The organism is Streptomyces sp. NPDC051921, assembly GCF_040680975.1.
Classification (GTDB): domain Bacteria; phylum Actinomycetota; class Actinomycetes; order Streptomycetales; family Streptomycetaceae; genus Streptomyces.
Genome location: NZ_JBFAXU010000001.1, coordinates 167688 through 222435, shown reverse-complemented (window position 1 = coordinate 222435; position 54748 = coordinate 167688). Strand labels below are relative to the sequence as shown.

Genomic DNA, 54748 nt, shown 5'->3' with positions numbered 1-54748 from the left:
GTTGGTCATCGTCAGCGCGCGCGTGGGGCAGGCCTCGATGCACAGTCCGCACAGGATGCAGCGGGCGTAGTTGATCTGGTAGACGCGGCCGTACCGCTCGCCCGGCGAGTAGCGCTCCTCTTCGGTGTTGTCCGCGCCCTCCACGTAGATCGCGTCGGCCGGGCAGGCCCAGGCGCACAGTTCGCAGCCGACGCACTTCTCCAGACCGTCGGGGTGACGGTTGAGCTGGTGCCGGCCGTGGAAGCGGGGCGCCGTCGTCTTCTGCTGCTCCGGGTACTGCTCGGTCAGCCGCTTCTTGAACATGGCCTTGAAGGTCACGCCGAAGCCGGCCACCGGATTCTGGAAATCAGACACCGTCCGTCTCCTTTCCATCACTCGCAGTAGCAGTATCGGGGCCACCACTGACGATCAGCTCCCGCTCGCTGCGGGGCCGACGCCGCGGTACGGGCGGCAGGGACTGTCCGGGCTTGGGCGGTACGGGGAAGCCGCCGGCCATCGGGTCGAACGGGCGGGCTTCCTCGGGCGAAGGCGCCTGCGCCTTGGCCTTCTTGTCGCGGAAGACGTCCGCGACGAAGGAGAGCAGCAGCACCGCGAGGACGGCCCCGGCGACGTAGAGCACGATGGTCTGGAAGTCGTAGTTCTCGTTGCGCAGCGCCCGGACCGTGGCGACCAGCATCAGCCAGACCACGGAGACCGGGATGAGCACCTTCCAGCCCAGCTTCATCAGCTGGTCGTAGCGGACGCGGGGCAGCGTGCCGCGCAGCCAGATGAAGAAGAACAGCAGCAGCTGGACCTTGAGGACGAACCAGAGCATCGGCCACCAGCCGTGGTTCGCGCCCTCCCAGAACGTGGAGACGGGCCACGGGGCACGCCAGCCGCCGAGGAAGAGGGTCACCGACACGGCCGAGACCGTCACCATGTTCACGTACTCGGCGAGCATGAACAGCGCGAACTTGATGGACGAGTACTCGGTGTTGAAGCCGCCGACGAGGTCGCCCTCGGACTCCGGCATGTCGAAGGGGGCGCGGTTGGTCTCGCCCACCATGGTGACGATGTAGATGATGAAGGAGACCGGCAGCAGCACGATGTACCAGCGGTCGGCCTGCGCCTCCACGATCTTCGAGGTCGACATCGACCCGGAGTAGAGGAAGACGGAGGCGAAGGCGGCGCCCATGGCGATCTCGTAGGAGATCATCTGCGCGCAGGAGCGCAGACCGCCGAGGAGCGGGTACGTCGAGCCGGAGGACCAACCGGCGAGGACGATGCCGTAGATGCCGACGGAGGCGACCGCGAGGACGTACAGCATCGCGATCGGCAGGTCGGTCAGCTGCATCGTGGTGCGCTGCCCGAAGATCGACACCTCGTTGCCGGCCGGGCCGAACGGGATCACGGCGATGGCCATGAAGGCGGGGATGGCGGCGATGATCGGGGCGAGGACGTAGACGACCTTGTCGGCCCGCCTGACGATCACGTCCTCCTTCAGCATCAGCTTCACGCCGTCGGCGAGCGACTGGAGCATGCCCCAGGGGCCGTGCCGGTTGGGGCCGATGCGCAGCTGCATCCAGGCGACGACCTTGCGCTCCCACACGATGGAGAAGAGCACGGTCACCATGAGGAACGCGAAGCAGAAGACCGCCTTGATCGCGACGAGCCACCAGGGGTCCGTGCCGAACATGGAGAGGTCTTCGGCGGCGAGTGGCGTGTTCATGCCTGCACCTCCGTCGAAGGGGTGGCCGGACCGATGCGGACCAGGTCGCCGGGGCGGGCGCCGGTGCCGGCGAGGACGCCGCGGCCCGTGGAGTTCAGCGGGAGCCAGACCACCCGGTCGGGCATCTCGGTGACGGCCAGCGGGAGGGCGACGGAGCCGGCGGGGCCGGTGACGTCGAGCAGGTCGCCGTCCTTGACGCCGGTGTCGGCGGCGGTCGCGGGCGACAGCCGGGCCACGGCGGCGTGCCGGGTGCCGGCCAGCGCCGCGTCGCCCTCCTGGAGCCGGCCGAGGTCGAGCAGCAGCCGGTGCCCCGCGAGTACGGCCTCGCCGTCGCCGGGGCGTGCCGCGGCCCGGCCGGGCTCGGCCGGCTCGGTGGCCCGCTCGCCGGTCCAGCCGCCGAGCCGGTCCAGCTCGCGCCGCGCGGACCGCAGGTCGGGCAGGCCCAGGTGGGCGTCCATGGCGTCGGCCAGCATGTGCAGCACGCGGGCGTCGGCGGGAGGCAGCGGCCGGGTCATCTGCTCCGGCTTGAGCGCGGCCTCGAACAGGCGGGCCCTGCCCTCCCAGTTGAGGAAGGTGCCGGGCTTCTCGGCGACCGCGGCGACCGGCAGGATCACGTCGGCCCGCTCGGTGACCGCGCCGGGGCGCAGCTCCAGGGAGACGACGAAGGCGGCGTCGAGCGCTTCACGCGCGCGTGCCGGGTCCGGCAGGTCGTCGACGTCGACGCCGCCGACGAGCAGCGCGGCGAGTTCGCCGGTGGCGGCGGCCTCGACGATCTGGCCGGTGTCGCGGCCGTAGCCGTGTGGGAGTTCACGGACGCCCCAGACGGCGGCGACCTCGTCCCGCGCGCGGGGGTCGGTCGCGGGCCGGCCGCCGGGCAGCAGCGCCGGGATGGCGCCCGCCTCGACGGCGCCGCGCTCACCGGCCCGGCGCGGGATCCACACCAGCTTCGCCCCGGTGGCGGTCGCGGCGCGCACGGCGGCGGTGAGCGCGCCGGGCACCCCGGCGAGCCGCTCGCCGACGGCGATGACGGCGCCGTCCTGGCGGAGCGCCTCGGCGGCGGCGAGGCCGTCCGCGGAGAGGCCGGCGCGGGAGGTGAGGGCGTCGAGCCACTCGCTCTCGGTGCCGGGCGCGGCGGGCAGCAGGGTGCCGCCGGTCTTCTCCAGGCCGCGGGTGGCGAACGCGGCGACCGCGTACGTCTTCTGGCCCTTCTTCCGCCAGGCCTTGCGCAGCCGCAGGAAGACGCCGGGGGCCTCCTCCTCGGACTCCAGGCCGACGAGGAGCACGGCCGGGGCGGCTTCGAGGGAGGTGTACGTGACCCCGCTGCCGTCCAGGTCGCGGCCGCGGCCGGCGACGACGGAGGCCAGGAAGTCGGCCTCCTCGCCGGAGTGGACGCGGGCCCGGAAGTCGACGTCGTTGGTGTCGAGGGCGACCCGGGCGAACTTGGCGTACGCGTAGGCGTCCTCGACGGTCAGCCGACCGCCGGCCAGGACGCCGGTGCGGCCGCGGACCAGCCCCTGGGCCGCCGCCTCCAGGGCCTCGGGCCAGGACGCCTGCTCCAGCCGGCCGGTCTCCTTGTTGCGGACCAGCGGCGTGGTGAGGCGGTCGCGCTGCTGCGCGTACCGGAACCCGAACCGCCCCTTGTCGCAGATCCACTCCTCGTTGACCTCGGGATCCTCGGCGGCGAGCCGCCGCATGACCTTGCCGCGCCGGTGGTCGGTGCGGGTCGCGCAGCCGCCCGCGCAGTGCTCGCAGACGCTCGGTGACGACACCAGGTCGAAGGGGCGGGAGCGGAAGCGGTAGGCGGCCGAGGTGAGCGCGCCGACCGGGCAGATCTGGATGGTGTTGCCGGAGAAGTACGACTCGAAGGGGTCGCTGTTGCCGAGGCCGACCTGCTGGAGCGCGCCGCGCTCGATCAGCTCGATCATCGGGTCGCCGGCCACCTGGTGGGAGAAGCGGGTGCAGCGCGCGCACAGCACGCAGCGCTCGCGGTCCAGGAGCACCTGGGTGGACAGCGGGATCGGCTTCTCGTAGGTCCGCTTGCTGCCCTCGAAGCGGGACTCGGCCTGCCCGTGGGACATGGCCTGGTTCTGCAGGGGGCACTCACCGCCCTTGTCGCAGACCGGGCAGTCCAGCGGGTGGTTGATGAGCAGCAGCTCCATCACGCCGTGCTGGGCCTTCTCGGCCACGGGGCTGGTCAGCTGCGACTTCACCACCATGCCGTCGGTGCAGGTGATGGTGCACGAGGCCATCGGCTTGCGCTGGCCCTCGACCTCGACGATGCACTGGCGGCAGGCGCCGGCCGGGTCGAGGAGGGGGTGGTCGCAGAAGCGCGGGATCTCGATGCCGAGCTGTTCGGCGGCCCGGATCACCAGGGTCCCCTTGGGGACGGAGACCTCGATGCCGTCGATCGTCAGGGTGACCATGTCGTCGGTGGCCTTCGGCGGCACCGCCGCACCTCCCCCTCCGGGGGCGGACGTGGTGACGGTCATGCGTTCACCTCCCGGTGCTTGTCCGCCCAGGCCGTCGACTTGGCGGGGTCGAAGGGGCAGCCCTTGCCCGTGATGTGCTGCTCGTACTCGTCGCGGAAGTACTTCAGGGACGAGAAGATCGGCGAGGCGGCGCCGTCGCCGAGGGCGCAGAAGGACTTGCCGTTGATGTTGTCGGCGATGTCGTTCAGCTTGTCGAGGTCGGACATGACGCCCTTGCCGGCCTCGATGTCGCGGAGCAGCTGGACGAGCCAGTAGGTGCCCTCGCGGCAGGGGGTGCACTTGCCGCAGGACTCGTGGGCGTAGAACTCGGTCCAGCGGGTGACGGCCCGCACGACGCAGGTGGTCTCGTCGAAGCACTGCAGCGCCTTGGTGCCGAGCATGGAGCCGGCGGCGCCGACGCCCTCGTAGTCGAGCGGGACGTCGAGGTGCTCGTCGGTGAACATCGGGGTGGACGAACCGCCCGGGGTCCAGAACTTGAGCCGGTGGCCGGGCCGCATCCCGCCGCTCATGTCGAGGAGCTGGCGCAGGGTGATGCCGAGCGGGGCCTCGTACTGGCCGGGCGAGGCGACGTGGCCGCTGAGCGAGTAGAGCGTGAAGCCGGGGGACTTCTCGGTCCCCATGGACGTGAACCAGTCCTTGCCCTTGTTCAGGATCGCGGGAACCGAGGCGATGGACTCGACGTTGTTCACGACGGTGGGGCAGGCGTACAGACCGGCGACCGCCGGGAAGGGGGGACGCAGCCGGGGCTGGCCGCGGCGCCCTTCGAGCGAGTCGAGCAGCGCGGTCTCCTCACCGCAGATGTACGCGCCGGCGCCGGCGTGCACGGTGAGTTCGAGGTCGAGTCCGCTGCCCAGGACGTTCCGGCCGAGGTAGCCCGCGTCGTACGCCTCCTTGACCGCGTGGTGCAGGCGGCGCAGGACGGGCACGACCTCGCCGCGCAGATAGATGAAGGCGTGCGAGGAGCGGATCGCGTAGCAGGCGATCACGATGCCCTCGATCAGCGAGTGCGGGTTGGCGAAGAGGAGGGGGATGTCCTTGCAGGTGCCGGGCTCCGACTCGTCGGCGTTGACGACGAGGTAGTGCGGCTTGCCGTCGCCCTGCGGGATGAACTGCCACTTCATCCCGGTCGGGAAGCCGGCGCCGCCGCGGCCGCGGAGGCCCGAGTCCTTGACGTACGCGATGAGGTCGTCGGGCGACATCGCGAGCGCCTTGCGCAGGCCCTCGTAGCCGTCGTGGCGCCGGTAGGTCTCCAGGGTCCAGGAGTCGGGCTGGTCCCAGAAGGCCGACAGGACGGGTGAGAGCAGCTTCTCGGGGCTGCTGTTGTTGATCTCGGCTGCCAAGGTCATCACTCCCCCTCCCCACTGGCCGATTCGCCGCGCGGGTGGACGATCTTGTGGTGCGGGGTCTCGCCCTTGGCCAGTCGCAGCCCGACGAGCGAGGCCGGGCCGGCCCCTCCGGTGGCCTCGACGGCCCCCTCGCGCTCGTCGGGGAAGCCGGCCAGGATGCGGGCGGTCTCCTTGAAGGTGCACAGGGGGGCGCCTCGGGTGGGCGAGACGGGGCGCCCGGCGACCAGGTCGTCGACGAGCTGCTTGGCGGACTCGGGCGTCTGGTTGTCGAAGAACTCCCAGTTGACCATCACGACGGGCGCGAAGTCGCAGGCCGCGTTGCACTCGATGTGTTCGAGGGTGACCTTGCCGTCCGCGGTCGTCTCGTCGTTGCCGACGCCCAGGTGCTCCTTGAGCTCCTCGAAGATGGCGTCGCCGCCCATCACCGCGCACAGGGTGTTGGTGCAGACGCCGACCTGGTAGTCACCGGACGGCTTGCGCCGGTACATGGTGTAGAAGGTCGCGACGGCGGTGACCTCGGCGGTGGTCAGGCCGAGCAGCTCGGCGCAGAACCGCATGCCCGTGCGGGTCACGTGGCCCTCCTCCGACTGCACGAGGTGCAGCATCGGCAGGAGCGCGGAGCGGGATCCGGGGTAGCGGGCGATGATCTCCTTCGCGTCCGCCTCCAACCGGGCGCGGACCTCGGCCGGGTAGTCGGGTGCGGGCAGCTGGGGCATCCCGAGACTGGTGTGTCCGTCCGTCATCGGTCGACGCCTCCCATCACGGGGTCGATGGACGCGACGGCGACGATGACGTCGGCGACCTGGCCGCCTTCGCACATCGCGGCCATGGCCTGGAGGTTGGTGAAGGACGGGTCGCGGAAGTGAACCCGGTAGGGGCGGGTGCCGCCGTCGGAGACGACGTGCACGCCGAGTTCGCCCTTGGGGGACTCGACCGCCGCGTAGGCCTGTCCGGCGGGGACCCGGAAGCCCTCGGTGACCAGCTTGAAGTGGTGGATCAGGGCCTCCATCGAGGTGCCCATGATCTTCTTGATGTGGTCGAGGGAGTTGCCGAGCCCGTCGGGGCCGAGGGCCAGCTGGGCGGGCCAGGCGATCTTCTTGTCGCCGACCATCACCGGGCCGGGCTCCAGCCGGTCGAGGCACTGCTCGACGATCCGCAGCGACTGGCGCATCTCCTCCAGGCGGACCAGGAAGCGTCCGTAGGAGTCGCAGCTGTCCGCGGTGGGGACCTCGAACTCGTAGTTCTCGTAGCCGCAGTACGGGTCGGTCTTGCGCAGGTCGTGCGGGAGGCCCGCGGAGCGCAGGATCGGTCCGGTGGCGCCGAGCGCCATGCAACCGCTGAGGTCGAGGTAGCCGACGTCCTGCATGCGGGCCTTGAAGATGGGGTTGCCGGTGGCGAGCTTGTCGTACTCCGGCAGGTTCTTCTTCATGGTCTTCACGAACTCGCGCACGGCGTCGACGGCGCCGGGCGGGAGGTCCTGGGCGAGGCCGCCGGGGCGGATGAACGCGTGGTTCATGCGCAGGCCGGTGATCAGCTCGTACAGGTCCAGGATCATCTCGCGGTCCCGGAAGCCGTAGATCATGATCGTGGTGGCGCCGAGCTCCATGCCGCCGGTGGCGATGCAGACGAGGTGCGAGGAGAGCCGGTTGAGCTCCATGAGGAGCACCCGGATGATGCTCGCCCGGTCCGGAACCTGGTCGGTGATGCCGAGCAGCTTCTCCACGCCGAGGCAGTACGCCGTCTCGTTGTAGAACGAGGTGAGGTAGTCCATGCGCGTGACGAAGGTGGTGCCCTGCGTCCAGGTCCGGAACTCGAGGTTCTTCTCGATGCCGGTGTGGAGGTAGCCGATGCCGCAGCGGGCCTCGGTGACGGTCTCGCCGTCGATCTCCAGGATGAGCCGCAGCACGCCGTGGGTGGAGGGGTGCTGGGGACCCATGTTGACGACGATGCGCTCGTCGTCGGCCTTGGCGGCGGACCGGACGACCTCGTCCCAGTCGCCACCGGTGACCGTGTAGACGGTTCCTTCGGTCGTCTCGCGGGCGGACGACGCATTGGGGCTGGTCACGAGTACGACCTCCGCTGGTCCGGAGCCGGGATCTGGGCGCCCTTGTACTCGACGGCGATGCCGCCGAGGGGGTAGTCCTTGCGCTGCGGGTGGCCCTGCCAGTCGTCCGGCATCATGATCCGGGTGAGGGCGGGGTGGCCGTCGAAGACGATGCCGAAGAAGTCGTAGGTCTCGCGCTCGTGCCAGTCGTTGGTCGGATAGACCGGGACGAGCGACGGGATGCGCGGGTCGGCGTCGGGGGCCGAGACCTCCAGGCGGATCAGCCGGCCGTGGGTGAGCGAGCGCAGGTGGTAGACGGCGTGCAGCTCGCGGCCCTTGTCGCCCGGGTAGTGGACGCCGGAGACGCCGGTGCACAGCTCGAAGCGCAGGGCGGGGTCGTCGCGCAGGGTGCGGGCGACCCGGACGAGGTGCTCGCGCTCGATGTGGAAGGTGAGCTCCCCGCGGTCGACCACCGTCTTCTCGATCGCGTTCTCGGGGACCAGGCCCTGTTCCTCCAGGGCTCCCTCCAGCTCGTCGGCGACCTCGTCGAACCAGCCGCCGTACGGGCGGGTGGCCGGGCCGGGCAGGCGCACGGAGCGGACCAGGCCGCCGTAGCCGGAGGTGTCGCCGCCGTTGGCGGCGCCGAACATGCCGCGCTGGACGCGGACCTCCTCACCGTGGTCGCCCCGCTGGCCCGGCAGGTTCTGCGCGCTGAGCTCCTTCTCGGGGTTCGGGGTTTCGTCGCTCACCTGAGCAGGCCCTTCATCTCGATCGTCGGCAGCGCCTTGAGCGCCGCCTCCTCCGCCTCGCGGGCCGCTTCCTTCGCGTTCACGCCGAGCTTGGAGTCCTGGATCTTCTGGTGGAGCTTGAGGATCGCGTCCATCAGCATCTCCGGGCGCGGCGGGCAGCCCGGCAAATAGATGTCAACCGGCACAATGTGATCAACGCCCTGCACAATCGCGTAATTGTTGAACATTCCGCCCGAAGACGCGCAAACCCCCATGGAGATGACCCACTTGGGGTTCGGCATCTGGTCGTAGACCTGCCGCAGGACGGGCGCCATCTTCTGGCTGACACGGCCGGCCACGATCATCAGATCGGCCTGGCGCGGGGAGCCACGGAAGACCTCCATGCCGAAGCGCGCCAGGTCGTAGCGGCCGGCCCCGGTCGTCATCATCTCGATGGCGCAGCACGCGAGGCCGAAGGTCGCGGGGAAGACGGAGGCCTTCCGGACCCAGCCCGCGGCCTGTTCGACGGTCGTCAGCAGAAAACCGCTCGGCAGCTTCTCTTCGAGTCCCATGGGTGCTCCTCAGCCCCTCAGTCCCATTCCAGGCCGCCGCGCCGCCACACGTACGCGTAGGCGACGAAGACGGTGAGCACGAAGAGCAGCATCTCCACGAGCCCGAAAAGCCCCAGGGCGTCGAAGGTGACGGCCCAGGGGTAGAGGAAGACGATCTCGATGTCGAAGACGATGAAGAGCATCGCCGTCAGGTAGTACTTGATCGGGAAGCGACCGCCTCCGGCGGGCGTCGGCGTCGGCTCGATGCCGCACTCGTACGCCTCAAGTTTTGCCCTGTTGTACCGCTTTGGCCCGATTAGCGTGGCCATGACCACGGAGAAGATCGCAAACCCCGCTCCCAGGGCACCGAGCACGAGGATGGGCGCGTACGCATTCACGCTCCTCGCTCCTTCCAGTCGTCCTTGACCGTTGGACCGCACCGTCGGCTCGTGGGGGCCTCGCGAAAGATCGCCAACATGTGAGGCAGTTCACAAGCCCGACTGCCGCGTATCTTAAGCCCGCCCCTCTGTGATCTGCGACACGGGGTACGCCAAGGACTTTGTGATCTCCACCACCTGACGAAGGATCATGAAGTCGGATGAGCGGTGATCTTGCCACTCGAAGCGCCCAGGTGATCACCAGATGTGACATCCGCATCGGAAAACGCTGGTCGGAGGGGTGCTGCACTATCAAGCCACGAGCCCGACAGGCAAATTGGTGATGGCTGCGTTCGGGTGATAAAGGAACCGGCCGTCGCCCGGTCGAGGGGTCCGGAGGACCGAGGTGGACACGTGCGCGCGTTCACGAGCCCGAATGTGACCTGCGCCACACGGAAGGGCCACCCCGAAGAGCGGGGCTTGGCCATCGAGGTGAAGAGGTGGTAAGCGACGGGCAATTCGGGCGTTTCATTGAAAACCCGTGATCAAGGCCGGAATGGGCCGCGCCCGATTTGCCCGTTACGGCGTCAATAAGGGCGCGAGAGAAGCGGATTAGGACGTTCCGAACGTAACTGTGGCGCAACCCACGTTTCTTGAAGGGAACCGTGAAGCCCTGATAGCGGTTGTTCTCATGTCCCAGACCGCTCACATACCCAGCCACCGGAAGCCCCGCCGCAGCGCCTCGAAGCTCGCGTTCCGGGCCGGAGTTGCCGGTGGCGTCTTCAGCACCATCGCGGTGGCCGGCGCCGCCGCGCCGGCGAACGCCGAGCCGGTGACCGAGAAGACCCTCGAGATGCCCACCCTGGGCTCCCTCGACGCCGACCTCGCGAGCGCCGTCTCCGCCTCCGCCGAGGCGAGCCAGCAGGAGGCCCTGGACCAGAGCCTCGCGGCCCAGGAGAGCGCGGCCCTGCAGAAGGCGGCCAAGGACGCCAAGAAGGCCAAGGCCGAGGCGGACCGCAAGGCCGAGGCCGAGAAGGCCGAGAAGGCCCGTGCCGAGGCCCAGGAGCGCGCCTCCCGCACGGCGACGCGCACCTCGCTCTCCGCGAGGTCCTCGTCGTCCGACTCCTCCAGCTCGGTCGCCACCGGCTCCGCCGCCGCGATCGTGGCCTTCGCCAAGGCCCAGATCGGCGACGCCTACATCTCCGGCGGCACCGGCCCCAACTCCTGGGACTGCTCGGGCCTCGTGCAGGCCGCCTACGCCCAGGCCGGCATCGACCTGCCGCGCATCTCCAGCGACCAGTCGAGCCGCGGCACCTCCGTGTCCCTGAGCAACCTGCAGCCGGGCGACATCCTCTACTGGGGCAGCCGCAGCGGCTCGTACCACGTCGCCATCTACGTCGGCGGCGGCAAGTACGTCGGCGCGCAGAACCCGTCCACCGGTGTCGTCGAGCGCGACCTGGACTGGGACCCGCCGTCGGGCGCCGTGCGGATCCTCTGATCCCGCTCCGTCCACGACGAAGGGCCGTCACTCCTCGGGGGAGCGACGGCCCTTCGCGCATGTCCTGAACGGGAAGGTACTTCCAGGAAAGGGCGCTACTTCCTGAATGCCTCGATCATCCGGGCGTAGCTGTCCCCGCCGTGCCCGGCCGCCACGGCCTCCCGCATCAGCGCCAGGTGCAGCTCCGGCAGCCTGCCGTCGACGCCGCGCGCCTCGCCGGCGTGCAGCAGGTGCGCGATCGACGCCACGTGCACGTCGAGGGTCGCGTCGTCGCCCGGGTACTCCCCCGCGTCGATCTGCTCGGCGTACGTGGTCATGAACCAGCCCATCGTGCGCAGCGAGCGCACCGCGATGGCCGTGAAGTCCCGGGCCGGGACCCCGTCGGCCTCGGTGAGCGCGGTGGCGTGCAGCCAGCCGCCGAACACCGACCACATCAGGCCGAGCAGCCCGGCGTCGTACAGCGAGGCGAGACCGGCGTCCGCGCCCAGGTCCACCGGGTCGCCGAGGACGGCCAGGGCCGGGCGGTGCGTGTCCAGGAGGCCGGCGCCGCCCGCGTAAAGGATCATGTTGGCGCTGTCGCCGATGCCGGGCGGGGTGGTCATGATCCCGCCGTCGAGGTAGCCGATGCCGTGCCCGGCGGCCCATTCGGCCTCCGCGCGGGCCTGCTCGGGCGAGCCGGACGTGAGGTTGACCAGGACCCTGCCGCGCAGCGTGTCGGCGACGGGGGCGAGGAGGGAGCGGACGGCCGCGTAGTCGAGGACGCACACCACGACGAGCTCGCTCGCCGCGACCGCCTCGGCGACGGTGGCGGCAGGGCGGGCCCCGCGGGCGACGAGCGGTTCGGCCTTGTCCGGGGTGCGGTTGAAGACGGTGGTGGGATGGCCGGCGTCGAGGAAGGCGGCGGCGAGAGCCGCGCCCATCCGGCCGAGCCCGATGACGGTGACGTTCTGCTTGCTCATGACGCTCACGCTCTCAGCGGCGAGAACCGGCCGACAGGACCAGGACTGACGCCCGTCGCACGATTCCTGCCATAGGGTCGCGGGCATGAGCACCGTCGCCGACACGAGCACCGTCGCGGACGTGAGCACCGTCGCCGACACGAGCACCGTCGCGGACGTGAGCACCGTCGCCGACACGAGCAGCGTCGCGGACGTGAGCACCGGAGTCGCCACGGACGACGTGGGCGCCGCCGTCGTCGCCGTCGTCCTCGTCCCGGACGAGCAGTCGCGCGTCTCCCCGTACGACGTGTACGAACTCTCCACCGTGGCCATGGTGTTCGGGATGCCGCACACGGATCTGAGCGACCCCTGGTACGAGCTGCGGGTCTGCGGCCCGGCCCCGCACGGCACCCACGGCCTGGACGGGCTCGCGGGCGCGGACACCGTCATCGTGCCGTCGGTGCCGGACGCGGTGGTCGAGGGCCGCCAGGAACTGCCGGCCGACCTGGTCGAGGGACTGCGGGCGGCCGCGGCGTCCGGGGCGCGGATGGTGTCGATGTGCAGCGGCGCCTTCGCGCTCGCCGCGGCCGGCCTGCTCGACGGGCGCCGGGCCACGCTGCACCACGCGTACGCGACCGAACTCGCGGCCCGTCACCCGGAGGTGACGGTCGACGCGTCCGTCCTCTACACCGACGACGGGGCGGTCCTGACGAGCGCGGGCGCCGCCGCGGGCCTGGACCTGTGCCTGCACCTCGTGCGGAAGGACCTGGGCGCCGCGGTCGCGGGCGCACTCGCGAGCCGGCTGGTCGTCCCGGCCCACCGGGCCGGCGACCGGCCCCAGTTCGTCGCCGCACCGCTGCCACCGGCCGAGGCGCCGGACACCCTCGGCCCGGCCCTCCAGTGGGCCGTGGAGCACCTGCACGAGCCGCTGAGCGTCGACGAGCTGGCCCGCCGCGCCCACATGAGCCCGCGCACCTTCCACCGCCGCGTCCGCGAGACGCACGGCACGACGCCGCTGCAGTGGCTGCTCGGCGAGCGCGTGGCGCGGGCGCGGACGCTGCTGGAGTCCACCGACCTGCCCGTCGAGCAGGTCGGCGAGCGCAGCGGGCTGGGCACGGCGGCCAACCTGCGCCGCCACTTCACCCGGGCGGTCGGGGTGTCCCCGACCGCCTACCGGGCGGGGTTCAGGCCTTCGGGGCCACCTTCGAGAGGCCGTTGATGATGCGGTCCATCGCGTCTCCGCCCGTCGGGTCGGTGAGGTTGGCCAGCATCTTCAGGGTGAACATCATCAGGACGGGGTGGGTCAGACCGCGCTGCGTGGCGATCTTCATGACCTTCGGGTTGCCGATGAGCTTCACGAAGGCACGGCCCAGCGTGTAGTAGCCGCCGTAGGTGTCCTTGAGGATCTTCGGGTAGTTGTGCAGGGCCAGTTCGCGCTGGGCGGGGGTCTGGCGGGCGTGGGCCTGGACGATGACGTCGGCGGCGATCTGGCCGGACTCCATCGCGTAGGCGATGCCCTCGCCGTTGAAGGGGTTGACCAGGCCGCCGGCGTCGCCGACGAGCAGCAGGCCCTTGGTGTAGTGCGGCTGGCGGTTGAAGGCCATCGGGAGGGCGGCGCCGCGGATCGGCGTCGTCATGTTCTCCGGGGTGAAGCCCCAGTCCTCCGGCATGGAGGCGCACCAGGCCTTGAGGACCTCGCGCCAGTCCAGCTCGCGGAAGGCCTTCGAGGAGTTGAGGATGCCGAGGCCGACGTTGGAGGTGCCGTCGCCCATGCCGAAGATCCAGCCGTAGCCGGGCAGCAGACGGTCCTGCGGGCCGCGCCGGTCCCACAGCTCCAGCCAGGACTCCAGGTAGTCGTCGTCGTGGCGGGGCGAGGTGAAGTACGTCCGGACGGCGACGCCCATCGGACGGTCCTCGCGCCGGTGCAGGCCCATCGCCAGGGAGAGGCGGGTGGAGTTGCCGTCGGCGGCGACGACGAGCGGGGCGTGGAAGGTGACCTCGCGCTTCTCCTCGCCGAGCTTGGCGTGGACGCCGGTGATCCGGCCGGTACGGTCGTCGATGATCGGGGCGCCGACGTTGCAGCGCTCGTGGAGCCGGGCACCGGCCTTCTGCGCCTGCCGGGCGAGCTGCTCGTCGAAGTCGTCGCGCTTGCGGACCAGACCGTAGTCCGGGTACGAGGCGAGGTCCGGCCAGTCGAGCTGCAGCCGGACGCCGCCGCCGATGATCCGCAGGCCCTTGTTGCGCAGCCAGCCGGCCTCTTCGGAGATGTCGATGCCCATGGCGACGAGCTGCTTGGTGGCGCGCGGGGTGAGGCCGTCGCCGCAGACCTTCTCGCGCGGGAACGCGGTCTTCTCCAGGAGCAGGACGTCGAGCCCGGCCTTGGCCAGGTAGTACGCGGTGGTCGAGCCGGCCGGGCCCGCCCCGACGACGATCACATCTGCGGTGTGCTCGGAGAGAGGCTGCTCGGTCACGGCGGGGGCTCCCGGGGATGCGGCGATTCAGGACGCTTCGCAGTCTATGGGGACGGGTTCCGCCGGTCGCCGCCGGGCGCAGACCGTCCGCCCGGGGCGTAAAGCGCTCGCTGCGCACGGACGTACGGGCAAGATCATCCACCGTGACCATCACTCGTACACAGATACGGAGGGGCTCGCTGCTCGCGGCCCTCCTCGCTCTGCTCTGCTCGACGTTCCTCGTGCTGCCCGCGAACGCCGAACCCGCTCCCTTCGAGGACTGCCCGACGGGGCAGTTCTGCCTCTATGACGGCAGCAGCGGGACGGGCACCCGCACCGACGTCGCCGAGGGCGGCAAGGCCGAGAGGAACGCCGGCACCGTCCTGTCCGTCAAGAACAACACCCGCATGTGGGCCTGCGTCTACGGCAGGAGCGAATACGGAGGCGGCCTCCAGACCGTCAAGCCGGGCAACGCCGACGAGTACGTCACCGACGGCACCCGCTGGGTCGTCGGCTCGTACAAGCTGGTGCCCACCCGCGCCCTGTGCTTCACCGGCTACGAGCGCTGCGAGAACGACAAGGTCTGCACCTTCGCCGAGAAGAACGGGCGCGGCGCGATGACCGTCCACGAGCCGGCCGTCGACCCCGCGACGCAGAACCTGGGCAACAGCTACGGCGCCGAGGTCGCCCCCCGGTCCGTGTGGAACCGGACGGGCAAGCACGTCTGCTTCTACCTGCAGCCCGACTACACCGGCACCTGGGTCGGCGACGACGACAAGTCGTACGGCGCGTACGTCGTGCTGCGCGGGGACCACATCACCGTTCCCGGCTCGCTCGCGGGCACGTTCCGCTCCCACGAACTCGTCAACGGAACCTCGGAGTGCCAGTGACCACGCCCCTGCGCCCGGCCTTCGCCGTCGCCGCCGCCCTGACGGCGGCCCTCGCCCTGACCACCTCGGCCGCCGCCGCCCCCACCGTGGACGAGTCGCAGAGCCTGCTCGCCGCGAACTGGGTGAAGAACGCCGAGGTCGACGCGACCGTCCCCGGTGTCACCCGCACCACCTGGACCGAGAAGAACCTGGACAACCGCACCAGACCGCGCATCCTCCAGATCGTCGAGATCGACCCGTCCGCCGCCCCCATCGGCCTGGAGAGCACCATCGGTGCGGGCGACGGCGTGGCCGAGACGGTCGCCGAACAGCTCGCCGGGGTCAGCTCGGTGCCCACCCGGCACCCCGTGGCCGGCGTCAACGGCGGTCTGTTCAAGTCGGAGGACAAGCACCCCGACCATCTCCTGCCCGCCGGCACCGAGCCCGTCACGCTCCAGCACATGGGCGTCTCGGTCACCGACGGCGTCCTGCACAGCTCCAGCTGCTACAACCGCGGCCAGGGCACCTCGGGCGCCGTGATCCAGTACGGCGTCCCCTACATCACCAAGCTGCTCACGGAGCTCGGCCTGACCACGGCCGACGGGACCACCGTGCACCTCGACGACATCAACCGGGACCCGGGCCGCGCCCGCGGCTGCGCGAGGGACGGCGACGACCGGCTCGTCCCCGAGGAGGTCACCGGGGCGAAGGGCGTCTACACCGACCCCGACGAGATCGTCCTGTTCACCGACGACTACCGGTTCCCGGTCCCCAAGCCCGGTATCGACCCGACCGTCACCACCGAGGACGACCCCGGCTTCGAGGTCGTCCTCGATTCCACGGGCAAGGTGACGGCCGCCCGGGAGGGCCGCGGCGGGGCCGACACCACACAGGTCATGGTGCCGTCCAAGGGGCGCATCCTGCAGGGCGTCGGCACCGGTGCCGCGTGGCTGCGCGCCAACGCCGCCGTCGGCACCCGCCTGACCGTCGACCAGAAGCTCAAGGACACGCGGCTGGGCCGGGAGATCCCGCTGGACCCGTCGGTCGACGTCGTGGGCTCCTTCCACCAGGTCCTGCGCGACGGCGCGGTCCCGGACGAACTCCCCGACACCTGCAACCAGTCGGGTCCCGGCGCGGCACCCGGCACCGTGAACTGCACGGACTCGCGGACGGCCGTCGGCACGAACGTCCACGGACACGCCGTGCTCGTCACCCTGACCGGGCAGACGCAGCCGGACAACACGACCACCCACGAGGACGGCGCGTCCCTCCGGACCTTCGCCTCGCTCCTGGACTCCGAGGAGCTCGGCCTGATCGACGCGCTCAACCTGGACGGTGGCGGCTCGACGACCCTGATGACCGGCACCCGGACGCACACCCCGCCGACGGACCGCGTGAACGGCGTCTACGTGCACCGGCACGTCGCCGACTCCGTGTACGCCGGGATCAGCGGCTACGGCATGTACGAGAAGTAGGCCTACGCGGCCTTGAACCCCCGGTGCATCGCGACGATCCCGCCGGTCAGGTTCCGCCAGGCCACCCGCTCCCAGCCGGCCTTCTGCAGCATTCCTGCGAGGGTCGGCTGGTCGGGCCAGGACTGGATGGACTCGGCGAGGTAGACGTACGCGTCGGGGTTGGACGACACGGCCCGCGCGACCGGCGGCAGGGCGCGCATCAGGTACTCCTCGTACACGGTGCGGAAGGGCGCCCAGGTGGCGTGCGAGAACTCGCAGATGACGACCCGGCCGCCGGGCTTCGTCACGCGGTGGAGCTCGCGGAGCGCCTGGTCGGTGTCCTGGATGTTGCGCAGTCCGAAGGAGATGGTGACGGCGTCGAAGACGTCGTCCCGGAAGGGCAGCTTGGTGCCGTCGCCGGCCGTGAACGGCATCCACGGGTGGTTCTTCTTGCCGACCCGCAGCATGCCGAGCGAGAAGTCGCAGGGCACGACGTAGGCGCCGGCCCGCGCGAACGGCTGCGAGGAGGTCGCGGTGCCGGCGGCGAGGTCCAGGACCTTCTGCCCGGGCCGCGCGTCGACCGCCTTGGCGACCTCCTTGCGCCACCGGCGGTCCTGCCCGAGGGACAGCACGTCGTTGGTGAGGTCGTAGTTCGCCGCCACGTCGTCGAACATCGAGGCGACTTCGTGCGGCTGCTTGTCCAGGGTGGCGCGGGTCACTGGCGTTCGCCTCGCTTGTGTCGTACTGCCGGCTGACGTTACGCCCGCATTGTCGCAGGGCGCCCCGGGCCCTGCGGTCAGCGGGCCCGGTAGACCAGGCGCCCGGCGAGGACGGTGGCCACGCAGGTGGCCGCGCCCCGGCGGACCAGGGCCGCCCGGTCGGGTACGTCGAAGACCGCGAAGCGGGCCGGGCCGCCCGGCGCCAGGCGGGGCAGCAGCACGAGCGGCGCCGGCGAGAGCGACGGCGGTCCCGGCAGGTTCGGCGGGCGCTGCCCGACGGCGAGCCCGGCCCGGCGCACCGCGTCCTGGGCGGCCCGCCCGCGCAGTTCGCCGGCGACGGCGACGGTGCCGTGCGCGAGGAGCCGCTGCACCCCGCGCCGCGCGCTGGCGCCGAGCCGCGCGGGGTCGGTGCGGAAGATCTCCCGCGCCCGCTCCCCCGTGAGGGGCTCGGTGCCGTACGTGTCGGCCTCGCGCGGGTCGGGGTGGTAGGTCTGTTCGAGGAGTTCGGGACCGTACGGGTTGAGCAGCCCGGGCGTGAGGATGCCGGGCCACCGGCGCAGCCGCGCGTCCTGGTTCGCGGCGGCCAGTTCCTCGTACGGGCCGACGGCCGCGACGAGCGCGCCGTCGACGAGGACCGCGTTCTCGGGCGACGCGTCGGCGACGTGCAGCGTCAGCATGGGGCCTTCGTTCCGGTCAGTTCGCGTCGAGCAGCTTCAGCTCGGGGTGGGCCGTGCCGCCCTCGATCGCGATGGACGAGATGTGGGAGGCCACGCGCTCGTCGACCGGGTCGTTCGCCGGGTCGTCGTGGACGACCAGGTGCTCGTAGGTGGTCGAGCGCTGGGCCGGGACGCGGTCCGCGGTGCGGATCATGTCGATCATCTCGCGCAGGTTGGAGCGGTGCTTGGCACCGGCCGAGGAGACGACGTTCTCCTCCAGCATGATCGAGCCGAGGTCGTCGGCGCCGTAGTGCAGGGTGAGCTGACCGATCTCCTTGCCCGTGGTCAGCCAGGAGCCCTGGATGTGGGCGATGTTGTCCATGAAGAGCCGGCCGATGGCGATCATCCGCAGGTACTCGAAGATCGTGGCCTGCGTGCGGCCCTTCAGGTGGTTGTTCTCGGGCTGGTACAGGTACGGGATGAAGGCCCGGAAGCCACCCGTCCGGTCCTGCGTGTCGCGGATCATCCGCAGGTGCTCGATGCGCTCGGCGTTGGTCTCGCCGGTGCCCATGAGCATCGTGGAGGTGGACTCGACGCCCAGCTTGTGGGCGATCTCCATGATCTCCAGCCAGCGCTCGCCGGACTCCTTGAGCGGCGCGATGGCCTTGCGCGGGCGCTCGGGGAGGAGCTCCGCGCCGGCGCCGGCGAACGAGTCGAGGCCGGCCGCGTGGATCCGGGTGATGGCCTCCTCGACGGAGACGCCGGAGATGCGGGCCATGTGCTCGACCTCGGAGGCGCCGAGGGAGTGGATGACCAGCTGCGGGAACTCCGCCTTGATGGCCGCGAAGTGCTTCTCGTAGTACTCGACGCCGAAGTCCGGGTGGTGCCCGCCCTGGAACATGATCTGGGTGCCGCCGAGCTCCACGGTCTCCGCGCAGCGGCGCAGGATGTCGTCGAGGTCGCGGGTCCAGCCCTTCTTCGTGTCCTTCGGGGCCGCGTAGAAGGCGCAGAACTTGCACGCCGTCACACAGACGTTCGTGTAGTTGATGTTGCGCTCGATGATGTACGTCGCGATGTGCTCGGTCCCCGCGTACCGGCGGCGGCGCACGGCGTCGGCGGCGGCGCCGAGGGCGTGCAGCGGCGCCGAGCGGTAGAGGTCGAGCGCCTCCTCGGGAGTGATCCGGCCACCCTCGGCGGCGCGGTCGAGAACGGACTGGAGTTCGGCCTTCTCGGTCACCGGGTGTGTCCCTTTCGGAGGGTTCGGACGCGTACTGCACGGACCGAACCAGCCTACGCCAGGGCCTCGGCGCGGATTCGTCCCGGTCCCGAGCCAACCGAACGCGGCCGGGATCCCTCTCCTTCTCCGGAATCCGCCGTATTACCCGAAACGCACGCCGAACCGCACGGAGACCCGTCATGACTCGTCGCAGCCCGCTCACCCGGACCCTCGCGGCCGCTCTCGCCCTCGGCACCACCCTCGCCGTGGTGACCGGCTGCTCGAAGGACGAGGACGAGCCGGTCTCCTTCGACACGCCGCGCGGCGAGCGGTCCGCCAACCACCAGGTCGCGCAGCAGCACACGGGCAAGGGCAGGACGGGCGGCGCCAAGGTGCCCGAGACCGTCTTCCCGACGGGGCCGAAGGCGACCTTCACCACGGCCAACACGGTCGAGGACGGCACCAAGATCGGTGTCACCGAAGTCCACGGCGAGAAGTCCGGGTTCACGGGCAAGGTGTGGGTGTGGGCCCCCAAGCAGTATTTCGACCCGAAGTACGCGGACAGCGGCTTCCCGGTCCTCATCTCCCTGCCCGGCGGGGTCGGCTATCCGACGAATTACTGGATGGGCACGGACCTCAAACTGCAGTCGAGCGTGGCGCGGTGGTCCGAGGAGGGAAAGAGCCTTCCGTTCATTCTCGTGATGCCCGTTCTCAACCCGGACGACAAGCACTACTACGACGGCAGTGATATTCCGGGCCAGCCGAAGATGGGCACCTGGCTGACCGAGGACGTGCCGGATTTCGTCCGGGCCAATTTCCGGACCTTCAAGTCCCGGGACGGCTGGGCCTTCATGGGCTCGTCCTCGGGCGGCTTCGTCGCGCTCAAGTCCGTGCTGCAGAAGCCGGACAGGTTCAAGGCCGCCATCGCCTCCGGACCGGACTACGTCCCGGACTCCCCGCTGTGGAAGGGGCACGGGAAGGAGCAGCAGGCGAACAACCCGGAGAAGCTGGCCGCCGCGCTCAACCGGAAGCCCGACACGCCGGGGAACCGGGTCTACCTGGGCTTCCAGATCGGCACCAGGGAGACCAGCCGCGGCAAGCTGAACGCCTTCATGCGGGCGTACACCAACAAGGGGCCGGTGAAGGCCCACCTCCAGGTGATCCAGAACGGCGGGCACAACGCGCGCAGCTACGTCAAGGGCATGGACGAGGGCACGATCGCCTGGATCAGCAAGCAGCTCCAGGCGCCGATCCCCTCGTCCTGACCGGCTCCGCCCGTCAGCGGGCCTCCAGCAGCTCCACCCGCACGTCCGCCGGGAAACCGGTGGTCGGGCCGGTCCTGCGGGCGAACTCCCGCACGCCGGCGAGCTGCTCGGGCCCGAAGCGGAAGTCGAGGGTACGGAAGTACCGCTCCAGGAGCTCCGCGTCGAAGGTCTCCCAGCGGGCCGCCTGCTCGGCGACCTTGGCGACCTCCTCCAGGGACAGGTCGCGCGAGGCCAGGAAGGCCCGGTGCACGTCGTGGACGGTCTCCGGCTCGCGGGCCAGGAAGTCCTTGCGGGCCGCCCACACGGCGAAGACGAACGGCAGGCCCGTCCAGTCCTTCCACATCAGCCCCAGGTCGTGGACCTGCAGTCCGAGCCGGGGCGCGTCGTGCAGCGAGGCCCTCAGGGCCGCGTCGCCGATCAGCACCGCCGCCTCCGCCTCCTGCATCATCAGCCCGAGGTCGGGCGGGCACGTGTAGTAGTCGGGCGTGACGCCGTACCGCTCGGCCAGCAGCAGCTGGGCCAGGCGCACGGACGTGCGCGAGGTGGAACCGAGGGCCACCCGCGCCCCGTCCAGCTGCTCCAGCGGGCGCTGCGAGACGATCACGCAGGACATGACGGGCCCGTCGCAGCCCACGGCGATGTCGGGGAGGGCGACGAGGTCGCCGGCATGGCGGAGGTATTCGACGAGGGTGACGGGACCGATGTCGAGATCGCCCCGGACGAGCCGCTCGCTGAGCTTCTCGGGGGTGTCCTTCGTGAGGTCCAGATCGAGGAGCGTGCCGGTCCTGGCGAGGCCCCAGTAGAGGGGGAGGCAGTTCAGGAACTGGATGTGTCCGACGCGGGGCCGGCTGCGCTGGTGGTCGTCGGTTGCATTGTCCACATCGCGAGGCTAGACCCGTCTCGAACGGTGGACATCGCCGGGGGCGCGTCAGCGTGTACGGGTGGATCAAACATGTGGGTGACGTGATCTTTCCCTCTACCGCTTCGACCACGCTGCGTGCTACGCTCGACGCAAGTTGCAGTTTGGTTTCCCTTGCAGTACAGAGCCTGCGGAGCATGTGACCCGCAGGCTTTTGTAGTTTTCAGACTTGGTATGCAGGTTCTGGAGCAGGGCGACCCTTTGGCCCATAGGAGGGCTCATGGCTACCGGAACCGTGAAGTGGTTCAACGCTGAAAAGGGCTTTGGCTTCATTGCCCAGGAAGGCGGCGGCCCGGATGTCTTCGTCCACTACTCCGCGATCAACGCCTCTGGCTTCCGCTCCCTCGAGGAGAACCAGCAGGTGAACTTCGACGTCACGCAGGGCCCGAAGGGTCCGCAGGCGGAGAACGTCACCCCGGTCTAAGTGACCCGGATCGACGAAGATCGCGATCTCTAGAGCTGTACCCAAGGAGCCCCGCCCCGTGCGCGTCGAGCGCACGGAACGGGGCTCCTGCCGTTTTCCCCCGTCCGGACCGCCGCCGTTCGGGTGAGCGGGTCCGTACGCTGGACGCATGACCGAACGGAAACCGCCCGGAGTCAGCTTCGAGTCGTTCGTCGACAAGCAGATCCGTGAGGCGACCGAGCGCGGCGAGTTCTCCCGCCTCGAAGGCTTCGGCAAGCCGCTCGCGGACGAGGCCGCCCCCTACGACGAGCTGTGGTGGATCAAGCGGAAGATGCACCGCGAGGGCGCCTCGGTGCTGCCGCCCGCGCTGGCCCTGCGCAAGGAGGCCGAGGACGCGGCGGAGGCCGCGCGGACGGCCGTCTCGGAGGCGCAGCTGCGCCGCGTCCTCGGCGAGATCAACACCAAGATCGCCGAAGCCCTGGCCCGGCCGCCGGCCGGGCCGCCGCTGAACCTGACGTTGTTCGACGTGGAGGCGGCGGTGGCGGAGTGGCGGCGCGGGCGTCCCCGCCCGTAGGCCCCCGCCCGTGAGCCCGGCCGCGAGCGCCCGTGGGTCCCGCCCGTAAGGGGAATGTGCGGACGGAACCCAAGCGTCGTCCCCCGGCGTCCACTTGACGCGTACTCATCTACGCTGTGCGCGTTCGACCGACCACGGGGCAGGGACGACCAGGGGGACCAGACCGGCATGAGCGGCGGCGGGAACGACGAACGGCGGGGCAAGGGGAGCGGCGGGGGCGGTAGCGGCATGGAACCGCTCGCGTCCGGCGACCCACGGCTGATCGGCCCGTACCGGCTCCTCGGCCGGCTCGGCTCCGGCGGCATGGGCCGGGTGTTCGTGGCCCGCTCCGAGGGCGGGCGCACGGTGGCGGTGAAGGTCGTGCACGCGGAGCACGCGCAGGATCCGCAGTTCCGGGCCCGGTTCCGCCGCGAGATCGAGGCCGTGCGGAAGGTGGGCGAGCACTACACCGCGCCCGTCCTGGACGCCGACCCGGAGGCGGAGCTGCCCTGGGTGGCCACCGGCTTCGTGCCCGGTCCGTCCCTGGAGCAGGTGGTCCGGGAGCACGGTCCGCTGCCGGCCGACTCGGTCCTGGCCCTCGCGCTCGGCCTGCTGCGGGCCCTCCAGGGCATCCACGGGGCCGGCATCCTGCACCGGGACCTCAAGCCGTCCAACGTGATGCTCACGGTCGAGGGCCCCCGGGTGATCGACTTCGGCATCGCGCGGGCCCTGGAGCCCTCCGTCGAGTCGCTGCTCACCAGCACGGGCATGGTGGTCGGCTCTCCCGGCTTCATGGCCCCCGAGCAGGTCCGCGGCGAGTCCCTCGGCCCGGCGGCCGACGTCTTCGCCCTCGGCTGCGTGCTGATGTACGCGGCGACCGGGCGGCTGCCGTTCGGGCACGGGGCCAGCAACCAGCACGCGATCATGTTCCAGATCGTGGAGGCCGAGCCGGAGCTCGACCGGGTGGAGTCGGAGGAGCTGCGCGCCTTCATCGGACGCTGCCTGATCAAGGACCCCGAGGAGCGGCCGGGCATCGCGGCCCTGCTCGCCGACCCCGCCCTGCCGGGCGAGGAGTCGGGCCGGGGGGCGACGGCGGGGGCGTGGCTGCCGCCGGAGCTCGTGGCGCGGCTGGCACGCCAGGCGGCCCGGCTGCTCGACGTGGAGGCGCTGTCGGAGGAGCTGGAGCGGGAGGCGGCGGAGGCGGCGCAGGCGCCGGACACGGGCACGGTGGGGCTGCGTCCGCAGGCGGACGGCGAGGCCGGGGAACCCGCCGGTCGGACCGGGACGCCCACCGCCGGGAGTGCCCGCCGCGAGCCGCGCCGCGCCTCCCGCGTGTGGGCGGTCGTGGCCGCCGTCTTCATGGTGCTCGGCATCAGCGGCACGGTCGTGAAGCTGATCGACGCCGGCGCGAAGGAGCGCGACCTCCAGGGCGCCCCCGGCACCACCGGTCCGCCCGCCTCCACCACCGGCCCCTCGTCCGCTCCCCCGCCCGGCACGCCCACGAAGGCCCCGGGTTCCCCGACGACGGCGCCGCCGCCCGGTGGCGCGGGCGGAGCCGCGGCCGGTGGCGCGGTCGTCGGCGGCGGCTCCGGCGGGGGTCTGCCGGCGAGCGGCGGCAGCACGAACTCGGGCGGCGGCTCGGCCACGAGCACGTCCGGCGGTGCGGTGACGTCCTCGGGCGGCGGCTCCTCGTCCTCCGGCGGTACGGCGCCGAAGCCGCCCGCCACGACCAGGCCCCCGGCGACCAGCGACAACCGCGTCCCGTCGGCCTTCGTCGGCACGTGGAAGTACACCGCCGACTACAACCTCATGCAGCCGCAGACGGTCTACATCTACCGGGTCGCCCCGGGCCAGATCGCCGCCCGCATGATCAACGACCTCAACGGCGCCCACTGCGAGTACGTGGCCAAGCTGGTCTCGATCAGCGACGGAGGCAACCGCATCAACCTGGGCACCACGATCCTGGACCAGGCCCGTTCCGGCTCGTATCCCTACTGCACGAACGGTGACACGTCGGCGTTCAAGCTCGCCGTGCCGAGCGGGATCATCCACGACGTGGGCCCCTCCCACGGCGAGGGCTACCACTACCACCGCATCTGAGTCCCCGCCCAAGCGCCCACCCCCGACCGCCTACTCCCGGCCGGCCAGCCACTCCAGCGCCGCCGTCGCCTCCCGCAGCACCGACAGGTGCCCGTCCTCGGCCCCGAGCCGCAGCTCGGCGGCCGGGCAGCGGGCGGCGAGCCGGCGCGCGTGGGCGACGGGGACGACGCGATCGCGCGCGCCGTGCAGGAGCAGCACGGGCACGGCGACGCCCTCCGGCTCGAAGCCCCAGGGCGCCACGTAGGCCAGGTCGTCGTCGACCAGTCCGCCGGGGCCGTGCGCAAGCGCGGGCCCGACGACCTCGTCGAACCAGGCCCACTCCCCGGCCAGGGCGGCGTGGTCGGCGGGGGTGAACATCTCGGGGTCGTACGCGGCCGAGGCCTCGTACGCCTCCTTCTCCGCCCTCCCCCGAACGGCGGCACGCAGCGCCGCCTCCCCGGACGGAGTCATGCCCGCGAACCATTCCCCGGCGGCCTGCGGCTCGTAGGGCGCGAGGCCGGAGACGCTGACGGCGGCGGTCACCCGGCCGGGCAGCAGCGCCGCGCAGGCCAGGGCGTGGGGGCCGCCGCCGGAGTGCCCGAGGACACCGAGGCGCCGGATCCCGAGCGCGTCGGCGACCGTCCGCACGTCCTCGGCGGCGGAACCCACGGACCGCCCCGGACGCGCGTCGGAGCCCCCGTAGCCGGGCCGGTCGTACGACACCCAGCGCACCCCGAGCCGGCCGGCCGCGGCGAACAGCGGACGGGGCGGGGTGCCGATGTTCGGCGTACCGTGGTGCCAGAAGACGACGGGTCCGTCACCACCGCTGTCGTAGACGTGCAGGGACCGCCCGTCCGCCGCAGCCAGATCCATCTCTTTCACGTCGCCACCCTACGAGGAGGGCCATGAAGAGCGCCGAGCTTCTGACGGACGCGTTCGCCCGGGTCCTGGAGGCCGTGCACCAGGCCGTCGAGGGCCTGTCGGAGAAGGAGCTGGTGGCACGGGTCGACCCCGAGGCCAACTCGATCGCCTGGCTGGTCTGGCACCTGACCCGCATTCAGGACGATCACATCGCCGACGCGTTCGGCACCGAGCAGATCTGGACGTCCGAGGGCTGGTCCGGCCGTTTCGGCCTCCCCTTCCCCGAGGACGCCACCGGCTTCGGCCACTCCCCCGCACAGGTCGCCGCCGTGCACGCCCCGGCCGACCTCCTCCTCGACTACTACGACGCGGTCCACGCCCGCACCCTCGCCCGCGTCACCCCGCTCTCGAACGCCGACCTCGACCGCGTGGTCGACACCCGCTGGACCCCTCACGTCACCCTGGGCGTCCGCCTGGTCAGCGTCATCGCCGAGGACAACCAGCACGCGGGCCAGGCGGCCTACGTGCGGGGCGTGGTGGAACGCGGCGGCGCGGCGTAGGCCCTTCCTACCCCCTGCGCGGCTCACCCCCAGGGGCGCTCGGGCACGGAGTGTGCGCTTCTCCCTCTTCCGCGTCACACTCCGTGACCGGCGGGCGGACCTGATCGTTGGTCCGGGCATGAACCTCACCACCACCTCCCGCGCCCTCGTCGCCGCTCTCGCCCTGACCGGCGGCCTCCTCGGTTTCGCCTCCGCCGCCCAGGCCGCCACCCCCGGCGCGGCCGCCGCGAACGCGGTCACCCTCGAAGACGGACCGGAGCCCCTGGAGCTCGACGAGGAGGGGCTCGTGGACCTGCTGGAGGACTGACCCCAGGGGCCGGCCGGACGGGCACACGCGACCGGCCGGACACCACGAGGGCGGTGTCCGGCCGGTCGGCGTCGTCGGCCGGGGGGATCAGTCGTCGTCCGGGGCGCCCACCCGGCCCACCAGGGCCTGGACGGCCTCGACCGCGCTGCCGTCGTGGTCGCTGCCGGCCGTGCCGCCGCTGCCGTACTGGACGTTGGCCGCGCGGTCCACCTCCAGGACGGAGTCGGCGTGGGAGTTGTCGATGACGGTGACGAGACTGTCGCCCGCCACCGCGGGCGCGGCGCCGGCGGCCGCGAGCAGGACCGCACCCAGCAGCGGGAGGGCCGTGCGGGCCGCCGTCCGCTGCCCCGGGATCAGGGGGGTCACGCGCCGACCTGCTCGCGCGTCTCGTGGTGCCTCGCGATGTTGCGCTCCAGGAGGCGGGTCGAGGCGGCGACACCGACACCGCTCTCCGGGTCGAAGGAGGGCAGACGCCCGTCCGCGGCCTTCAGTTCGACGAGGGCCGCGTCCATCGCGGAGTGCGCGGCGAAGAGGCACGGCGTCGAGTAGATCGCCACGTCCACGCCCAGGTCGGTGAGTTCGGAGAGGGAGAGGCGGGGGGACTTGCCTCCGGCGATCTGGTTGAAGAGGAGGGGCTTGCCGCCGACCACCTCGCGGATCCGGCGGATCCAGTCCACGCTCCGCACGCCGTCCACGAGGACGACGTCCGCCTCCGTGGCCGCCAGGCGCTCGGCCCGCCGCAGGATGTCGTCCTCGTCCGTCGCGTCCGTACGGGCCACGACCACCAGGTCCCGCCGGGTCTGCAGCACCATCTCCAGCTTGGCCACGTACTCGTCGAGCGGCAGCACCTGCTTGCCGTCCGCGTGACCGCAGCGCCGGGGGCGCTTCTGATCCTCCAGGATCACCCCGGACGCGCCGATCCGCTCCAGGCCCTCCACCACATGGCACGCCACCTCGGGGTCGACGTAGCCGTCGTCGATGTCGACGAGCAGGTGGTGCCGCGGGAAGGCCCCGCGCAGCCGCTGCACGAAGGCCACCATGTCCGGCCACGCGATGAAGCCGATGTCCGGCAGGCCGTAGTACGAGGCCGCGAAGCCGAAGCCGGACACGAACATCCCGTCGTAGTGCTCGGCGGCGACGGACGCCGAGTACATGTCGTAGACGCCGATCAAAGGGGTGGTCCCGGGCGCGGCGATCCGCGCCCGCAGGTCGTTGCCGTAGCTGGTCCGACTCATCGCCTGTCTCCTCATCAACACGCTGGCACTTTGCCAAAACAAGATGATTTGTGGAGACAAGCGGGAACATCGCGATAGGAGCGCTTTACTCACTCTCCAGGCGGACGGCTTTCACCCGCAGATACGTCACCTCGCGGACGGGCCCCCGGCCGGCACCGGTCGGACCAGGGTGCTGCCGGTGTTCCGGAGCATCTGCCGGAGCACCTTCAGGGCGATGACGTAGTCGGCGTCGTCGATGCCCTGGTGGATGCGCTCACGGATGGCCGGGGTGTGCCGCTCGAGGTCGGCGCGCGCCTCGTCCCCCAGGTCGTCCTCCGCCCTGAGGCAGGTTGCGCAGCAGCCAGTACCGGGGCTGCGTGAAGCCGAGTTCGGCCTGGCGGGGGCGGGTGAACGCGATCAGGGACTCATGGGCCGGCCCGGTCCAGTACGCCGCCGGCTGCGCGTGGTGGTCACTGGATGCGGAAGGAAACCTAGAACCTCAAGCAAAGTTGAGATCAAGGTCCCCGTTCACCGGGTTTCGACGGTCGCCCAGACCGTCTTGCCGACCGACCGGCCCTTCACGCCCCACGCGGTGGACAGGGCCGCCACGAGGGGGAGGCCGTAACCGTTCTCGGCGGGGTGGCGGGAGGCCTCCGCGGCGGGCCGCGGTTCGCGCTCGCCCCGGGTGTCGGAGACCTCGACCCGGAGCAGCCCCTCCCCCAGCGTCAGCCGCACCTCGAAATCCCGGCCGGGCACGCGCCCGTGCGTCACCGCGTTGTTCGCGAGCTCCGCGACGACGAGCTCGGCGGCGGCGACGTCCGTCAGCCCCCAGTCGCGCATCTGCTGCACGGCCAGCAGCCGCGCCAGGCGTGCGCCCCGGCGCGTCGAGGAGAGCCGCTGCGCGAACACGCCGCCGAACTCACTGGTTGGGGTGGTCGTTTCCGTCTTCATGGTCCCGAGCCTGGGTCGCCGGCCGTACGCTGACCAGGGGCGACACGACGACTCTGAGTAGCGGTACGAGCACGCCAAGAGGGCGGTACGGATGTCGGGGAACGAGGAGGAGCGGCCGGAACGGCCCTCCGAAGTCGACGGTACGGCGCACCTGTTCAGGGCGCTGGGCAAAATCATCAAGGTGCTGCGCAAGAACGCGGGCCTGAGCCAGGCGGAGCTGGCGGAGGCCACGCACTGCAGCGAGGACCTGATCTCGTCCGTCGAGCGCGGCGTACGGACCCCGCAGCCGGACTTCCTGGTCCGGGCCGATCCCGTACTGGGCGCGGGCGGGGTGCTGGCTGCGGCGGTGGACGACGTACGGGAGGCGCTGGCGCGGGCGCGGGTGCGGCATCCGGATTGGTTCCAGGACTTCGCGGACGCCGAGGCCAAGGCGGTGGCACTGCACTATTACGCCGTGACCGCCGTGCCGGGTGTGCTGCAGACACCTTCGTACGCGCGTGCGGTGTACGGCCACCGTCGTTCCATGTGGGACGAGGAGACGATCGAGAAGCGCGTAGCCAGCCGCCTCGCACGGCAAACGATCCTCGAAACCTGGCCTGCGCCGACGATCAGCTTCGTCCTGGAAGAGGCCATCCTGCACCGCCCAACCGGGGGCGTCGACGTCCACCGAGAGCAGCTCCGGCGCCTCCTGGAAGTCGGCAACAGGCGCACTACCCATCTCCAGGTGATGCCGTTCAACCGCACGGAACACCCGTCGCTCGACGGCTCGTTCACGCTCCTCACCCCGAAAGGACGGAGGGAGGTCGCGTACACCGAGATCTACGGGCACGCACGGCTGATCACCGACCCCGAACTCGTACGCCAGTACACCGAGCGCTATGGAATCATCCGGGCACAGGCACTCACGCCCCGCGAGTCCCTGGAGTTGATCGAGAAGATGCTGGGAGAGCTATGAGCACCGCCGGTCTCGTCTGGTTCAAGAGCACCTACAGCAGTGGCGAAGGCGGCGAGTGCATCGAGGTCGCCACCACCCCCACCACCATCCACATCCGCGACTCCAAGAACCCCGACGGCCCCCGGCTCGCCGTCGCCCCCTCTGCGTGGGCCGCGTTCGTGGGCGTAGCCTCGGGCGTGTGACCAGGAAGAACTTCGTACTCTTCGACGTCGACGGCACCCTCATGGACGCCGTCGAGAACCAGCGGCGCGTCTGGCATGCCTGGGCGGACCGGCACGGGCTCGACGGGGACGAGGTGTACGCCGTCGCGCTGCGGACGCGGCCGGTGGAGACGTTCGCGGCCGTGGCGCCGGGGGCGGATCCGCAGGCGTGCCTCGCCCTCCTGCACGCGCTGGAGGACGAGGACGTGCGGACGGGGACGTACAGCGCGTTCGACGGTGCCGCCGAACTGCTGGCGGGCCTGCCCGCCGACCGGTGGGCGCTCGTGACGTCGAACTACGAGCACCGGGTGCGCGGGCGGTTCGAGCGGACCGGGCTGCCCGTGCCGGGGCTGATCGTGGACGCGGCGTCGGTCAGCGAGGGGAAGCCTTCGCCCGTGCCGTACCTGCTGGCCGCCGAGAAGCTGGGCGCAGACCCGGCCGACTGCCTCGTCATCGAGGACGCGCCCTCCGGCGTACGGTCGGGGCGCGCGGCCGGCATGACGGTCTGGACCGTCAACACGCCGTCCCCGGCGGACGGTTCGCACCGGCACTTCGGCACCCTGGCCGAGGCCGCGCCCGAGATCCTGGCGCGCGTCAGCGGCTGACGGCCGCCGACGCCGTGTCGATGAACTCGTCCAGGACCTCGCGGGAGCGGACGAGGTCGTCGATGAGGCGGTCGATGCGCGCGCGCTCGCCGATCAGCTCGGTGACCAGCTGGCCGTCGGTCAGCGCGGTCGGTCCGGCGTCGACGTCCCGCATGCACGGGAGGAGTTGGGCGATCTTCTGGCTGTTGAGACCGGCCGCGTACAGCGACTGGATGCGGATGACGCGGTCGACGGCCCAGTCGCCGTAGTCGCGGTGGCCGCCGGGGGTGCGCTCGGAGCTGAGGATGCCCTGCTTCTCGTAGTAGCGCAGGGAGCGTTCGCTCACGCCACTGCGCTGGGCCAGTTCGCCGATCCGCATCGTGTCCCGTCCCCTCGTCCCGGCGCCCGAAGACGCTTGAATCTGACACAGGTGTCAACTTCTACGGTACCGGCATGACGAACGACACCGTGAACTCCCCGGCAGGATCCCGCCTCTTCGAGCCCACCCGTCTCGGCCCGCTGGCCCTGCCCAACCGGCTGGTGATGGCCCCGCTGACCCGTAACCGCGCCGCGGCCGACGGTGTCCCGACGCCCATCATGGCCACGCACTACGCCCAGCGCGCCTCCGCCGGGCTGATCATCGCCGAGGGCACGACGCCCAACGCCGTCGGCCAGACCTACCCCGACATCCCGGGCATCCACACGCCGGCCCAGGTGGACGGGTGGCGCGCGGTGACCGGTGCCGTGAGGGCGGCGGGCGGGCGGATGTTCCTGCAGCTGCAGCACGGCGGCCGGATCGGACACCCGGACAACAGCGGGTTCACGCCGGTCGCGCCGTCGCCGCTGCCGCTCCCCGACGGCCTCCACACGCGGGCCGGGCACACCGCCTCCGTGGTGCCGCACGAGCTGAGCCCGGAGGAGATCCGGGCGACCGTCGCCGACTACGCCGACGCCGCGCGGCGGGCCGTCGGGGCGGGCTTCGAGGGGGTCGAGGTGCACTCGGCCAACGGCATGCTGCCGCACCAGTTCCTCGCACCGAACACGAACCGGCGGAGCGACGCGTACGGCGGGCCGGTCGAGAACCGGATCCGGTTCGCGGTCGAGGTCGTCCGCGCGGTGGCCGACGCGATCGGTCCGGAGCGGGTCGGACTGCGCGTCTCTCCCGGGATCGCGATCAACGGCGTCGACGAGGCCGGCGAGACGGAGGCGATCTACACGGCGCTGGTCGGCGCCCTGGCCGACGAGGGCCTCGCCTACCTGCACATCATCTTCGCCGACCCGGAGCAGCCGCTGTTCAGGGCCCTCCGGCAGGCCTGGCCGGGCACGCTGATCGCCAACCCGGACCTGGGCTGGGGCGTGCCGCTGCCCCCCGACGGGGGCCGCGCGGCCGGCGAGCGGCTGCTGGCCGCCGGGGCCGATCTGATCTCCCTCGGGCGCGGCTTCCTGGCCAACCCCGACCTGGTCGAGCGCCTGCGGACCGGCGCGCCGCTCAACGCCGTACGGGACCAGTACCTGATGTACACGGGCGGGGAGGAGGGCTACAACGACTACCCCACGCTCGCCGGGACGCGGGGGCTCGCGGCGGCGGTGTGACGACCGGCGCGGCGGGGACGACGTGCACGCGTCGCGCACCCGGAGCCGCGGCCGGTGGGTGCCCCGGTGATGAAGGGGCCGCACTCCGGAGGACCGGCCCGGCCGCGAACGGGGCCAGGCACAGGAGCGGCACGACCGTCCCGAGGACGGCCCGCCGACGGTCTGCAGCCCGTCGGCAGCGCGGCACCGCTCCGGCCGTGGTCAGCTCAGCCGGGCGTCCGCGTAGACAGCCATCGCATCGCGCAGATACGGGGCAAGACCCTCAGTGATCCTGTCGAAGTTCTCGCGAAAGCGCGGGTCCTCGACGTACGTCGCCGCCAGGCCCTTGTACGCCTCGGCGTTCGGGGTCCAGAAGCGGCAGACGCCCCGGTAGTGGACGTCCACCTCGGCCTGGACCGCCGGGTCGGCGGCAGGGGTTCCGGCGGCCATGAACTCCGCGAAGCGGATCATCTGCGCGGTGACCTCGCGCTGCCACTCCTCCGTGGTCGACGGGTCCATCCCCTCGACCGCCTGCCGGGACTCCTCGTAGGCCGCCGGCCAGCGCTCGCGTACCTCGGCCTCCATCTCGGGGTCGGGCGTGAACCCCTCGAAGAGGTTCTCCGGGCGGTTGATCCTCGCCATGTCCTCGTTCTCTCCTTCCTCAAGATCGGCGATGGTGCGGGCCACCGTGCGGGCCAGGGTCCCGATCCGGTCCCGCTCCGCGAGCAGCCGTGCGTGGTGCTCGCGCAGGACGGACACCCGGTCGGCCTGACTGTCCAGGACGGCCTGGATCTCCCGCAGGCCCACGTCCAGCTCCCGCATCAGCAGGATCTGCTGGAGCCGCAGCAACTGGGGCTCCTCGTAGTAGCGGTGCCCGTTGCCCGCGACGTACGCGGGCGGCAGCAGGCCGACGTCGTCGTAGTGCCGAAGGGTCCGGGACGTCACCCCGGACATCCGGGCCACGTCCGCGATCGACCAGGCCGTCATCGAAGGTGTCCTTCCCTCGCCGGGCCGGTCCGTCCGGCCCCACACGCAGACCGTAGGAGTTGACGCCGCGTGAACCGCAAGCGCGGCGCGGGCAGGTCGCCTCCCGGCCCGGTCACCCGACCGTTCCGGGCACGGATCGTCGGGTCCTGGGAGGGTGGTGGTTCCTACGGTGAAGACGTCAGAGGGAAGGACACGCACTCTTGCTGGAGCAGCTCAACCAGGCGCTCGACCACATCGAGCGGTGCCTCCAGGCGGAGGCCGGCCGAGAGGTCGACGTCGCCGAGGTGGCGCGGATCGCGATGACGTCGGAGTACCACTTCCGGCGCCTGTTCTCGGCGCTCGCCGGGATGCCGCTCTCCGTGTACGTACGGCGCCGGCGCATGACGCTGGCCGGTGCCGAGGTGCTGGACGGGGAGCGGACGCTGCTCGACGTCGCCGTGCGGTACGGCTACGGCTCGGGCGAGGCGTTCGCCCGGGCGTTCCGGTCGGTGCACGGCATCGGGCCGGGCGAGGCCCGGCGCACGGGTGCGACGCTCACGGCGCAGCCGCGCATGTCCTTCCGAGTCGTCGTCGAAGGGAGTACGACCATGCGGTACCGGATCGTCGAGAAGGACGCGTTTCGGGTCGTCGGCAGGAAGGCACGGGTGCCGCTCGTGCACGAGGGTGTCAACGCGGCCGCCGCGAAGCACGTGGAGACGCTGGACGAGCAGGCGATCGTCACGATGAAGGGGCTGGCCCACGGCGAGCCCGAGGGGGTCCTGTCGGCGGTGGTGCACCTGACCGACAGCCGGGAGGAGGGCGCCGAGGTGGACTACTGGATCGGTGTGGCGACCGGTCCCGGGGCGACCGCGGAGGAGCTCGACGCCCTGGACGTGCCGGCCGGGACCTGGGCGGTCTTCGACAACCACGGGCCCTATCCGAGCGCCCTCCAGGAGCTGTGGCGGGACGTGTTCACGCAGTGGTTCCCGTCGAACCCGTACGTGAGCCGGCCGGGTCCGGAGCTGCTGCGGACCCAGCCGGTGGAGATCGGCGCGGAGACGGACTCCCAGCTGTGGGTCCCGGTCGAGCGGGTCAGCGGGAGCGCCGGGGCGTGAACACCGGGACCTGGACGTCGCCTTCCGCCCGGAAGGCGACGTCCAGGTCCATGCCGATGCGCAGGCCGGACTCCGGGCAGTCCACGATCTCGGTCATCATCCGCGGGCCTTCGGCGAGGTCGACGACCGCCGCCACGTAGGGGACGCGCCCGCCGAAGGGCGGGAGGTCGTTGCGGTGGACGACGGACCACGTGTAGAGCACGGCGCGGCCGCTCGCCCGCCGCCATTCGACGGCCTCGCTCCAGCAGTGCGGGCAGAACTCGCGCGGGTAGTGGTGCGGCCGGTCGCAGGCGGTGCAGTGGCGCAGCAGGAGGTGTCCTTCGGCCGCGGCGTCCCAGTAGGGGCGGGTGAAGGCGTCGACGTCCGGGAGGCTCGCCGAGGTGCCGGTCGACGTGCCGGTCGGGGTGCCGCCGGAGGTGCCGGTCGGGGTGCCGCCGGAGGTGCCGGTCGACGTGCCGGTCGGGGTGCCGTTGCCCCTGGGGGTGGCCGTCATCAGAAGAGTCCGATCGCGTGGTCGAGGGACCAGGTCTGCCAGGACATCGCGAAGAGGGCGACGAGGGAGATCAGCGCCATCATCGCGTTCTGCCCCTGCTCGGCCCAGTCGTGGATCATCAGGGTCAGGTAGAGCAGGTTGAGCAGCAGGCCGCCGACGAGGGCGACGGGGGTGAGGAGGCCGGTGACCAGTCCGAGGCCGAGGGCGAGTTCGGCGTAGACGACCACGTACGCCATGACCTTGGGGCGGGGGGCGACGACCGTGTCGAAGCCGTTCCTCACGGCGGCCCACCGGTGCTTGGCCGCGACGTCGGCGGCCCAGGCGATGCCGGTGCCGCGCTCGAACCAGCCCTTGCGGTCCTTGTGGCGCCAGCTCTCCAGCCACCACAGGCCGAGGCCGATGCGGAGGACGGCGAGCCATTCGGCGCCGGTGAGCCAGATCGTCTGCATGTGCCCCGACCGCCCTTCGGACATGGAATCTGACAGGTCGTCAGTTAAGCCGTCAGTTCAGCGGATGGGCGGCCCTCTCCGCAAGACCTCTGCCGAACCTCTGCATGCGTGACCGATTCGCAACCGAACTCCCTCTTGACCGAGACCCACGGCGTGTACGCGTCATTACGCTCAGCAGTCATGACCGTCACCCCCCAGCCCCACCCCGTCTACGTCATCGGCGGCGGACCCGGCGGACTCGCCGTCGCCGCCGCCCTGCGCGCGCGGGGCGTACGGGCCGTCGTCCTGGAGAGGTCCGACTCCGTCGGCCACTCCTGGCGCCACCACTACGACCGGCTGCGGCTGCACACCACCCGCCGGCTCTCGGCGCTGCCCGGCCTGAAGATGCCCCGCTCCTTCGGCCGTTGGCCGGCCCGGGCGGACGTGGTGCGCTACCTGGAGACGTACGCCGAGTTCCACGACCTGGAGATCGTGACCGGGGTGGAGGTCACGCGGGTCGAGCGCGCGGAGTCCCCGGACGCGGGCCCCTGGGTGCTGCACGCGACGGGCGGGCGGCGGCTCGTCGGCAGCGCCGTCGTCGTCGCCACCGGCTACAACCACACGCCCCGGGTGCCGAGCTGGCCCGGCCTCGAGGCGTACGCGGGGACGCACGGCGGCGAGCTCGTGCACGCCGGCGCGTACCGCAACCCCCGGCCGTACGAGGGCCGGGACGTCCTCGTCGTCGGCGCCGGCAACACCGGGGCCGAGATCGCGGCGGACCTGGCCGAGGGCGGCGCCGCCCGGGTACGGCTCGCGGTCCGCACCGCTCCGTACATCTGCCGCCGCTCCACCCTCGGCTGGCCCACCCAGCGCAGCGGCATCCTGGTGCGCCGGCTCCCGGTGGGCGTGGTGGACCGGCTGACCGGCCTGCTCGGAAAGTTCATCACCGCCGACCTCTCGGAGCACGGGCTGCCGCGACCGACCGGCGGCCTCTACTCCCGGGTGCTCCAGGGCGCCGTCCCGGTGCAGGACGTGGGCCTGGTCGCCGCCGTACGGGCCGGCAAGGTCGAGCCGGTGGCCGCCGTGGAATCCTTCGACGGCGCCGAGGTCGTCCTCGCCGACGGCTCCCGCCTCACCCCCGACGCGATCATCGCCGCGACCGGATACCAGCGCGCCCTGGAGCCCCTGATCGGACACCTCGGCGTCCTCGACGACCGCGGCCGGCCCGTGACGCGCGGCGCCCGCTGTCCCGCCGAGGCACCCGGGCTCTACTTCACCGGCTTCACCAACCCGATCAGCGGGATGCTCCGCGAGATGGCCCTCGACGCGGAGCGGATCGCCCGGCGGATCGCCCGGCGGACGGACGCCGCGCGCGTGACCCAGGACCCCGGCGGACGGACGCCGCGCGGGTGACCCAGGAGCCCGGCGGACGGACGCCGCGCGGGTGACCCAGGAGCCCGGCGGACCGGAACCGGCAGGCCAGGGTCGAGTCCGTACGGTCCCGCCCGGCTCGCGACGCCCGACACGCCCTACGGACGGCCCGCCTCGGACCCGGGGGCCCCGGGGGCAGGGGCGCGTTCCGGTGCCTCGCGCACGACCGCCTGGTCGCCGTGCGGGCCGAACAGGTGGAGGATCTCGACCGCTTCGGCGCCCGCCGGGCCGAACCAGTGGGGCTCGGCGGTGTCGAACTCCGCGACCTCACCCGGCCGGAGGGTGACCTCGCGGGCGCCGAGGACCAGCCGGAGCTCGCCCGCGAGGACGTAGAGCCACTCGTATCCGGCGTGGGTCACCAGCTTCGGCTCCCGGTGGGCGAGCACCTGCTTGAAGACCTGGACCCGGCCCGGGTACTGCGTCAGCGGCACCAGAACGCTGCCGCGCTCGCGGCTGCGGGGCCGGAGGTGGACCCGCGGGTCCCCGGTGGCCGGGGCCGCCACCAGCTGGTCGAGGGCGACCCGGTGGGCGCGGGCGAGCGGGATGAGCAGGTCGAGGGTCGGACGGCGCACACCCGACTCGACCCGCGAGAGGGTGCTCACCGAGATGCCGGTCTCCTCGGCGAGCGCCTCCAGGGTGAGCCCGCGGTCGTGGCGCAGGGCGCGCAGCCGGGGGCCGATGCCATCGAGGATCTCCGCGGTCTCAGGGTCCATGGGCCCATTTTGCGATGTCCGCAAAGTTCCTGGGCAGGCGGCCGGGGCCGCTTCGAGCATGGGCGCATCCGCGATCCCGCACCGAAAGGGCCCGCCCATGGCCACGCATGTCATGACCGCACCCGCCACCGCAGAGCCGAGCGCCCGGCGGCGCTGGACGGTGCTCGCCGTCTGCGCCTTGAGCATGTTCCTGGTGGGGGTGGACACCACCATCGTCAACGTCGGCCTGCCCGAGATCGGCCGCGGACTCGGCACCGGCACGCGCGGACTCGCCTGGGTCGTGGACGCGTACACCGTGGTGCTGGCCGGTCTGCTGGTCGTGTCCGGCGCGCTCGCCGACCGCTTCGGGCGGCGCCGGGTCTTCCGTGCCGGGCTCGTCGTCTTCGGACTGGCCTCGCTCGCCTGCGCCCTCGCCCCGTCGCTCGGCGCGCTCGTCGCCGCCCGCGCGGTCCAGGGGATCGGGGCCTCGATGCTGAGCCCGGTGGCCCTCGCGATCGTCGTGAGCGCGATGCCCGACCCGCGCGAACGGGCCCGCGCGATCGGGGTCTGGGCCGCGGTGTTCGGGCTGAGCATGGCGGCGGGACCGGTGACCGGCGGGGCGCTGATCGCGGCGTTCGGCTGGCGCTCGGTGTTCTGGTTCAACGTGCCGGTCGTCGTCCTCGCCCTCACCCTGGTCGCCCTGTTCGTGCCGGAGTCCCGCGGGCAGCGCGCCCGGCGGCTCGACCTGCCCGGCCAGCTGCTCCTCACGGCGGCGCTCGGTCTCACGGTGGGCGTGCTCATCGAGGGGCCGCGCCTCGGCTGGGGCTCGCCCGCCGCACTGACCGGCTACGCCCTGGCGGGGCTCGCCGCGGCCGGGTTCGTGGCCGTCGAGCAGCGGCGACCGGAGCCCCTGATGGACCTCGGGCTCTTCCGGCGGCCGGCCTTCACGACGGCGGTGCTCGGCGCCACGGCCGTGTTCGTCGCGCTGAACGTGACGCTGCTGCTCACCACGCTCCACCTCCAGCACACCCGCGGCCTCACCCCGCTGGCCTCGGGCCTCGCGACGCTGCCGATGGCGCTCGGCGCCACCGTGTGCGCGCCGTGGTCGGGCAGCCTCGTCGGGCGGTACGGGCCGCGCCGGCCGCTGCTCCTCGCGGGCGCGTTCACCACGGCGGGCGGTCTGTGCCTGGTGGGCCTCGGCCGGGACACCGGAATGCCGCTGCTCCTGGGCGCCCACCTGCTGATCGGCATCGGCTTCGGCTTCGCCAACGCGCCGCTCACCAACACGGCGGTCGGCGGACTGCCGCCGTCCCGCGCGGGCGTGGCGGGGGCGATCACCTCGACCGCGCGCCAGGTCGGCTCGGCGGTCGGCATCGCCCTCGCGGGCGCCCTGGTCACGGGCGTCGCCCCGGCGGAGCTTCCGGGCGCCTCCCGTGCCGGATGGTGGCTGGTCGCGGCCTGCGGCCTGTTCCTGCTCGTGGCGGCAAGATGGGCGCGACCGACGGCCACTGCGGCCGGCGGGCGGAAGCCCTGAGGGCCGGAAAGCCGTCCGGCCGGAAAGCCGTCCGGCCGGAAAGCCGTCCGGCCGGAAAGCCGTCCGGCCGGAAGGCCGGAACTCGGGGTCCCGAACCGGTCCGGGCGGCCTGCTCTCCGCCCGAGGCGGGGCACGGACGCGGAGGAGGGCAGGGAGGGCACGGCCCGCGCAGGAGCACCGGCGCGGCACCTCGCCACGGACCCGCCCGCGGGCGACCAGACCGCGAGCCGGACGCGCCGCCCGCCGCGCCCCCGACGCGCTTCCCGGCGCAGCGGACACGGTGCGCACACAACATCGCCACGCGTCCGCGCCGAAGACGGCTCGTCACGGCCATTCCTGACTGTTCGTCAGTTCTGTAATCTGACTAGGCGTCAGAGAAAGGAATCGGACGGGACTCGGAACGGACGGGCGGAGCGACACGATGCTTGGATCCACTCACGGCACCTTCACCACAGACCTCCGCGCCCGCGTCGACGCCTGCGGCGAGCAGCCCGCCCGGGCCGTCGTGCACGGCGTCGCCGCCCTGGAGGGCGATACGGACGTCAGCGGGCGCCCCCTGCACGCGCCGGTGCCCGAGCTCGACCGGTTCTTCCGGCCCGAGGTGGTCGCCGTCGTCGGCGCCTCCGACGCCGAGGGGCGGCCCAACACCGGGATCACCCGCCAGCTGCTCGACTGGGCGGGGCGGGTCGGGGCGCGCGTCGTACCGGTGCACCCGACCCGTACCGCCGTCTTCGGCATCGACTGCGTGGCCTCGGTGGCCGACCTCGACGAGTCCGTCGACCTCGCCGTCCTCCTCGTCGCCGACCCGCTGCCCGTGATCGAGCAACTGGGCGCCTCCAAGGTCAAGTTCGCCGTCGCCTTCGCCTCCGGCTTCGCCGAGACCGGGGAGACGGGCGCCCAGGCCCAGGAGCGGCTCGCCGCCGCCGTCGGGCGGTCCGGCCTCCGGCTGCTCGGTCCCAACACCAACCTCAACGCCTTCGAGCGCTTCCGCGAGGACCTGGAGGGGCCCGCCGTCGCACTCATCACCCAGTCCGGCCACCAGGGACGGCCCGTCTTCACCATGCAGGAGCTGGGCGTCCGCCTCTCGCACTGGGCGCCCACCGGCAACGAGGCCGACCTGGAGACCGCCGACTTCATCTCGTACTTCGCGCACCGGCCCGAGGTCGGGGCCATCGCCTGCTACGTGGAAGGGCTGAAGGACGGGCGGTCCTTCCTGCTCGCGGCCGACCAGGCCGCCCGCCGCCAGGTGCCGGTGATCGCCGTCAAGGTCGGCCGCACCGAGGCCGGCGCGCGCATGGCCGCCTCACACACCGGCAAGCTCACCGGGGCCGACCAGGTCGTCGACGCCGCCATGCGCCAGTTCGGGGTGATCCGGGTCGACGGCCTCGACCAGCTCCAGGACACCGCGGCGCTGCTCGCGCGGGCCCGCAGGCCGGTCGCCGAGGGGGTCGTCGTGTACTCCATCTCCGGCGGCACCGGCGCCCACTTCTCCGACCTCGCCACCGCCGCCGGCCTCTCCCTGCCCACGCTCTCGCAGGCACGGCAGGACGAGCTGCACCAGTGGATCCCGGAGTACCTGAGCGTGGCCAATCCGGTCGACAACGGCGGGCACCCGGTGGGCGACTGGCGCGGCCGGAAGATCATCGACGCGATCCTCGCCGACCCGGAGGTGGGGGTGCTGATCTGTCCGATCACCGGCCCCTTCCCGCCCATGAGCGACAAGCTCGCGCAGGACCTCGTCGACGCGGCCGAGCAGACGGACAAACTGATCTGCGTGGTCTGGGGCTCCCCCGTCGGGACCGAGGACGCCTACCGGACCACCCTGCTCGGCTCCTCGCGGGTCGCCACCTTCCGCACGTTCGGCAACTGCATCGGCGCGGTCAAGGCGTACCTCGACCACCACCGCTTCACCACCGGCTACCGCTCGCCCTTCGACGAGGCCCCGCGCACCCCGTCCCCCTCCTTCCGCAAGGCGCAGGCCCTGATGCGGCCCGGCCACCGGCTCAGCGAGCACGCGGCGAAACAGCTGCTGCGCGCGTACGGGATACGGGTGCCGCGCGAGCAGCTCGTGACCAGCGCCGCCGCGGCCGTACGGGCGGCGGGCCTGGTCGGCTACCCGGTCGTCATGAAGGCCTCGGGTCCGCAGCTCGCCCACAAGACGGAGCTGGGCCTGGTGAAGGTCGGACTGACCTCGGCGAGCCAGATCCGGGACGCCTACCGCGAGTTGACCGACATCGCCCGTTACGAGGGCATCGACCTGGACGGCGTCCTGGTCTGCCAGATGGTGGGGCGCGGGGTCGAGATGGTGGTGGGCGTGACCCACGACCCGCTCTTCGGGCCGACGGTCACGGTCGGCCTCGGGGGCGTCCTCGTGGAGGTCCTGAACGACGCGGCCGTGCGCGTGCCGCCCTTCGGGGAGCGCGCGGCCCGGGACATGCTCGGCGAACTGCGCGGCCGGGCCCTGCTCGACGGGGTACGGGGAGCGCCGCCCGCCGACGTGGACGCGCTCGTGGAGGTGGTCCTGCGGGTGCAGCGCATGGCGCTCGAACTCGACGGGCAACTCTCCGAGCTGGACATCAATCCGCTGATGGTGCTGCCGCGCGGGCAGGGGGCGGTGGCCCTGGACGCGCTCGCGGTGTGCCGATAGGAGACGTCGATGACCGAGGTACTGCACACCGTCGAGAACGGCGTCTCGTGGATCACGCTCAACCGGCCGGAGGCGATGAACGCGGTCACCTGGGACCAGCGGGAGCGGATCATCACGCTCCTCGCCGAGGCCTCCGCCGACCCGGCGGTCCGGGCCGTGGTCGTGACGGCCACCGGGCGGGGCTTCTGCGCGGGCGCCGACCTGCGGGGCGGGCCGCCGGCGCCGGCCGAGGGCCGGGAGGGGGTCACCGGCGACGTCGCCCGGATGATCCGACAGGGCGCGCAGCGGTTCATCGGGGCCGTACTGGACTGCGAGAAGCCGGTGATCGCGGCGGTGAACGGGACGGCCGCCGGGATCGGGGCGCATCTGGCGTTCGCGTGCGACCTGGTGCTCGCGGCGGAGTCGGCGAAGTTCGTGGAGGTCTTCGTACGGCGCGGGATCGTGCCGGACGGCGGCGGGGCGTACCTGCTGCCGCGCCTGGTGGGGCCGCAGCGGGCCAAGGAGCTGATGTTCTTCGGCGACGCGCTGCCGGCCGCCGAGGCGCGGGCGATGGGCCTGGTCAACCGGGTCGTACCCGCGGAGGAGCTGGAGAAGACGGCCCGCGAGTGGGCCGAACGCCTGGCCCAGGGCCCCACCCGGGCCCTGACCCTCACCAAGCAGCTGGTGAACGCCTCCCTGGAGTCCGACCGCACGACCGCCTTCGCGGCGGAGGCGGCGGCACAGGAGATCTGCATGACCTCGCGGGACGCGCAGGAGGGGGTGGCGGCTTTCGTGGAACGGCGTACGCCGACGTACGACGGGCGGTGAGGCGGGCCCCACGAGGGCCGGCGCGGCGAGCGAACTCCGGTTGCGGGCAGGGCCGGACGCGCGATCCTGGAAGAGGGGCAGGAGGCGCGATGAGCATCCTCTCTTCCCGTCGGTACCCCGTCGCCCGCTTCGCGCTGGCGGTCCTGCTCGCCTTGGCCGGGGCTCTGGTGGCGCCGTCGGCGGAAGCCGCGCCTCGTCCCTACTTCCGTGTCGGCAGCTTCCCGTACGGCATCGCGATCACTCCAAACGGCAGCGACGTCTACGTGGCCTGCGCCGGGGACGGCCGACTGTTCGTGGTCGACGCGGCCACCAGGAAGGTGACCGGACGCGTCTGGGCCGGGTCCCAACCGACGGATGTCGCGATCACCCCTGACGGCCGCCGCGCCTACGTCACCAACCTGGGAACGTGGAGCAGCTCCGGATCGGTCTACGTGTTCGACACGGCGACCAACAAGCAGACCGGCCACATCAGCGCGGGCGAAGGCCCGCTGGGCCTGGCCATCACTCCCGACGGCCGGCGTGTCTACGTCGCCAACGCCTTCTCCGACACCGTGTCGGTGATCGACACGACGACCGACAAGGTCGTCGCCGACATCAAGGTCGGCAGCACCCCTACCGAAGTGGTGATGTCCCCCGACGGCCGGCGTGTCTACGTGGCCAACGCCGGTTACGGAACCCCCACCTCCCTGTCCGTGATCGACACGGCCACCGACAAGGTCGTCGGCTGGCCCGGCCGCATCGGCAACTTCACGTACGGGCTCGCGGTGACACCCGACGGACACCACCTCTACGTCACGGACCAGGTGGGAACCGTGTCCGTGGTCGACACGAGGACCGGCAAGGTGACCGGCGGGCCCATCCCGGTCGGCTGGCACGCCAAGGACGTCGTGGTGTCCGCGGACGGGCGACGGGCCTACGTCACCAACGAGTCCTCGGAAAGCGTGACGGTGATCGACACGAGCACGGGCAAGGTGCTCGACACCCTCCATCTCGGCGCCCACCCCACCCGCATCACCTTGGCGCCGGACGGCCGTCACGCCTACATCACGCTCGCCCAGAACGGCGCCGTCTGGGTGCTCGACCTCTGAGCGCGGGACGACCGCCCCACGACCCTTCTCATCTGACGAACCGTCAGCTTCAATGGGCGGTGTGATGGGACACGCTGGGATGGCGGCCACCGCCGTCCGATACCTCAGGTCGGCCGGAGCGCCCACGGCCGTGGAACCCCTGCCCCGCCCCGCGCTCCGGGCGGTACGGGACGACGAGCGGATGTCCGTCGATCCGGCCGAGTTCCGGCGGGTGCTCGGGCACTTCGCGAGCGGCGTCACGATCGTGACCGCGCTCGACGCCGCAGGGCCGGCCGGCTTCGCCTGCCAGTCCTTCGCCTCGCTGTCGCTCGACCCGCCGCTGATCGCCTTCATGGTCGCCCGCACGTCCACGACCTGGCCGCGGATCGCCCGCGCCGGACGCTTCTGCGTCAACATCCTGGGCGCGCGACAGGGCGCGCTGTGCCGGGCGTTCGCGGTGAGCGGCGCGGACAAGTTCGCGGGGGTGGACTGGACCCCGGCCCCGGCGACCGGCTCGCCACGACTGCCGGACGCCCCGGCCTGGGTGGACTGCGAGATCGCCACGGTCCACACGGGCGGAGACCACCTGATCGTGGTGGGGCGGGTGGAGGCGCTGGGCGCCACCGACGAGGACGGGGAGCCGCTGCTGTTCCACCGGGGGCGGTTCGGGCGGTTCGAGGGATAGCGAGGCCCCCGGCTCGAACCCCTGGCGCCAGCCCTCGGCATGCGTCCGCACGTCGGGTTCGAGCCCGTGGACCGGCAGCGGGCTGACCGCGACCGGCCCCGCAGCCCCTCAGGCAGCGGCCGGGACCGCCGCGGCGTCGCCCGTCCGGGCGCCCGGACGCCGGATCACCAGGGCCATCAGGGCCGCCGCCGCGCACAGGGCGCCGGAGGCGTACCAGACCACGTCGTACGAGCCGAAGACGTCACGCGCGAGGCCGCCCGCGAAGGCGATGAGGGCGGCGCCGACCTGGTGGGAGGCGAGGACCCAGCCGAAGACGATGGCGCTGTCCTCGCCGTAGTGCTCGCGGCAGAGCGCGATGGTGGGCGGGACCGTGGCGACCCAGTCGAGGCCGTAGAAGACGATGAAGAAGATCATCGGTGGGTGCACGGCAGGGGCGAGGAGCATCGGCAGGAAGAGCAGCGAGATGCCGCGCAGGGCGTAGTACACGGCCAGCAGGCGGCGCGGCGAGAAGCGGTCGGTGAACCAGCCGGAGGCGATCGTGCCGACGACGTCGAAGACGCCGATGACCGCGAGGAGTCCGGCCGCCGCCTGGACGGGCATGCCGTGGTCGTGGGCCGCGGGCACGAAGTGGGTCTTCACCAGACCGTTCGTCGAGGCACCGCAGATGGCGAAGGTGCCGGCGAGCAGCCAGAACGGGCCGGTGCGGGCCGCCTTGAGGAGGACGGTGACCGCGCGGCGTGCGGCGCCGGTGACGGGCGCGGGCTTCTGCGCGTACTCCCCGCCGTACGGGGCGAGACCGACGTCCGCCGGGTGGTCGCGGAGCAGCAGCCATACGAACGGGACGACGGCGAGCGCGGCGAGTGCGACGGTCACGGCGGCCGGGCGCCAGCCGTGGTGCTCGACCAGCCAGGACAGCAGCGGCAGGAAGATCAGCTGTCCCGAGGCCCCCGCCGCGGTGAGGATGCCGGTGACCAGTCCGCGCCGCGCCACGAACCAGCGGTTGGTGACGGTCGCGGCGAAGGCGAGGGCCATGGAGCCGCTGCCGAGGCCGACGAGGACGCCCCAGTAGAGGACCAGTTGCCAGGTGGCCGTCATCCCCACGGTCAGCAACGAGCCGAGCGCGATCACGCTCAGGGCCACGGCGACGACCCGGCGGATGCCGAACCGGTCCATGAGCGCGGCCGCGAACGGCGCCGTCAGGCCGTACAGCGCCAGGTTCACCGACACCGCGAAGCCGATCGCGCCGCGCGACCAGTGGAACTCTCCGTGCAGCGGCTCGATGAGCAGCCCGGGCAGGGACGCGAAGGCCGCCGCGCCGATGATCGTGACGAAGGTGACGGCGGCGACGAACCACGCGCGGTGCACGCGGGGTGTCCGGTGGGGCGGGCGGACGGCGGCGGAGCCGGAGGCTGCGGGGCTCTCGGTTGTCTGGGTCACGTCACCCAGCTTGTCGAGCGGACGGCGCCCCCACCATTGGCCCGAACGACAGCTTTCCAACGGATCGGGCCAACGGATCGGGCAATGCATCGGGCAATGGATCGGGCCGACTCATCGGGTCGACGCCTCGCGGCAGCACATCGAGCCGACGCGTCGGTGCCGCCGGTCCGGGCCGACGCACCGGGCCGACGCACCGGGCCGACGGGTCCGGCCGGCGGTTCCCGCCACCGGCCACCGGCCGACGCCTCCCGGCCGGTCACACCCTCGGCAGCGTCCTGATCGGGCGCACCACCAGCAGCGCCGTCACCACGAGCACCGCGATCCCGGCCCCCGAGAGCAGCACCTCCTCCGTGCCCACCGCGGCCGCGACCGGACCCGACAGGGCCCGGCCCACGCCCATCATCAGCAAGGATCCGGCCACGTCGTACGCGTGCATGCGGTTCAGCTCGTCCTGCGGGACGTGCGTCTGGACCGAGGTCGACCACATGACCAGCCAGAAGGCGAAGGCCGCGCCGCCGACGAGCTGACCCACCCCGAGCAGGGGCACCGGCGCGCCGGTTCCGAGCAGGAGCAGGTTGACCGGCAGGCCGAGCAGGGCGACCGCACCGGCGGCGAGCGGGCGGACCGGGCGCAGGCGCAGCGCGAGCAGGCCGCCGACCGCGCTGCCCGCCCCGTTGACCGCCATCAGCACGCCGTACGTGGCCGAGCCGTGGTCCTCGGTCACCAGGCTCGCGGTGAGCGGCACCATCGGGCCCGCCACGGTCAGCCCGTAGACCGTCCAGATGGAGATCACGCCCCACAGCCAGCTGCGGGCCCGGAACTCACGCCACCCGAGGGCCAGTTCGGCACCCATGGAGCCGCGCTCGACGCCGTCGGAAGGGACCGGGGGGATCCGCATCAGGACGAAGCAGACGGCGCTGACCGCGAAGGCGGCGGCGTTCACGGCCCAGGCCGCGCCGGCGTTCCGGACGGCGACGAGCAGACCGGCGAGGGCCGGGCCCGCCATGGTCATCAGGGCCTCGACGACCCGCAGGACGGCGTTGGCGCGCTGCACGTCGGAGGCAATGCGGGGGATCGTGGAGGCGACGCCGGGCTGGAAGAGCGCGGCACCGACGCCGCTGACCACGGACAGCACGTAGACGGCCCACAGCGGCGGGCTGCCGAGCGCGAAGGTGACGGCGAGGAGCACCGTGCCGGGCAGCCGGATCAGGTCGGCGGTGATCATCATCCGGCGGGCGGTGAAGCGGTCGGCGAGCACTCCGCCGAAGAGCACGAAGCACGCGAAGGCGGCGGTCCACAGACCGAGCGCGTAGCCGACGGAGGAGCCGGGGTGCCCGGCGCCGATGAGTCCGGCGGCGAAGGCGACCGGGACCATGCCCTCGCCGAGGACGGCGACCGCGCGGGCGACGAAGAAGAGCCGGAAGTTACGGTTCCACAGTGCGGGCGGCCCGGCCGGTACGGGTGCGGGGGGCGACCCCGGTACGGGAATCCGCTCGGCGGCCTCAGACTTGTACGCGTTGTCCGTCACGAACAGACACACGTACCAGGACGTGGTCTGGACCACCAGTTCTTTACGGAGGGATCTCACCGTGCGACCCGTGCGCCCCCTGCGGCCCCATCGCGTCGCCGTCCTCGCCCTCCCCGGCCTGCTCCCCTTCGAACTGGGGATTCCCCACCGGATCTTCGGACGCGCCAAGGATCCCGAGGGTCGGCCCCTGTACGAGATCGTGACCTGCGCGACCGCCCCCGGGCCGGTCCCGACGGACGCCGACTTCGCCGTACACGTCGAGCACGGCCCCGAGGCCCTGGCCACCGCCGACACGGTCGTCGTGCCCGCCTCGTACGAGCTCGGCCCGGTCTACGAGGAGGGGCGGCTGCCCGACGGACTCGCGGCGGCGCTCGCACACATCCGGCCCGGCACGCGGCTCGTCTCCATCTGCACCGGCGGATACGTGCTCGCCGCCGCAGGCTTCCTCGACGGGCGGCCCGCCACCACCCACTGGGCCTCCGCCGACCACTTCCAGCGGCTCTTCCCCAAAGTGCGGGTGGACGCGGACGTGCTGTTCGTGGACGACGGGGACGTGCTCACCTCCGCAGGCGTCGCCGCGGGCATCGACCTGTGCCTGCACATCGTGCGCCGCGACCACGGCACGGCCGTCGCCAACGAGGTGGCCCGGCGCACCGTCGTTCCCCCGCACCGGGACGGCGGACAGGCGCAGTACATCGCGCGGCCGGTGCCCGAGCCGGGGACGTCGACCACGACGGCGGCCCGGGCCTGGGCGCTCGCCCACCTCCACGAACCCATCCAGCTGCGCGACCTGGCCGTGCGGGAGTCGATGAGCGTGCGGACCTTCACCCGCCGGTTCCGCGAGGAGGTCGGCGCCAGCCCCGGCCAGTGGCTCACCCAGCAGCGCGTGGAGCGGGCCCGGCACCTGCTGGAGTCCACGGACCTGCCGGTCGACCAGATCGCCCACGACTCCGGTTTCGGCACCGCCCAGTCGCTGCGGGTGCACCTGCAGAGCGCGATCGGCGTGACCCCGACGGCCTACCGGCGCACGTTCCGGGCCGCGGGCTCTCCGGCCTGAGGCCGGAAGGCCTCACACCCGGACGCCCGGTCACCGGTCGGAACCCGCAGTCCGCGGACGGACCCGCCCGACGGACGGCGGAGCTGCCGGCGTCCTGCCCTCCGGCGTGATCCGGCGCTCGCCCCACAGTCCGAGGGCGGTCAGCGCCAGGGTGAGGACGACCCCGTACAGGATCGCCGTCGACGGCGCGACGACCTTGAGGAGGGCGCCCGCGAGGGTGCCGCTCGCGGCGTAACCGGCGCCGACGGCCGCGTACATCACCGAGTAGCCGGCGGCGAGGGCCCCGGGCGGCAGGATCTGGCGCAGGGCGAGGTTGCGGGTGAGCCCGGCGGGCGCCTGGAGCAGGCCGGCGGCGGCGAGCGCGACCGCGATGCCGGCCGTCCACGGCAGGACGGCGGCCAGGGCGACACCGGCCGCGACGGAGGTGACGAGAACCGCGGACTGGACCGTCAGCCGGCCGGGCCAGGAACCGCGCAGCCCGTAGACGAACGCGCCGACGGCCGATCCGATCGAGAACCCGGCGAGCAGCGGCCCGGCCCATCCCAGCGGGATCCCGCGCTGTTCCAGGAGGGCCGGCAGGATCAGTTCGGCGAGCGCGAGGAGCGTCAGTCCCGCGGCGCCCGACACGTACACGGGCCAGGCCCGCACCAGCACCCGGCGCATCGACGCCCCCGGCTCCTGGGGCTCCGCCGCCCACCCGTACGGCAGCAGCCACAGGCCGGCCACCGAGAGCGCCATGGACGCCGCCTGGAGCAGCAGCGGTACGGCCGGGTCGACGCCGAGGGCGAGTCCGGCGGTCAGTGCCGGGGCGGCCGCCCAGATGGCGAAGACCAGGATCGACTCCATGCTCATCGCCTGGGTGACGGCGCGGTCCGGGACCATGCCGGTGAGCAGCGCCCGCATTCCCCCCGGCGCGGCCGACGGGCCCGCTCCCGCGAGGAAGGCGCACGCGCCGAGCAGGACCGGGTGCGCCCCTCCCCCCAGGACGCCGAGACCCGTGAACCCCGCCGCTCCGACCGCGAGTCCGACCGCCATGTGCGGGCGGGCCCGCTCGGCGTCCATCCGGACCCCGAGGACGGGCGCGCCGACGATCTCCCCGATCACGTACACGGCGGCGAGCACCGCCCCGAGTGTGTAGCCGCCCGGCTGCTGCCGCACCAGGAACACTGCCGCGAGCGGCGCCATGGCAACGGGCAGGCGGGCGGCGACCGTGACGGCCGACCAGGTGAGGACGGGGCGGGTGGCGAGCTCGCGATAGGACATGCTCAGGACCGTAACGACGCACGGCCCTGAGGCCCATCGGTTTCCCGAGGGCCGGGGCGGGCTCCACGGTCGGTCAGCCCGTTCGCTGCGGACCGGGGTGGGCTCCGCGGGAGGTCAGCCCGTTCCATGCGGACCGGGGCGAGCCCCGCGGTCGGTCAGCCCGTTCGCTGCGGACCGGAGCGAGCCCGCGGGAGGTCAGCCCTTCGCCCGCCCCGCGATGCCGTCCAGGACCCGGTCGAGACCCCACGCGTACTGCTCGTCCGAGACGTACGCCGCGATGGTGTCCGCCGCCCCGGCCGTGCGCGGGTAGCGGTCGGCGGGGACGGCGCGGAGCTGCTCGCGGCGGGCCGCGACGCGCTCGTCGACCGGCGGGGCCGGTGCGGGAGAGGGGAGTTCGGCGGCCTCCAGGGCGATCGCTCCGAGGACCTGGACGATCAGCAGGTACGAGGCGCGGGCGGCCTCCGTCGGGTCGAGGCCGGCGTCCGCGAGGGCGGCGAGCAGGGCCTCGCCGAGCGCGAGGGCGTTCGGGCCGTCCATCGGGCCGGAGAGCAGCAGGTTGACCGCTCCCGGGTGGGCGAGCAGGCGGCGCCGCAGGTCGGCCGCGAGCGCGTGGACGCGGTCCCGCCACGGCGTGTCGCGGGCGGCGAGGGCCGCGAGGTCGGTCTCGCCGAGCAGGTGCTCGACCACCGCCCCGATCACCGCGGCGCGGTCCGGGAAGTACGTGTAGACGGCGTTGGGGGCGAGCCCCAGCTCGGCGGCGATCCCCCGGATGCTCACCGCGTCGGCCCCGCGGGCGCCGAGCAGTCTGATGGCCGCCGCGACCACCTCGTCCTCGCCGACCGCCCGCTTCCTGCCCCGCTTCGCCGGCGGCGTGTCCTGTGCTGCCATCCGTCCGCCTCCTCGTCCCGTCCTCGCACGACACCTTGACGCGTCATTTTTGCACGGCGTACATTAATTGCACAGCGTACAGAAATTGGAGGTGGTCCTGATGTCCGTCCCTCTCCCCGTCCCCGAGCGCACTCCCGAGCGCCCCTACCGCGCCCTCAAGCGCCCCGCACTGCGCGCCTGGATCCGGTGGACGGCCGGTTTCCTGGCGTTCCCGATCGCCGGTCTCGCCGGCCGCGCGGCGGCCGGCCCGGTCGACGACGCGACGAGCGCCCTGCTGGGCGGGGTCGCGACGGGGGCGGTGATCGGCGCCGGACAGGCGCTCGTCTCGTCCGGCCGGCTGAACCCGCCCCGCTGGGCCGCCGCCACCGCGGCCGGCAGCGGGCTCGGGCTGCTGCTCGGCGCCGCCCTGGTCGGCCACCGGACCGATCTCGGCCCACTGGCGCTCATGGGCGCCGTCGAGGGCGTCCTGCTCGGCACGGCCCAGGCCTGCGCCCTGCCGCGCGCCACCCGGCTACGGTGGCTCTGGGCGGCGGCGATGCCGGTCCTGTGGGCGACCGGCTGGACGGTGACCACCCTGGCCGGGGTCGGGGTGGACGCGCGCTTCACCGTCTTCGGCGCCACCGGGGCGCTCACCTTCTCCGCCCTCTCCGGCGTCCTGCTCCACCGACTCCTGCCCGCCACCACCCGCGCCCGGACCTCCGGACCGGGCTCCCTCCGCGAGGTCGACGCATGAAGCACACCGCCACCCCCCGTCACGTGATCTTCGGCTCGGGCGCCGTGGGCACGGCCGTCGCCGAGGCACTGGTGCGCCAGGGCGAGTCGGTCCGGGTCGTCAACCGGTCCGGTCGCGCGGACGTCCCCGACGGTGTCGAGGTGGCCGCCGGCGACGCGGCCGACCCCGCGTTCACCACCGCCGTCGCGGCCGGCGCGGCCGTCGTCTACCAGGCGCTCAACCCGCCGTACCACCGCTGGCAGCAGGAGTTCCCCGCACTGCAGGCCGGGGTGCTCGCCGCGGCCGAGGCGGCCGGCGCCCGGATGGTCTCGATGGACAACGTCTACTGCTACGGCCCGCCCGGCGGGCGTCCGTTCACCGAGGAGACCCCCGACGCGGCGACCACCCGCAAGGGCCGGCTCCGCGGCCGGATGGCCCAGGACCTGCTCGCCGCGCACGAGGCCGGGCGCGTGGAGGTCGCGATCGGGCGCGCCTCCGACTACTTCGGGCCGCGCGGCGGCGCCCAGTCCAACCTCGGCGACCTGGTCTTCCCGGCCCTGCTGGCCGGCCGTACCGCCACCGTCCTCGGCGATCCGGACCAGCCGCACACGTACACGTTCATTCCCGACATCGGGGAGGCGCTCGCCCTCCTCGGCCGCCACCCCGACGCCCCTGGGCGCGTCTGGCACCTGCCCAACGACCCGCACACCCGCACCACCCGCGAGCTCGTCGGGCTGGCCCACCGCGCCACCGGCCGCCCCGGCGGCGCCCGGCTGCGCCGGATGCCGACGTTCGCCCTGTACGCGATGGGCGCGGTGAACCGCACGGTGCGCGAACTCATCGAGATGCGGTACGAGTTCGCCGAACCGTTCGTCGTCGACTCCACACTCGTCCGGGACCGGCTGGGCGCCGTCGCCACCCCGGTCGAGGAGGCGCTGGAGCGGACGGTGGCGGCCTACCGCGCCCTCGGCAAGTGAGCGGCGCCGCAAGACGGCCGCGGACCGCGGTGGGAGGCAGGGCCTCAGAACGTGAGCACGCCGCGCGCCACCTTCCCCTGCTCCATGTCCTCCACCGCCCGCGCGAACTCCTCCACCGGGTAGGTGGTGGTGACGAGTTCGTCGAGGAGGAGGCGGCCGGAGCCGTACAGCTCGGCGTAGAGGGCGATGTCCTTCTGGGGGCGGGAGGAGCCGTAACGGCAACCGAGGATCGACTTGTCCAGGAACATCGCGGCGGGCAGGAAGCTCGCCTCGGCCTTCGGCGCCGTCATGCCGAGCAGGACCGCCTGCCCGTGCCGGTCGAGCAGGTCGACGGCGGCACGGACGAGCGCGGTGTGCCCGACGCACTCGAAGACGTGGTCGGCTCCGGTGGGCAGGACCTCCCGTACGGCGTCGGTCGACGTCAGGAAGTGCGTGGCGCCGAACTGCCGGGCGGGGCCCTCCTTGGCCGGGTTGGTGTCGACGGCGACGATCGTCGTCGCGCCGGCGATCCTGGCGCCCTGGAGCACGTTGAGGCCGATGCCGCCGGTGCCGATGACGACGACGGTCTCGCTGCGGTCGACCTTCGCCCGGTTGAGCACGGCCCCGACGCCGGTGAGCACGCCGCAGCCCATGAGGGCGGCGGAGGTGAGCGGGATGGTGCCGGGGATCTTCACCGCCTGGACGGCCTTGACGACGGTCCGCTCGGCGAAGGAGGAGTTGGACGCGAACTGGAACAGCGGCGTGCCCGCCCGGGAGAACGGCTGCCCCGGCATCCCGATCGCCTTGCGGCACATGGTGGGGCGGCCCCGGTCGCAGTCGGCGCAGGCGCCGCAGTTCGCGAGCGTGGACAGGGCCACGTGGTCGCCGGGGACGACGTGGGTGACGCCCGGACCGACGGCCTCGACGACCCCGGCGCCCTCGTGCCCGAGGACGACGGGCGGGGGGAAGGGGATCGTGCCGTCGACCACCGACAGATCGCTGTGGCACAGCCCCGCGGCGGCGACGGCGACGAGCACCTCGCCCGGACCGGGGTCACGGACCTCCAGGTCGTCGACGACCCGGACCTGCTTCCCGTCGAAGACGACGCCCCTCATGAACCGTTCTCCTTCCGGGAGTTCGGGCGGTCGCCGGCGGCTGCCGCCCGGGCCATCTCCTCCAGCTGCCGGAGCATCGGCATCGGGTCGATCCCCACCGTCCCCGGCAGGAAGTCCGCGATCCGCTCCGGGGTCCAGGCGCCGCCCTCCGCGTAGCCGGCGCGCAGTTCGCGCGGCTGCGCCCAGACCGCGATCTTGGGTCCGGCGATCGTGTACACCTGGCCGGTGATCCGCTCCGCCTTGGCGCGGTCGGAGAGCAGGTAGACGACGAGCGCGGCGACGTCCTCGGGCTCGCCGATCTCCTTCAGCTCCATCGGGACGTTGGCCGACATCCGGGTGCGGGCCACCGGGGCGACGGCGTTGGCGGTCACGCCGTACTTGTGCAGCCCGAGCGCCGCGCTGCGGACCAGGGAGATGATGCCGCCCTTGGCCGCCGAGTAGTTGGCCTGGGCGACCGAGCCCTGGTGGTTGCCGCTGGTGAAGCCGATGAGCGTGCCGGAGCCCTGCCGGCGCATCACGGCGGACGCGGCCCGGAACAGGGTGAAGGTGCCCTTCAGGTGGGTGGCGACGACGGGGTCCCACTCCTCCTCGGACATGTTGAAGAGCATCCGCTCGCGCAGGATGCCCGCCACGCACACGACCCCGTCGATCCGTCCGTACTCGGCGAGCGCCACGTCCACGACGCGCTGACCGCCCGCCATCGTCGAGATGTCGTCGGCGACGGCCACCGCCGCGCCGCCCGCCGCCTCGATCTCCTTGACGACGGACTCGGCGACCTCGCTCGTGGGCTCACCGCCCTCGATGGAGACGCCGTAGTCGTTGACGACGACCCTCGCTCCCTCCGCCGCGCAGGCGAGGGCGACCGCGCGGCCGATCCCCCGGCCCGCGCCCGTGACGGCGACGACCTTCCCTGCCAAGAAGTTCCCCACGCCCGGCCCCTTCCCGCGGTTTCTGACGGTCCGTTAGATTCGTACGTCGACAGGATTCTACGACCCGTCAGACACCGGAAAACAAGACCTCGGAGGCGCCCGATGTCATTCCCGACCCCTCACCCCCCGGCCCTCCCGCCCGCTTTCCATGACATCGCCAAGCGCGTGAACAACTGGGGGCGTTGGGGTCAGGACGACGAGATCGGCACGCTCAACCTCATCACCGACGAGGTGGTGCGGGAGGCCGCCGCGACCGTCCGCAGCGGTCTGCGCGTCCCGCTCGCCGTGGAGCTCAAGCAGGACGGCGTGCAGACCGGCATGATCCCCGGCCGGGTCAACCCGCTGCACGTCATGGTCCAGATCAACCAGGAGCTCTTCGGGCCGGGCACCGTCGCCACCAGCGACGACGCCGTGACCCTCGGCCTCCAGGCCGGCACCCACTGGGACGCCCTCACCCATGTCTCGCACTCGGGCCGGATCTACAACGGGCGCCCCGCCGCGACCATCACCCCGCACGGGCGCTCCGAGTTCAGCGGCATCCACACCGCACGCCACATCGTCAGCCGCGGCGTCCTGCTCGACGTGGCGGCGGCCAAGGGGGTCGACCGCTTGCCCGGCGACCACGCCGTCACCCCCGAAGACCTCGACGAGGCCGCCGAGTTCGGTGGAGTCACCGTACGGGCCGGCGACATCGTGCTCGTACGCACCGGACAGATCCAGGCCTACCTGGCCGGCGACAGGCACGGCTACGCCTTCCCCTCCCCCGGCCTGTCCGTCCGCACCCCCGAGTGGTTCCACGCCCGGGACGTGGCGGCGGTCGCCAACGACACGCTCACCTTCGAGATCTTCCCGCCGGAGATCGAGAACCTGTGGCTGCCCGTGCACGCCCTCGACCTCGTCGAGATGGGCATGCTCCAGGGCCAGAACTGGAATCTGGAGGCGCTGTCCACAGCCTGTGCACAGGAGCGGCGCCACGCCTTCCTGCTCTCCGCGATGCCCGAACCCTTCGTGGGCGGCACGGGCACACCGGTGGCCCCGGTCGCGGTCTTCTGACGGCACCTCCAGCGCACCCGGGATCCACGCCCTCGGCGGCGTGCGGGATCCCTCGCGGGTGGCGGCGCACTCGCGCGCGCCCCGAGCACGGCACGACCGCCGCCACCCGTCACGACCCGCGCTCGCCGAGGGGCCACGCCCCTCGACTCCCCTCGCAGAACGAATCGCTCACCCAAGAGTGAGCAATTCACCACGAACCGTCAACAGTGCACCCGGGAGGGTGACACGCGCGGGGCCGGTCCGGCGCCCGGCGCACGGTCCACCTCGCACCAGATGCTCTTGCCCGTGCCCTCACGCTGCCAGCCCCAGCGGTCCGCCAGGCCGTCCACCAGCTCCAGACCGCGCCCGTTGGTGTCCTGGCCGTCCGCGTGCCGCGGCTGCGGCGGGCGGTCGCTCGTATCGGCGACCTCCACGCGCACCCCGCCGCCACCGAACAGCATCCGCAGCACGGCCGGACAGCCCGTGTGCACCACGGCGTT

56 protein-coding genes and 1 pseudogene (2 of these 57 only partly in view) are annotated in these 54748 nt (G+C 72.4%); 25 read left to right on the top strand and 32 right to left on the bottom strand.

Annotated elements, in window-relative coordinates; all coding sequences use genetic code 11:
• The 9 genes in view from nuoI to AB0M16_RS01040 are tightly spaced (at most 17 nt apart) and all read right to left on the bottom strand, a layout consistent with a single transcriptional unit that may run on beyond the window.
• A protein-coding gene (nuoI, locus tag AB0M16_RS01080) for an NADH-quinone oxidoreductase subunit NuoI (protein ID WP_365337374.1) crosses the window boundary here: on the bottom strand, window positions 1-372 show its 5' portion. The gene continues 225 nt to the left of window position 1, outside the view; 372 of the gene's 597 nt are visible here — the first part of the coding sequence; the start codon lies at window positions 370-372; its stop codon lies beyond the left edge, outside the window.
• On the bottom strand, window positions 347-1708 hold the full coding sequence (nuoH, locus tag AB0M16_RS01075) for an NADH-quinone oxidoreductase subunit NuoH (protein WP_365337372.1): 1362 nt from the start codon (window positions 1706-1708) through the stop codon (window positions 347-349). Before nuoH ends, nuoI begins: the two co-directional genes overlap by 26 nt.
• The gene (locus AB0M16_RS01070; RefSeq protein ID WP_365337370.1) at window positions 1705-4197 is read right to left on the bottom strand and encodes an NADH-quinone oxidoreductase subunit G; all 2493 of its coding nucleotides are present in this window, start codon (window positions 4195-4197) and stop codon (window positions 1705-1707) included. The genes nuoH and AB0M16_RS01070 overlap by 4 nt, the downstream gene beginning before the upstream one ends.
• Complete coding sequence (gene nuoF, locus AB0M16_RS01065; protein WP_365337368.1) at window positions 4194-5543, bottom strand: NADH-quinone oxidoreductase subunit NuoF; 1350 nt, start codon at window positions 5541-5543, stop codon at window positions 4194-4196. The genes AB0M16_RS01070 and nuoF overlap by 4 nt, the downstream gene beginning before the upstream one ends.
• Window positions 5543-6286, bottom strand: a complete 744-nt coding sequence (nuoE, locus tag AB0M16_RS01060) for an NADH-quinone oxidoreductase subunit NuoE (RefSeq protein WP_365337366.1) — start codon at window positions 6284-6286, stop codon at window positions 5543-5545. Before nuoE ends, nuoF begins: the two co-directional genes overlap by 1 nt.
• On the bottom strand, window positions 6283-7608 hold the full coding sequence (locus AB0M16_RS01055) for an NADH-quinone oxidoreductase subunit D (RefSeq protein WP_365337364.1): 1326 nt from the start codon (window positions 7606-7608) through the stop codon (window positions 6283-6285). Before AB0M16_RS01055 ends, nuoE begins: the two co-directional genes overlap by 4 nt.
• Entirely contained in the window at window positions 7605-8336 is a 732-nt protein-coding gene (locus AB0M16_RS01050) for an NADH-quinone oxidoreductase subunit C (protein WP_365337362.1), read from the bottom strand. Before AB0M16_RS01050 ends, AB0M16_RS01055 begins: the two co-directional genes overlap by 4 nt.
• Window positions 8333-8887 (bottom strand): NADH-quinone oxidoreductase subunit B family protein, encoded by a 555-nt coding sequence (locus tag AB0M16_RS01045; RefSeq protein ID WP_365337360.1) that lies wholly within the window; start codon window positions 8885-8887, stop codon window positions 8333-8335. Before AB0M16_RS01045 ends, AB0M16_RS01050 begins: the two co-directional genes overlap by 4 nt.
• 17 nt (window positions 8888-8904) lie before the next feature.
• Window positions 8905-9264 carry an NADH-quinone oxidoreductase subunit A gene (locus AB0M16_RS01040; protein ID WP_030494815.1) on the bottom strand — a complete coding sequence of 120 codons (360 nt, stop codon included), beginning with the start codon at window positions 9262-9264 and terminating at the stop codon, window positions 8905-8907.
• A 670-nt stretch (window positions 9265-9934) separates the two neighbouring features.
• On the opposite strand from AB0M16_RS01040, the gene AB0M16_RS01035 reads away from it, so the two are divergent.
• Window positions 9935-10741 carry a C40 family peptidase gene (locus AB0M16_RS01035; RefSeq protein ID WP_365337358.1) on the top strand — a complete coding sequence of 269 codons (807 nt, stop codon included), beginning with the start codon at window positions 9935-9937 and terminating at the stop codon, window positions 10739-10741.
• 95 nt (window positions 10742-10836) lie between these two features.
• Here AB0M16_RS01035 and AB0M16_RS01030 read toward each other — a convergent pair whose 3' ends face one another.
• The gene (locus AB0M16_RS01030) at window positions 10837-11700 is read right to left on the bottom strand and encodes an NAD(P)-binding domain-containing protein (protein WP_365337356.1); all 864 of its coding nucleotides are present in this window, start codon (window positions 11698-11700) and stop codon (window positions 10837-10839) included.
• Window positions 11701-11920: 220 nt separating this feature from the next.
• Here AB0M16_RS01030 and AB0M16_RS01025 point away from each other — a divergent pair, with 220 nt between their 5' ends.
• A complete protein-coding gene (locus AB0M16_RS01025) occupies window positions 11921-12898 on the top strand; it encodes a helix-turn-helix domain-containing protein (protein WP_365337932.1) in 978 nt (325 codons plus the stop codon).
• On the opposite strand, the gene AB0M16_RS01020 is transcribed toward AB0M16_RS01025, so the two are convergent.
• Window positions 12864-14150, bottom strand: coding sequence for a geranylgeranyl reductase family protein (locus AB0M16_RS01020; RefSeq protein ID WP_365337354.1), 1287 nt, complete (start codon window positions 14148-14150; stop codon window positions 12864-12866). The two genes, AB0M16_RS01025 and AB0M16_RS01020, sit on opposite strands and share 35 nt — an antisense overlap.
• 143 nt (window positions 14151-14293) lie before the next feature.
• Here AB0M16_RS01020 and AB0M16_RS01015 point away from each other — a divergent pair, with 143 nt between their 5' ends.
• The gene (locus AB0M16_RS01015) at window positions 14294-15019 is read left to right on the top strand and encodes a peptidase inhibitor family I36 protein (RefSeq protein WP_365337352.1); all 726 of its coding nucleotides are present in this window, start codon (window positions 14294-14296) and stop codon (window positions 15017-15019) included.
• A complete protein-coding gene (locus tag AB0M16_RS01010; RefSeq protein WP_365337350.1) occupies window positions 15016-16473 on the top strand; it encodes a phosphodiester glycosidase family protein in 1458 nt (485 codons plus the stop codon). The genes AB0M16_RS01015 and AB0M16_RS01010 overlap by 4 nt, the downstream gene beginning before the upstream one ends.
• A gap of 2 nt (window positions 16474-16475) precedes the next feature.
• Here the strand turns inward: AB0M16_RS01010 and AB0M16_RS01005 are convergent, their stop codons facing one another.
• The 3 genes from AB0M16_RS01005 to mqnC all read right to left on the bottom strand — a co-directional run bounded on the left by AB0M16_RS01005 (window position 16476) and on the right by mqnC (window position 19064).
• Entirely contained in the window at window positions 16476-17171 is a 696-nt protein-coding gene (locus AB0M16_RS01005; RefSeq protein WP_365337348.1) for a demethylmenaquinone methyltransferase, read from the bottom strand.
• Between the two features lie 77 nt (window positions 17172-17248).
• Window positions 17249-17848 carry a hypothetical protein gene (locus tag AB0M16_RS01000; RefSeq protein WP_365337346.1) on the bottom strand — a complete coding sequence of 200 codons (600 nt, stop codon included), beginning with the start codon at window positions 17846-17848 and terminating at the stop codon, window positions 17249-17251.
• A 16-nt stretch (window positions 17849-17864) separates the two neighbouring features.
• Window positions 17865-19064 (bottom strand): cyclic dehypoxanthinyl futalosine synthase, encoded by a 1200-nt coding sequence (gene mqnC / locus AB0M16_RS00995; protein ID WP_365337344.1) that lies wholly within the window; start codon window positions 19062-19064, stop codon window positions 17865-17867.
• A 179-nt stretch (window positions 19065-19243) separates the two neighbouring features.
• Between mqnC and AB0M16_RS00990 the strand changes: the two genes are divergently transcribed.
• Window positions 19244-20308 (top strand): alpha/beta hydrolase-fold protein, encoded by a 1065-nt coding sequence (locus tag AB0M16_RS00990; protein WP_365337342.1) that lies wholly within the window; start codon window positions 19244-19246, stop codon window positions 20306-20308.
• Window positions 20309-20321: 13 nt separating this feature from the next.
• Here AB0M16_RS00990 and AB0M16_RS00985 read toward each other — a convergent pair whose 3' ends face one another.
• Window positions 20322-21188: a menaquinone biosynthesis protein gene (locus AB0M16_RS00985; protein WP_365337340.1), complete on the bottom strand. Its 867-nt coding sequence runs from the start codon at window positions 21186-21188 to the stop codon at window positions 20322-20324.
• A gap of 259 nt (window positions 21189-21447) precedes the next feature.
• Between AB0M16_RS00985 and AB0M16_RS00980 the strand changes: the two genes are divergently transcribed.
• The 3 genes from AB0M16_RS00980 (at window position 21448) to AB0M16_RS00970 (ending at window position 24283) form a co-directional block, all read left to right on the top strand.
• A complete protein-coding gene (locus AB0M16_RS00980) occupies window positions 21448-21651 on the top strand; it encodes a cold-shock protein (protein ID WP_046908818.1) in 204 nt (67 codons plus the stop codon).
• A gap of 148 nt (window positions 21652-21799) precedes the next feature.
• Window positions 21800-22204, top strand: a complete 405-nt coding sequence (locus tag AB0M16_RS00975) for a DUF1992 domain-containing protein (RefSeq protein WP_365337338.1) — start codon at window positions 21800-21802, stop codon at window positions 22202-22204.
• Between the two features lie 228 nt (window positions 22205-22432).
• Window positions 22433-24283 carry a serine/threonine-protein kinase gene (locus AB0M16_RS00970; RefSeq protein WP_365337336.1) on the top strand — a complete coding sequence of 617 codons (1851 nt, stop codon included), beginning with the start codon at window positions 22433-22435 and terminating at the stop codon, window positions 24281-24283.
• Window positions 24284-24313: 30 nt separating this feature from the next.
• Here the strand turns inward: AB0M16_RS00970 and AB0M16_RS00965 are convergent, their stop codons facing one another.
• Complete coding sequence (locus AB0M16_RS00965) at window positions 24314-25135, bottom strand: alpha/beta fold hydrolase (RefSeq protein ID WP_365337930.1); 822 nt, start codon at window positions 25133-25135, stop codon at window positions 24314-24316.
• Window positions 25136-25167: 32 nt separating this feature from the next.
• Here AB0M16_RS00965 and AB0M16_RS00960 point away from each other — a divergent pair, with 32 nt between their 5' ends.
• Together AB0M16_RS00960 and AB0M16_RS00955 are read left to right on the top strand one after the other, a co-directional pair.
• Window positions 25168-25683 (top strand): DUF664 domain-containing protein, encoded by a 516-nt coding sequence (locus AB0M16_RS00960; RefSeq protein WP_365337334.1) that lies wholly within the window; start codon window positions 25168-25170, stop codon window positions 25681-25683.
• A 118-nt stretch (window positions 25684-25801) separates the two neighbouring features.
• Window positions 25802-25990: a hypothetical protein gene (locus AB0M16_RS00955; protein ID WP_365337332.1), complete on the top strand. Its 189-nt coding sequence runs from the start codon at window positions 25802-25804 to the stop codon at window positions 25988-25990.
• An 87-nt stretch (window positions 25991-26077) separates the two neighbouring features.
• On the opposite strand, the gene AB0M16_RS00950 is transcribed toward AB0M16_RS00955, so the two are convergent.
• From AB0M16_RS00950 to AB0M16_RS00935, 4 genes and pseudogenes are all read right to left on the bottom strand, one after another.
• Entirely contained in the window at window positions 26078-26356 is a 279-nt protein-coding gene (locus AB0M16_RS00950) for a hypothetical protein (RefSeq protein WP_365337330.1), read from the bottom strand.
• A complete protein-coding gene (locus AB0M16_RS00945; RefSeq protein ID WP_365337328.1) occupies window positions 26353-27225 on the bottom strand; it encodes an isocitrate lyase/PEP mutase family protein in 873 nt (290 codons plus the stop codon). Before AB0M16_RS00945 ends, AB0M16_RS00950 begins: the two co-directional genes overlap by 4 nt.
• Window positions 27226-27351: 126 nt before the next feature.
• Window positions 27352-27667: pseudogene (locus AB0M16_RS00940) on the bottom strand (hypothetical protein); the annotation flags it as partial.
• A gap of 65 nt (window positions 27668-27732) precedes the next feature.
• A complete protein-coding gene (locus AB0M16_RS00935) occupies window positions 27733-28155 on the bottom strand; it encodes an ATP-binding protein (protein WP_365337326.1) in 423 nt (140 codons plus the stop codon).
• Between the two features lie 91 nt (window positions 28156-28246).
• Between AB0M16_RS00935 and AB0M16_RS00930 the strand changes: the two genes are divergently transcribed.
• From AB0M16_RS00930 to AB0M16_RS00920, 3 genes are read left to right on the top strand one after another with little or no spacing between them, the layout of a single operon-like run.
• Window positions 28247-29110: a helix-turn-helix transcriptional regulator gene (locus AB0M16_RS00930; RefSeq protein WP_365337324.1), complete on the top strand. Its 864-nt coding sequence runs from the start codon at window positions 28247-28249 to the stop codon at window positions 29108-29110.
• Window positions 29107-29292 carry a DUF397 domain-containing protein gene (locus AB0M16_RS00925; RefSeq protein ID WP_365337322.1) on the top strand — a complete coding sequence of 62 codons (186 nt, stop codon included), beginning with the start codon at window positions 29107-29109 and terminating at the stop codon, window positions 29290-29292. The genes AB0M16_RS00930 and AB0M16_RS00925 overlap by 4 nt, the downstream gene beginning before the upstream one ends.
• Window positions 29289-29915, top strand: coding sequence for an HAD-IA family hydrolase (locus tag AB0M16_RS00920; RefSeq protein ID WP_365337320.1), 627 nt, complete (start codon window positions 29289-29291; stop codon window positions 29913-29915). The genes AB0M16_RS00925 and AB0M16_RS00920 overlap by 4 nt, the downstream gene beginning before the upstream one ends.
• On the opposite strand, the gene AB0M16_RS00915 is transcribed toward AB0M16_RS00920, so the two are convergent.
• Window positions 29905-30273 (bottom strand): MerR family transcriptional regulator, encoded by a 369-nt coding sequence (locus AB0M16_RS00915; protein ID WP_365337318.1) that lies wholly within the window; start codon window positions 30271-30273, stop codon window positions 29905-29907. The genes AB0M16_RS00920 and AB0M16_RS00915 overlap by 11 nt on opposite strands.
• A gap of 74 nt (window positions 30274-30347) precedes the next feature.
• Between AB0M16_RS00915 and AB0M16_RS00910 the strand changes: the two genes are divergently transcribed.
• Entirely contained in the window at window positions 30348-31487 is a 1140-nt protein-coding gene (locus AB0M16_RS00910) for an alkene reductase (RefSeq protein ID WP_365337316.1), read from the top strand.
• Between the two features lie 201 nt (window positions 31488-31688).
• On the opposite strand, the gene AB0M16_RS00905 is transcribed toward AB0M16_RS00910, so the two are convergent.
• On the bottom strand, window positions 31689-32453 hold the full coding sequence (locus AB0M16_RS00905; protein WP_365337314.1) for a MerR family transcriptional regulator: 765 nt from the start codon (window positions 32451-32453) through the stop codon (window positions 31689-31691).
• Window positions 32454-32653: 200 nt separating this feature from the next.
• Here AB0M16_RS00905 and AB0M16_RS00900 point away from each other — a divergent pair, with 200 nt between their 5' ends.
• Window positions 32654-33547, top strand: a complete 894-nt coding sequence (locus AB0M16_RS00900; protein WP_365337312.1) for a GyrI-like domain-containing protein — start codon at window positions 32654-32656, stop codon at window positions 33545-33547.
• Here the strand turns inward: AB0M16_RS00900 and AB0M16_RS00895 are convergent.
• Window positions 33525-34040 (bottom strand): Zn-ribbon domain-containing OB-fold protein, encoded by a 516-nt coding sequence (locus AB0M16_RS00895; protein ID WP_365337310.1) that lies wholly within the window; start codon window positions 34038-34040, stop codon window positions 33525-33527. The two genes, AB0M16_RS00900 and AB0M16_RS00895, sit on opposite strands and share 23 nt — an antisense overlap.
• Window positions 34040-34489: a DoxX family protein gene (locus AB0M16_RS00890; protein WP_365337308.1), complete on the bottom strand. Its 450-nt coding sequence runs from the start codon at window positions 34487-34489 to the stop codon at window positions 34040-34042. Before AB0M16_RS00890 ends, AB0M16_RS00895 begins: the two co-directional genes overlap by 1 nt.
• A 180-nt stretch (window positions 34490-34669) precedes the next feature.
• Between AB0M16_RS00890 and AB0M16_RS00885 the strand changes: the two genes are divergently transcribed.
• A complete protein-coding gene (locus AB0M16_RS00885; protein WP_365337306.1) occupies window positions 34670-35881 on the top strand; it encodes an NAD(P)/FAD-dependent oxidoreductase in 1212 nt (403 codons plus the stop codon).
• A 116-nt stretch (window positions 35882-35997) separates the two neighbouring features.
• On the opposite strand, the gene AB0M16_RS00880 is transcribed toward AB0M16_RS00885, so the two are convergent.
• On the bottom strand, window positions 35998-36612 hold the full coding sequence (locus AB0M16_RS00880) for a helix-turn-helix transcriptional regulator (protein ID WP_365337304.1): 615 nt from the start codon (window positions 36610-36612) through the stop codon (window positions 35998-36000).
• A 97-nt stretch (window positions 36613-36709) separates the two neighbouring features.
• Here AB0M16_RS00880 and AB0M16_RS00875 point away from each other — a divergent pair, with 97 nt between their 5' ends.
• From AB0M16_RS00875 to AB0M16_RS00855, 5 genes are all read left to right on the top strand, one after another.
• Window positions 36710-38125: an MFS transporter gene (locus tag AB0M16_RS00875; protein WP_365337302.1), complete on the top strand. Its 1416-nt coding sequence runs from the start codon at window positions 36710-36712 to the stop codon at window positions 38123-38125.
• 421 nt (window positions 38126-38546) lie between these two features.
• Entirely contained in the window at window positions 38547-40772 is a 2226-nt protein-coding gene (locus AB0M16_RS00870; RefSeq protein ID WP_365337300.1) for an acetate--CoA ligase family protein, read from the top strand.
• Between the two features lie 9 nt (window positions 40773-40781).
• A complete protein-coding gene (locus tag AB0M16_RS00865) occupies window positions 40782-41579 on the top strand; it encodes an enoyl-CoA hydratase-related protein (RefSeq protein WP_365337298.1) in 798 nt (265 codons plus the stop codon).
• A gap of 89 nt (window positions 41580-41668) precedes the next feature.
• Window positions 41669-42667, top strand: a complete 999-nt coding sequence (locus tag AB0M16_RS00860; protein WP_365337296.1) for a YncE family protein — start codon at window positions 41669-41671, stop codon at window positions 42665-42667.
• 79 nt (window positions 42668-42746) lie between these two features.
• Window positions 42747-43331, top strand: coding sequence for a flavin reductase family protein (locus AB0M16_RS00855; RefSeq protein WP_365337929.1), 585 nt, complete (start codon window positions 42747-42749; stop codon window positions 43329-43331).
• A gap of 108 nt (window positions 43332-43439) precedes the next feature.
• On the opposite strand, the gene AB0M16_RS00850 is transcribed toward AB0M16_RS00855, so the two are convergent.
• A complete protein-coding gene (locus tag AB0M16_RS00850; RefSeq protein ID WP_365337295.1) occupies window positions 43440-44768 on the bottom strand; it encodes an MFS transporter in 1329 nt (442 codons plus the stop codon).
• Between the two features lie 256 nt (window positions 44769-45024).
• Window positions 45025-46257 carry an MFS transporter gene (locus AB0M16_RS00845; RefSeq protein ID WP_365337927.1) on the bottom strand — a complete coding sequence of 411 codons (1233 nt, stop codon included), beginning with the start codon at window positions 46255-46257 and terminating at the stop codon, window positions 45025-45027.
• A gap of 109 nt (window positions 46258-46366) precedes the next feature.
• On the opposite strand from AB0M16_RS00845, the gene AB0M16_RS00840 reads away from it, so the two are divergent.
• On the top strand, window positions 46367-47353 hold the full coding sequence (locus tag AB0M16_RS00840) for a helix-turn-helix domain-containing protein (protein ID WP_365337925.1): 987 nt from the start codon (window positions 46367-46369) through the stop codon (window positions 47351-47353).
• Between the two features lie 30 nt (window positions 47354-47383).
• Here AB0M16_RS00840 and AB0M16_RS00835 read toward each other — a convergent pair whose 3' ends face one another.
• Window positions 47384-48616: an MFS transporter gene (locus AB0M16_RS00835; RefSeq protein ID WP_365337293.1), complete on the bottom strand. Its 1233-nt coding sequence runs from the start codon at window positions 48614-48616 to the stop codon at window positions 47384-47386.
• Between the two features lie 195 nt (window positions 48617-48811).
• The gene (locus AB0M16_RS00830) at window positions 48812-49504 is read right to left on the bottom strand and encodes a TetR/AcrR family transcriptional regulator (RefSeq protein ID WP_365337291.1); all 693 of its coding nucleotides are present in this window, start codon (window positions 49502-49504) and stop codon (window positions 48812-48814) included.
• Between the two features lie 100 nt (window positions 49505-49604).
• On the opposite strand from AB0M16_RS00830, the gene AB0M16_RS00825 reads away from it, so the two are divergent.
• Window positions 49605-50237 carry a hypothetical protein gene (locus AB0M16_RS00825; RefSeq protein ID WP_365337289.1) on the top strand — a complete coding sequence of 211 codons (633 nt, stop codon included), beginning with the start codon at window positions 49605-49607 and terminating at the stop codon, window positions 50235-50237.
• Window positions 50234-51193 (top strand): NAD-dependent epimerase/dehydratase family protein, encoded by a 960-nt coding sequence (locus tag AB0M16_RS00820; RefSeq protein WP_365337287.1) that lies wholly within the window; start codon window positions 50234-50236, stop codon window positions 51191-51193. The genes AB0M16_RS00825 and AB0M16_RS00820 overlap by 4 nt, the downstream gene beginning before the upstream one ends.
• A 44-nt stretch (window positions 51194-51237) precedes the next feature.
• Here AB0M16_RS00820 and AB0M16_RS00815 read toward each other — a convergent pair whose 3' ends face one another.
• A complete protein-coding gene (locus tag AB0M16_RS00815; RefSeq protein WP_365337285.1) occupies window positions 51238-52287 on the bottom strand; it encodes a Zn-dependent alcohol dehydrogenase in 1050 nt (349 codons plus the stop codon).
• Window positions 52284-53216: an SDR family oxidoreductase gene (locus AB0M16_RS00810; protein ID WP_365337283.1), complete on the bottom strand. Its 933-nt coding sequence runs from the start codon at window positions 53214-53216 to the stop codon at window positions 52284-52286. The genes AB0M16_RS00815 and AB0M16_RS00810 overlap by 4 nt, the downstream gene beginning before the upstream one ends.
• Window positions 53217-53318: 102 nt before the next feature.
• On the opposite strand from AB0M16_RS00810, the gene AB0M16_RS00805 reads away from it, so the two are divergent.
• Window positions 53319-54269, top strand: a complete 951-nt coding sequence (locus tag AB0M16_RS00805) for a cyclase family protein (protein ID WP_365337281.1) — start codon at window positions 53319-53321, stop codon at window positions 54267-54269.
• 200 nt (window positions 54270-54469) lie between these two features.
• Here AB0M16_RS00805 and AB0M16_RS00800 read toward each other — a convergent pair whose 3' ends face one another.
• Window positions 54470-54748: the 3' portion of an ATP-binding protein gene (locus AB0M16_RS00800; RefSeq protein WP_365337279.1), read on the bottom strand. The gene runs 156 nt beyond the window's last position; 279 of the gene's 435 nt are visible here — the last part of the coding sequence; the start codon falls outside the window, past its right edge; its stop codon occupies window positions 54470-54472.

Excerpts from the sequence above, each read along its gene's own strand:
- AB0M16_RS00865 (WP_365337298.1), top strand. The coding sequence starts at position 40,782 with ATGACCGAGGTACTGCACACCGTCGAGAACGGCGTCTCGTGGATCACG.
- AB0M16_RS00855 (WP_365337929.1), top strand. The coding sequence starts at position 42,747 with ATGGCGGCCACCGCCGTCCGATACCTCAGGTCGGCCGGAGCGCCCACG.
- AB0M16_RS00980 (WP_046908818.1), top strand. The coding sequence starts at position 21,448 with ATGGCTACCGGAACCGTGAAGTGGTTCAACGCTGAAAAGGGCTTTGGC.
- AB0M16_RS00830 (WP_365337291.1), bottom strand. The coding sequence starts at position 49,504 with ATGGCAGCACAGGACACGCCGCCGGCGAAGCGGGGCAGGAAGCGGGCG.
- AB0M16_RS01035 (WP_365337358.1), top strand. The coding sequence starts at position 9,935 with ATGTCCCAGACCGCTCACATACCCAGCCACCGGAAGCCCCGCCGCAGC.
- AB0M16_RS00930 (WP_365337324.1), top strand. The coding sequence starts at position 28,247 with ATGTCGGGGAACGAGGAGGAGCGGCCGGAACGGCCCTCCGAAGTCGAC.
- AB0M16_RS00935 (WP_365337326.1), bottom strand. The coding sequence starts at position 28,155 with ATGAAGACGGAAACGACCACCCCAACCAGTGAGTTCGGCGGCGTGTTC.
- AB0M16_RS00835 (WP_365337293.1), bottom strand. The coding sequence starts at position 48,616 with ATGTCCTATCGCGAGCTCGCCACCCGCCCCGTCCTCACCTGGTCGGCC.
- AB0M16_RS00975 (WP_365337338.1), top strand. The coding sequence starts at position 21,800 with ATGACCGAACGGAAACCGCCCGGAGTCAGCTTCGAGTCGTTCGTCGAC.
- AB0M16_RS00945 (WP_365337328.1), bottom strand. The coding sequence starts at position 27,225 with ATGAGTCGGACCAGCTACGGCAACGACCTGCGGGCGCGGATCGCCGCG.
- AB0M16_RS00895 (WP_365337310.1), bottom strand. The coding sequence starts at position 34,040 with ATGACGGCCACCCCCAGGGGCAACGGCACCCCGACCGGCACGTCGACC.
- AB0M16_RS00890 (WP_365337308.1), bottom strand. The coding sequence starts at position 34,489 with ATGCAGACGATCTGGCTCACCGGCGCCGAATGGCTCGCCGTCCTCCGC.
- nuoF (WP_365337368.1), bottom strand. The coding sequence starts at position 5,543 with ATGACCTTGGCAGCCGAGATCAACAACAGCAGCCCCGAGAAGCTGCTC.
- AB0M16_RS00815 (WP_365337285.1), bottom strand. The coding sequence starts at position 52,287 with ATGAGGGGCGTCGTCTTCGACGGGAAGCAGGTCCGGGTCGTCGACGAC.
- AB0M16_RS00990 (WP_365337342.1), top strand. The coding sequence starts at position 19,244 with ATGACTCGTCGCAGCCCGCTCACCCGGACCCTCGCGGCCGCTCTCGCC.
- AB0M16_RS00885 (WP_365337306.1), top strand. The coding sequence starts at position 34,670 with ATGACCGTCACCCCCCAGCCCCACCCCGTCTACGTCATCGGCGGCGGA.
- AB0M16_RS00825 (WP_365337289.1), top strand. The coding sequence starts at position 49,605 with ATGTCCGTCCCTCTCCCCGTCCCCGAGCGCACTCCCGAGCGCCCCTAC.
- AB0M16_RS00870 (WP_365337300.1), top strand. The coding sequence starts at position 38,547 with ATGCTTGGATCCACTCACGGCACCTTCACCACAGACCTCCGCGCCCGC.
- AB0M16_RS00925 (WP_365337322.1), top strand. The coding sequence starts at position 29,107 with ATGAGCACCGCCGGTCTCGTCTGGTTCAAGAGCACCTACAGCAGTGGC.
- AB0M16_RS00860 (WP_365337296.1), top strand. The coding sequence starts at position 41,669 with ATGAGCATCCTCTCTTCCCGTCGGTACCCCGTCGCCCGCTTCGCGCTG.
- AB0M16_RS00910 (WP_365337316.1), top strand. The coding sequence starts at position 30,348 with ATGACGAACGACACCGTGAACTCCCCGGCAGGATCCCGCCTCTTCGAG.
- AB0M16_RS00820 (WP_365337287.1), top strand. The coding sequence starts at position 50,234 with ATGAAGCACACCGCCACCCCCCGTCACGTGATCTTCGGCTCGGGCGCC.
- AB0M16_RS01000 (WP_365337346.1), bottom strand. The coding sequence starts at position 17,848 with ATGCTGACGCTGCACGTCGCCGACGCGTCGCCCGAGAACGCGGTCCTC.
- AB0M16_RS00960 (WP_365337334.1), top strand. The coding sequence starts at position 25,168 with ATGAAGAGCGCCGAGCTTCTGACGGACGCGTTCGCCCGGGTCCTGGAG.
- AB0M16_RS00905 (WP_365337314.1), bottom strand. The coding sequence starts at position 32,453 with ATGACGGCCTGGTCGATCGCGGACGTGGCCCGGATGTCCGGGGTGACG.
- nuoH (WP_365337372.1), bottom strand. The coding sequence starts at position 1,708 with ATGAACACGCCACTCGCCGCCGAAGACCTCTCCATGTTCGGCACGGAC.
- nuoE (WP_365337366.1), bottom strand. The coding sequence starts at position 6,286 with ATGACGGACGGACACACCAGTCTCGGGATGCCCCAGCTGCCCGCACCC.
- AB0M16_RS00915 (WP_365337318.1), bottom strand. The coding sequence starts at position 30,273 with ATGCGGATCGGCGAACTGGCCCAGCGCAGTGGCGTGAGCGAACGCTCC.
- AB0M16_RS00805 (WP_365337281.1), top strand. The coding sequence starts at position 53,319 with ATGTCATTCCCGACCCCTCACCCCCCGGCCCTCCCGCCCGCTTTCCAT.
- AB0M16_RS00965 (WP_365337930.1), bottom strand. The coding sequence starts at position 25,135 with ATGGATCTGGCTGCGGCGGACGGGCGGTCCCTGCACGTCTACGACAGC.
- AB0M16_RS00880 (WP_365337304.1), bottom strand. The coding sequence starts at position 36,612 with ATGGACCCTGAGACCGCGGAGATCCTCGATGGCATCGGCCCCCGGCTG.
- AB0M16_RS00875 (WP_365337302.1), top strand. The coding sequence starts at position 36,710 with ATGGCCACGCATGTCATGACCGCACCCGCCACCGCAGAGCCGAGCGCC.
- AB0M16_RS01030 (WP_365337356.1), bottom strand. The coding sequence starts at position 11,700 with ATGAGCAAGCAGAACGTCACCGTCATCGGGCTCGGCCGGATGGGCGCG.
- AB0M16_RS01070 (WP_365337370.1), bottom strand. The coding sequence starts at position 4,197 with ATGACCGTCACCACGTCCGCCCCCGGAGGGGGAGGTGCGGCGGTGCCG.
- AB0M16_RS01045 (WP_365337360.1), bottom strand. The coding sequence starts at position 8,887 with ATGGGACTCGAAGAGAAGCTGCCGAGCGGTTTTCTGCTGACGACCGTC.
- AB0M16_RS00970 (WP_365337336.1), top strand. The coding sequence starts at position 22,433 with ATGGAACCGCTCGCGTCCGGCGACCCACGGCTGATCGGCCCGTACCGG.
- AB0M16_RS00955 (WP_365337332.1), top strand. The coding sequence starts at position 25,802 with ATGAACCTCACCACCACCTCCCGCGCCCTCGTCGCCGCTCTCGCCCTG.